The organism is Lachnoclostridium phytofermentans ISDg, assembly GCF_000018685.1.
Lineage (GTDB): Bacteria > Bacillota > Clostridia > Lachnospirales > Lachnospiraceae > Lachnoclostridium > Lachnoclostridium phytofermentans.
Map to the genome: position 1 here is coordinate 2,007,131 of NC_010001.1, position 57,671 is coordinate 2,064,801.

55 protein-coding genes (2 of these 55 running past the window's edge) are annotated in these 57,671 nt (G+C 36.4%); 42 read left to right on the plus strand and 13 right to left on the minus strand.

The window, feature by feature from the left end; all coding sequences use genetic code 11:
* On the plus strand, window positions 1-609 hold the 3' portion of the coding sequence (locus CPHY_RS08455; RefSeq protein WP_012199654.1) for a hypothetical protein. It extends 321 nt beyond the left edge of the window; the window shows 609 of its 930 coding nt (coding positions 322-930); the start codon falls outside the window, past its left edge; it ends in the stop codon at window positions 607-609.
* Window positions 610-699: 90 nt separating this feature from the next.
* Here CPHY_RS08455 and CPHY_RS08460 read toward each other — a convergent pair whose 3' ends face one another.
* Together CPHY_RS08460 and CPHY_RS08465 are read right to left on the minus strand one after the other, a co-directional pair.
* Window positions 700-1,290, minus strand: coding sequence for a hypothetical protein (locus CPHY_RS08460; protein ID WP_012199655.1), 591 nt, complete (start codon window positions 1,288-1,290; stop codon window positions 700-702).
* A 54-nt stretch (window positions 1,291-1,344) separates the two neighbouring features.
* Complete coding sequence (locus CPHY_RS08465; protein ID WP_012199656.1) at window positions 1,345-2,538, minus strand: aldo/keto reductase; 1,194 nt, start codon at window positions 2,536-2,538, stop codon at window positions 1,345-1,347.
* A gap of 220 nt (window positions 2,539-2,758) precedes the next feature.
* On the opposite strand from CPHY_RS08465, the gene CPHY_RS08470 reads away from it, so the two are divergent.
* The 6 genes from CPHY_RS08470 (at window position 2,759) to CPHY_RS08495 (ending at window position 10,261) form a co-directional block, all read left to right on the plus strand.
* Window positions 2,759-3,460, plus strand: coding sequence for a ThuA domain-containing protein (locus tag CPHY_RS08470; RefSeq protein WP_012199657.1), 702 nt, complete (start codon window positions 2,759-2,761; stop codon window positions 3,458-3,460).
* 400 nt (window positions 3,461-3,860) lie between these two features.
* Window positions 3,861-5,972 (plus strand): HelD family protein, encoded by a 2,112-nt coding sequence (locus CPHY_RS08475; RefSeq protein WP_012199658.1) that lies wholly within the window; start codon window positions 3,861-3,863, stop codon window positions 5,970-5,972.
* 252 nt (window positions 5,973-6,224) lie between these two features.
* Entirely contained in the window at window positions 6,225-6,857 is a 633-nt protein-coding gene (locus CPHY_RS08480; protein ID WP_012199659.1) for a TetR/AcrR family transcriptional regulator, read from the plus strand.
* Window positions 6,844-7,737, plus strand: a complete 894-nt coding sequence (locus CPHY_RS08485; protein WP_012199660.1) for an ABC transporter ATP-binding protein — start codon at window positions 6,844-6,846, stop codon at window positions 7,735-7,737. The genes CPHY_RS08480 and CPHY_RS08485 overlap by 14 nt, the downstream gene beginning before the upstream one ends.
* Window positions 7,730-8,530: an ABC transporter permease subunit gene (locus CPHY_RS08490; protein ID WP_012199661.1), complete on the plus strand. Its 801-nt coding sequence runs from the start codon at window positions 7,730-7,732 to the stop codon at window positions 8,528-8,530. Before CPHY_RS08485 ends, CPHY_RS08490 begins: the two co-directional genes overlap by 8 nt.
* Before the next feature lie 360 nt (window positions 8,531-8,890).
* The gene (locus CPHY_RS08495; protein WP_012199662.1) at window positions 8,891-10,261 is read left to right on the plus strand and encodes a methyl-accepting chemotaxis protein; all 1,371 of its coding nucleotides are present in this window, start codon (window positions 8,891-8,893) and stop codon (window positions 10,259-10,261) included.
* Window positions 10,262-10,393: 132 nt separating this feature from the next.
* Here the strand turns inward: CPHY_RS08495 and CPHY_RS08500 are convergent, their stop codons facing one another.
* Window positions 10,394-10,966: a manganese efflux pump MntP gene (locus tag CPHY_RS08500; protein WP_012199663.1), complete on the minus strand. Its 573-nt coding sequence runs from the start codon at window positions 10,964-10,966 to the stop codon at window positions 10,394-10,396.
* Between the two features lie 593 nt (window positions 10,967-11,559).
* Between CPHY_RS08500 and CPHY_RS08505 the strand changes: the two genes are divergently transcribed.
* Complete coding sequence (locus tag CPHY_RS08505; protein WP_012199664.1) at window positions 11,560-11,781, plus strand: hypothetical protein; 222 nt, start codon at window positions 11,560-11,562, stop codon at window positions 11,779-11,781.
* A 132-nt stretch (window positions 11,782-11,913) separates the two neighbouring features.
* On the opposite strand, the gene CPHY_RS08510 is transcribed toward CPHY_RS08505, so the two are convergent.
* Window positions 11,914-13,614 (minus strand): methyl-accepting chemotaxis protein, encoded by a 1,701-nt coding sequence (locus tag CPHY_RS08510; RefSeq protein WP_012199665.1) that lies wholly within the window; start codon window positions 13,612-13,614, stop codon window positions 11,914-11,916.
* A 644-nt stretch (window positions 13,615-14,258) separates the two neighbouring features.
* On the opposite strand from CPHY_RS08510, the gene CPHY_RS08515 reads away from it, so the two are divergent.
* The 3 genes from CPHY_RS08515 to CPHY_RS08525 all read left to right on the plus strand — a co-directional run bounded on the left by CPHY_RS08515 (window position 14,259) and on the right by CPHY_RS08525 (window position 17,375).
* Window positions 14,259-14,984, plus strand: a complete 726-nt coding sequence (locus CPHY_RS08515) for a glycoside hydrolase family 12 protein (RefSeq protein WP_012199666.1) — start codon at window positions 14,259-14,261, stop codon at window positions 14,982-14,984.
* 960 nt (window positions 14,985-15,944) lie between these two features.
* A complete protein-coding gene (locus CPHY_RS08520) occupies window positions 15,945-16,250 on the plus strand; it encodes a metallophosphoesterase (protein ID WP_012199667.1) in 306 nt (101 codons plus the stop codon).
* Between the two features lie 147 nt (window positions 16,251-16,397).
* A complete protein-coding gene (locus CPHY_RS08525; RefSeq protein ID WP_012199668.1) occupies window positions 16,398-17,375 on the plus strand; it encodes a phosphotransferase family protein in 978 nt (325 codons plus the stop codon).
* Window positions 17,376-17,551: 176 nt separating this feature from the next.
* On the opposite strand, the gene kamA is transcribed toward CPHY_RS08525, so the two are convergent.
* Together kamA and CPHY_RS08535 are read right to left on the minus strand one after the other, a co-directional pair.
* Window positions 17,552-18,733 (minus strand): lysine 2,3-aminomutase, encoded by a 1,182-nt coding sequence (kamA, locus tag CPHY_RS08530; protein ID WP_012199669.1) that lies wholly within the window; start codon window positions 18,731-18,733, stop codon window positions 17,552-17,554.
* A 16-nt stretch (window positions 18,734-18,749) separates the two neighbouring features.
* Window positions 18,750-19,793, minus strand: coding sequence for a D-alanine--D-alanine ligase family protein (locus CPHY_RS08535; protein WP_012199670.1), 1,044 nt, complete (start codon window positions 19,791-19,793; stop codon window positions 18,750-18,752).
* 681 nt (window positions 19,794-20,474) lie between these two features.
* Here CPHY_RS08535 and CPHY_RS08540 point away from each other — a divergent pair.
* Window positions 20,475-21,617 (plus strand): tetratricopeptide repeat-containing glycosyltransferase, encoded by a 1,143-nt coding sequence (locus CPHY_RS08540; protein WP_157668685.1) that lies wholly within the window; start codon window positions 20,475-20,477, stop codon window positions 21,615-21,617.
* Window positions 21,618-21,970: 353 nt separating this feature from the next.
* Here CPHY_RS08540 and CPHY_RS08545 read toward each other — a convergent pair whose 3' ends face one another.
* The gene (locus CPHY_RS08545; protein ID WP_012199672.1) at window positions 21,971-22,267 is read right to left on the minus strand and encodes a hypothetical protein; all 297 of its coding nucleotides are present in this window, start codon (window positions 22,265-22,267) and stop codon (window positions 21,971-21,973) included.
* 253 nt (window positions 22,268-22,520) lie between these two features.
* On the opposite strand from CPHY_RS08545, the gene CPHY_RS08550 reads away from it, so the two are divergent.
* From CPHY_RS08550 to CPHY_RS08610, 14 genes are all read left to right on the plus strand, one after another.
* Window positions 22,521-23,420, plus strand: coding sequence for a helix-turn-helix transcriptional regulator (locus tag CPHY_RS08550; RefSeq protein ID WP_012199673.1), 900 nt, complete (start codon window positions 22,521-22,523; stop codon window positions 23,418-23,420).
* Window positions 23,421-23,633: 213 nt separating this feature from the next.
* Window positions 23,634-23,915 carry a DUF1905 domain-containing protein gene (locus CPHY_RS08555; protein WP_012199674.1) on the plus strand — a complete coding sequence of 94 codons (282 nt, stop codon included), beginning with the start codon at window positions 23,634-23,636 and terminating at the stop codon, window positions 23,913-23,915.
* A 106-nt stretch (window positions 23,916-24,021) separates the two neighbouring features.
* Window positions 24,022-24,189, plus strand: a complete 168-nt coding sequence (locus tag CPHY_RS21935) for a hypothetical protein (protein ID WP_012199675.1) — start codon at window positions 24,022-24,024, stop codon at window positions 24,187-24,189.
* Complete coding sequence (locus CPHY_RS08560; protein ID WP_012199676.1) at window positions 24,186-24,917, plus strand: HDIG domain-containing metalloprotein; 732 nt, start codon at window positions 24,186-24,188, stop codon at window positions 24,915-24,917. The genes CPHY_RS21935 and CPHY_RS08560 overlap by 4 nt, the downstream gene beginning before the upstream one ends.
* A gap of 268 nt (window positions 24,918-25,185) precedes the next feature.
* The gene (locus tag CPHY_RS08565; protein ID WP_012199677.1) at window positions 25,186-26,454 is read left to right on the plus strand and encodes an MFS transporter; all 1,269 of its coding nucleotides are present in this window, start codon (window positions 25,186-25,188) and stop codon (window positions 26,452-26,454) included.
* Window positions 26,455-26,719: 265 nt separating this feature from the next.
* Window positions 26,720-27,991 carry a glycosyl hydrolase family 18 protein gene (locus CPHY_RS08570; protein WP_012199678.1) on the plus strand — a complete coding sequence of 424 codons (1,272 nt, stop codon included), beginning with the start codon at window positions 26,720-26,722 and terminating at the stop codon, window positions 27,989-27,991.
* 394 nt (window positions 27,992-28,385) lie between these two features.
* Window positions 28,386-28,817: a bacteriohemerythrin gene (locus CPHY_RS20750; RefSeq protein ID WP_012199679.1), complete on the plus strand. Its 432-nt coding sequence runs from the start codon at window positions 28,386-28,388 to the stop codon at window positions 28,815-28,817.
* Window positions 28,818-29,177: 360 nt separating this feature from the next.
* Window positions 29,178-30,842 carry a 23S rRNA (uracil(1939)-C(5))-methyltransferase RlmD gene (gene rlmD, locus CPHY_RS08580; RefSeq protein WP_012199680.1) on the plus strand — a complete coding sequence of 555 codons (1,665 nt, stop codon included), beginning with the start codon at window positions 29,178-29,180 and terminating at the stop codon, window positions 30,840-30,842.
* 68 nt (window positions 30,843-30,910) lie between these two features.
* The gene (locus CPHY_RS08585) at window positions 30,911-31,129 is read left to right on the plus strand and encodes a YdbC family protein (protein ID WP_012199681.1); all 219 of its coding nucleotides are present in this window, start codon (window positions 30,911-30,913) and stop codon (window positions 31,127-31,129) included.
* Window positions 31,130-31,299: 170 nt separating this feature from the next.
* Window positions 31,300-31,995, plus strand: a complete 696-nt coding sequence (locus CPHY_RS08590) for a DsbA family oxidoreductase (protein ID WP_012199682.1) — start codon at window positions 31,300-31,302, stop codon at window positions 31,993-31,995.
* Between the two features lie 301 nt (window positions 31,996-32,296).
* On the plus strand, window positions 32,297-33,061 hold the full coding sequence (locus CPHY_RS08595; protein WP_012199683.1) for a DUF3788 domain-containing protein: 765 nt from the start codon (window positions 32,297-32,299) through the stop codon (window positions 33,059-33,061).
* A gap of 254 nt (window positions 33,062-33,315) precedes the next feature.
* Entirely contained in the window at window positions 33,316-34,455 is a 1,140-nt protein-coding gene (locus CPHY_RS08600; RefSeq protein ID WP_242657975.1) for an aldo/keto reductase, read from the plus strand.
* A 153-nt stretch (window positions 34,456-34,608) separates the two neighbouring features.
* Window positions 34,609-35,421: an alpha/beta fold hydrolase gene (locus CPHY_RS08605; RefSeq protein ID WP_012199685.1), complete on the plus strand. Its 813-nt coding sequence runs from the start codon at window positions 34,609-34,611 to the stop codon at window positions 35,419-35,421.
* Between the two features lie 16 nt (window positions 35,422-35,437).
* Entirely contained in the window at window positions 35,438-36,502 is a 1,065-nt protein-coding gene (locus CPHY_RS08610; RefSeq protein ID WP_012199686.1) for an NADH:flavin oxidoreductase, read from the plus strand.
* Window positions 36,503-36,700: 198 nt separating this feature from the next.
* Here CPHY_RS08610 and CPHY_RS08615 read toward each other — a convergent pair whose 3' ends face one another.
* Entirely contained in the window at window positions 36,701-37,045 is a 345-nt protein-coding gene (locus CPHY_RS08615; protein WP_012199687.1) for a winged helix-turn-helix transcriptional regulator, read from the minus strand.
* Window positions 37,046-37,234: 189 nt separating this feature from the next.
* Between CPHY_RS08615 and CPHY_RS08620 the strand changes: the two genes are divergently transcribed.
* From CPHY_RS08620 to phoU, 9 genes are all read left to right on the plus strand, one after another.
* A complete protein-coding gene (locus tag CPHY_RS08620; protein ID WP_012199688.1) occupies window positions 37,235-37,561 on the plus strand; it encodes a cupin domain-containing protein in 327 nt (108 codons plus the stop codon).
* A gap of 39 nt (window positions 37,562-37,600) precedes the next feature.
* Entirely contained in the window at window positions 37,601-37,981 is a 381-nt protein-coding gene (locus tag CPHY_RS08625) for a VOC family protein (RefSeq protein WP_012199689.1), read from the plus strand.
* Window positions 37,982-38,508: 527 nt separating this feature from the next.
* On the plus strand, window positions 38,509-38,841 hold the full coding sequence (locus CPHY_RS08630; RefSeq protein ID WP_012199690.1) for a hypothetical protein: 333 nt from the start codon (window positions 38,509-38,511) through the stop codon (window positions 38,839-38,841).
* 981 nt (window positions 38,842-39,822) lie between these two features.
* Complete coding sequence (pstB, locus tag CPHY_RS08640) at window positions 39,823-40,620, plus strand: phosphate ABC transporter ATP-binding protein PstB (RefSeq protein ID WP_012199692.1); 798 nt, start codon at window positions 39,823-39,825, stop codon at window positions 40,618-40,620.
* Between the two features lie 143 nt (window positions 40,621-40,763).
* Entirely contained in the window at window positions 40,764-41,603 is an 840-nt protein-coding gene (locus CPHY_RS08645) for a phosphate ABC transporter substrate-binding protein (RefSeq protein WP_012199693.1), read from the plus strand.
* On the plus strand, window positions 41,600-42,445 hold the full coding sequence (pstC, locus tag CPHY_RS08650; RefSeq protein ID WP_012199694.1) for a phosphate ABC transporter permease subunit PstC: 846 nt from the start codon (window positions 41,600-41,602) through the stop codon (window positions 42,443-42,445). Before CPHY_RS08645 ends, pstC begins: the two co-directional genes overlap by 4 nt.
* A 7-nt stretch (window positions 42,446-42,452) precedes the next feature.
* Entirely contained in the window at window positions 42,453-43,289 is an 837-nt protein-coding gene (pstA, locus tag CPHY_RS08655) for a phosphate ABC transporter permease PstA (protein ID WP_012199695.1), read from the plus strand.
* Between the two features lie 10 nt (window positions 43,290-43,299).
* Complete coding sequence (locus tag CPHY_RS08660) at window positions 43,300-44,061, plus strand: phosphate ABC transporter ATP-binding protein (RefSeq protein WP_012199696.1); 762 nt, start codon at window positions 43,300-43,302, stop codon at window positions 44,059-44,061.
* Window positions 44,062-44,097: 36 nt separating this feature from the next.
* The gene (phoU, locus tag CPHY_RS08665) at window positions 44,098-44,760 is read left to right on the plus strand and encodes a phosphate signaling complex protein PhoU (RefSeq protein ID WP_041703386.1); all 663 of its coding nucleotides are present in this window, start codon (window positions 44,098-44,100) and stop codon (window positions 44,758-44,760) included.
* Window positions 44,761-44,956: 196 nt separating this feature from the next.
* On the opposite strand, the gene CPHY_RS08670 is transcribed toward phoU, so the two are convergent.
* From CPHY_RS08670 to CPHY_RS22635, 5 genes are all read right to left on the minus strand, one after another.
* Window positions 44,957-45,460 carry a cupin domain-containing protein gene (locus CPHY_RS08670; protein ID WP_012199698.1) on the minus strand — a complete coding sequence of 168 codons (504 nt, stop codon included), beginning with the start codon at window positions 45,458-45,460 and terminating at the stop codon, window positions 44,957-44,959.
* Window positions 45,461-45,656: 196 nt separating this feature from the next.
* Entirely contained in the window at window positions 45,657-46,628 is a 972-nt protein-coding gene (locus tag CPHY_RS08675; RefSeq protein WP_012199699.1) for a GIY-YIG nuclease family protein, read from the minus strand.
* Between the two features lie 284 nt (window positions 46,629-46,912).
* Window positions 46,913-47,947, minus strand: coding sequence for a TlpA family protein disulfide reductase (locus tag CPHY_RS20755; protein WP_012199700.1), 1,035 nt, complete (start codon window positions 47,945-47,947; stop codon window positions 46,913-46,915).
* Between the two features lie 17 nt (window positions 47,948-47,964).
* Window positions 47,965-48,807: a 4Fe-4S binding protein gene (locus tag CPHY_RS08685; protein WP_242657976.1), complete on the minus strand. Its 843-nt coding sequence runs from the start codon at window positions 48,805-48,807 to the stop codon at window positions 47,965-47,967.
* Window positions 48,800-48,949 (minus strand): CD1871A family CXXC motif-containing protein, encoded by a 150-nt coding sequence (locus tag CPHY_RS22635; RefSeq protein WP_085953442.1) that lies wholly within the window; start codon window positions 48,947-48,949, stop codon window positions 48,800-48,802. Before CPHY_RS22635 ends, CPHY_RS08685 begins: the two co-directional genes overlap by 8 nt.
* A gap of 602 nt (window positions 48,950-49,551) precedes the next feature.
* Here CPHY_RS22635 and CPHY_RS08690 point away from each other — a divergent pair.
* From CPHY_RS08690 to CPHY_RS08720, 7 genes are all read left to right on the plus strand, one after another.
* Window positions 49,552-50,211, plus strand: a complete 660-nt coding sequence (locus CPHY_RS08690; protein ID WP_012199702.1) for a response regulator transcription factor — start codon at window positions 49,552-49,554, stop codon at window positions 50,209-50,211.
* Window positions 50,208-51,641, plus strand: a complete 1,434-nt coding sequence (locus tag CPHY_RS08695) for a sensor histidine kinase (RefSeq protein WP_012199703.1) — start codon at window positions 50,208-50,210, stop codon at window positions 51,639-51,641. The genes CPHY_RS08690 and CPHY_RS08695 overlap by 4 nt, the downstream gene beginning before the upstream one ends.
* Window positions 51,634-52,401 carry a hypothetical protein gene (locus CPHY_RS08700; RefSeq protein ID WP_041703388.1) on the plus strand — a complete coding sequence of 256 codons (768 nt, stop codon included), beginning with the start codon at window positions 51,634-51,636 and terminating at the stop codon, window positions 52,399-52,401. The genes CPHY_RS08695 and CPHY_RS08700 overlap by 8 nt, the downstream gene beginning before the upstream one ends.
* 324 nt (window positions 52,402-52,725) lie before the next feature.
* Window positions 52,726-53,400: a response regulator transcription factor gene (locus CPHY_RS08705; protein ID WP_012199705.1), complete on the plus strand. Its 675-nt coding sequence runs from the start codon at window positions 52,726-52,728 to the stop codon at window positions 53,398-53,400.
* Entirely contained in the window at window positions 53,397-54,467 is a 1,071-nt protein-coding gene (locus CPHY_RS08710; protein ID WP_012199706.1) for a sensor histidine kinase, read from the plus strand. The genes CPHY_RS08705 and CPHY_RS08710 overlap by 4 nt, the downstream gene beginning before the upstream one ends.
* Window positions 54,468-54,597: 130 nt before the next feature.
* Complete coding sequence (locus CPHY_RS08715; RefSeq protein WP_012199707.1) at window positions 54,598-56,355, plus strand: ABC transporter ATP-binding protein; 1,758 nt, start codon at window positions 54,598-54,600, stop codon at window positions 56,353-56,355.
* Window positions 56,352-57,671, plus strand: partial view of an ABC transporter ATP-binding protein gene (locus tag CPHY_RS08720; RefSeq protein WP_012199708.1) — the 5' portion only. It continues 522 nt past the right edge of the window; 1,320 of the gene's 1,842 nt are visible here — the first part of the coding sequence; the start codon lies at window positions 56,352-56,354; its stop codon lies beyond the right edge, outside the window. The genes CPHY_RS08715 and CPHY_RS08720 overlap by 4 nt, the downstream gene beginning before the upstream one ends.

The following is a 57,671-nucleotide window of genomic DNA, read 5'->3' on the forward strand; positions in this document are numbered from 1 at the left end:
AACTGCAAATTTACCCTTGAAGAAGGGCTTGCAGCGAAAGATGGAACCAAGCGTCCTCTGATTATATCAAAAGCGTATCAGGTATTTGAATGTACTTGGATATCTGACTTAGATGGGGCGAAAGAAGATAGTAAAAAGGTCGGGCAACTAGAGGGCGTAGAACCTCCTTATCGCAACTTTAATGGGATAACTAGTAAGTTCGGCGCTCATTTTATCCTACGAATTGATAATATACTGATGAAGAAAAAACAATACGATGCAATTATTGATGGGGTGAGAGCATCTGCATTTCCTAGAGTCCCAGTCGATTATGGATATCGTGATTCTACGAATTTTTGGTATACAAAATTTCGCCGTCCAAAACCAGTGAAAATTCCTGAAGGAAAAGAAGTGGATATAACTTCTGTTGTGTATGCAGCAAATCGTATGGATGCGGAGATAAAATTTACAAAAGAGGCGTGCCAGAAGTTAGTAAAAGTTCCACGCATTTTCTTAAAAACAGCACTGCAAGGGTGTATCGACTGGGCTAAAGCAAATGGTGTTACGTTGATTACAGAAGAACATATGAAGATGATTAGTGATAAGAGAGCGAAAGAGAAGAAACATTAGATAAAACCAATAGAAAGAAAAATGCACCCTCCATTATCCGTACAAATTTTGTCTATATAGATAATGAAGGGTGCTTTTATGTTAGCTTAGTTAACTTTCGATAGAACCTTTTATGATTGAGATAACAGTCTCATAAGGGTAAGTAATCGGTGTATTTGATATATTAGTTGTAGTTGATTCTTGATTATCTTGATTACTGTTGCTTAATATCCGATATAAATCATCCTCCATAGTTACAGTAAGAATGTTATCTATAAAAACCATCTTACCTTGGGCTGGATTGATTAAGGATGCAGGAGTAGAGGCATAAGTCTGTAACAATAAGATAACAATTTGATCTTTTTCTAGGTATCCAGCTTCTTTAGTAGTTTTTTCATTCTCCATTTGTTTTATCTGAATCGTATCTCCAATATTAGCTTCCCCATATATAACATCTAATATTTCAACATCCGAAACTGCATATTTCTGTGACATTCCAGAACTTTGCCCTATTACAATAGATTTGTTGCGTTCTACATTCTTTATCTGTCCCTTAATAATTAAGTTTGAGGAACGAACAGCATCTTTCATATTATAGTAAGTGGTATAGTCAGCTGTAAAATCCTTTTGTTTACATCCGGTGAATGCAAATAGGATTATCAAAACAATTAGGACTGAGATATAATCACGTAGCTTATGCATAGAAACCTCCTACCTATCAGTGTTTAGTTATTCTTATATTTAGTCTATCTTAGTTTAATCCCTCTTAGGTTTCCCTTGAAATCTTTTCTTAATAACCACGCTAACAACCTTATAAATAGGATGCTCGAATCTTCTAACAACATTTTTTAAGTGTTTCCGTATTTCAATTGTCTGTGGACAGTGAGTCTCACATTTTCCACATTGAACACAAAGAGATGCATTGCTCTTTTTGTCTCTCAAAGTGGTACACATAATATATTCCTTGAAGGCTTTATTATAACCTTCGGCGTAACTAACATTATAGCACCGGAATACACCAGGAATATCAACACCTTTCGGACATGGCATACAGTAACCACAGCCTGTGCATGGAACTTTAATCTTATCATTCAGTGCTTTTTTCACTTGTTCAAAAAGATGCATTTCTTTTTCTCCGAGTTCACCGACAGAGACGGTAGATGCTATTCGGATATTTTCTTCTAACATCTCCATAGAATTCATTCCGGATAATACGACACTAACGTCTTCTTGATTCCATAACCACCTGAGTGCCCACTCAGCAGGACTACGTTTTGGTTCTGCTCTATCAAATAAATCAAGTGCTTTTTTAGGAAGGTTGTTAACTAATCTTCCTCCTCGTAAAGGTTCCATAATAATCACAGGAATATGTTTGCTTGCTGCCTTTTTTAGACCGGCTACACCAGCTTGACTTTGCTCGTCCATGTAATTATACTGTATCTGACAGAAGTCCCATGAGTATGCATCAAGTAATTCTTGAAATGCTGCTGTATTTCCATGATAAGAAAATCCAATGCGTTTAATGATACCTGCTTGTTTTTTTGATTCTAGCCATTCTAATATCCCAAGATCGATTAGGCGGTTCCATATGTTAACGTCTGGTAGCATATGCATCAAGTAATAATCAATGTAATCCGTTTTTAATCGTTTTAATTGTTCATCAAAAAAACGGTCGATATCGCCAGCCTTTTTAATAAGATAATGAGGTAACTTTGTTGCTATCATTACTTTCTCTCGGCAATTGTGTTTTTGCAATATCGTACCGAGGGCTTCTTCACTGCCAGAATAGATATAAGCGGTATCAAAATAATTAATGCCATGTTCAATTGCATATAAGATTTCTCGTTCTGTTTCCTCCATATCGATGGCTTTTCCCTTTTTCGGAAAACGTAAACATCCAAAGCCAAGGATTGAAAGAGAATCGGTCTGATTTGGATTTCTGTAATTCATGGGGCCTCCTAATTCATGACAAGGAAAAGTTTATAAAGTTACTTTTTCTTGCTGATAAATAACGTTATTTATGACAAGGAAAAGTTCACAGAGCGTACTTTTTCTTGTTGCATTGATAACGCATTCTTGTCCATAATTTTAACATAGTAGTTTATGTGTTACAAGCGGATGAACGAAATAGTGAAAGGAGAAGTCGTAGTTTCTACGACTAAAATATATTATGAACATAACCATTTTTAATGAAGGAAGAGACGAAAAAAGAAAACCTGAAGTACTAACGGTATATCCGGATGGAATAGGAGGGGTATTACGTGATATTGTATCAGAAATGGAGAATGCTAACCTGCTAACCATTGGTTCTTTATATGACGAGGAATGCGGTTTAACAGAGGATATATTAGAGCAAACCGATGTACTTATTTACTGGTCCCATGGCGGTAATCATGAATTTCCGGATGAAATAGCAAATAGAGTGAAAGCGCATGTTCTACGAGGAATGGGGTTTATTGTATTACATTCTGCTATCGGTTGTAAGGCATTTACTTCCTTGATGGGAACAACTTGTACTTTTCGATATCATCATGATGATAAGGAGTTTGTGGTTTGCTGTAACCCTAACCATCCAATTGCGGAGGGAATTGAGGATAGGTTTGAATTATCCATAGAAGAGACCTATGGTGAATACATGGATATTCCAAAACCAGATGATGTTATTTTCCTTGGTTGGTTTAGCAGTGGAGAGGTATGCCGAAGCGGATGTACTTTTACAAGGGGAAATGGTAAAATCTTTTTCTTCCAACCTGGTCATGAGACAAATCCGTCTTTTTATCATCCGCAGGTTAGAAAGATTATAAAGAATGCTTGCCGCTGGGCAGTACCTACAAGAAAGTTGCCTAAGGTTTCAGAGTGTGTCGCGTTGTAGAAAAATTATGTACTGCCGTCAATAACTAACACCAATTTCTTAACGATACGGTATTTTGTTCTAAATTTTCATCGTTATAGTGAAGAGAGATATAAAAAGAAACAAGAAATCATTAACATTAAAAGAGGCATGCAATAAATTTGCATGCCTTAAATCGTCTTATTTAAGTAGTAGCTTTTTATGTTAAAAATAAATTATACTCATTTCTGAATTTTAGCAATACTACAGTATCTATCTTACCACACCTTAAATTATAAGTCTAGTATTATTTTTTTTTTCTGATAAAATTCTTTACAGAAAGGAAATTAGTATACAAAAATTCGAAAACGTTGCGTTTGAGTTGCAGTTGAGTTGCATTTGGAAGAAGGAATAGAGCTGTTAAAGCAGAAATGGAGAAATTATGGAATTAGATCGTTATAGCAGGGAGTATGAAGAGCAACATTTAAAAGAATGTGTGAACGTAATCGAACAAAATATTGAGAAATATGCGAAACAAGAAGCAATACTTGCAGGTGACATTAAAGAAATGTATGACCATTACCATGATGATAGCCCAGAGATTTATACCGAGTTATCGAATACAATGACGATGCACGGAAGTATTAAGATGGCATTAAATAAAAATCGAAAAGCGTTACAGAAGCCTTATTTCGGGCGAATCGATTATTTAGATCATGAGGATGATAAAAAGAGTACCTTATACTTAGGGAAAAACGGTGTCATGAAAAGTGCTACCGAGATAGAAGTAATTGACTGGAGAGCACCGATTTCCAGTGTTTATTACGAAAGTGAGGTAGGAGAATGTAACTATAGAGTTCCAGAAGGAGAGTTAAGAGAAATAAAACTTAACCTTAAACGAACTTATGAAGTTGAGAAAGACAAATTGCTTGATTTTTATGATTCCGAAGTAGTTGCCAATGATGAGCTCTTAACGAAGTATCTAGCAAAGAATAAAGAAGCAGTATTAGGTGAGATTATTGCAACGATACAGAAGGAACAAAATGATATTATAAGACAATCTCCATTTCATAATGTTGTTGTGCAAGGGGTTGCTGGAAGTGGTAAGACTACGGTTGCGATGCATCGTATCTCCTATATACTTTATAACTATCAGGAGAAGTTTCGTCCAAAGGAGTTTTTCATTATAGGTAGTAATAGAATCTTACTTGATTATATCACAAGTATATTACCTGACCTTGACGTTTACGGAATAAATCAAATGACGTTAGAGCAGTTCTGTCTATTCTTATTAGACGAAGATATTATTACAGATAAGTACAAAATAATATCGCATATTCAAAAGGATAAGAAGGAATATAAAAAGTTTGCAGAACGAAAAGGGTCATTATCCTACCTTAAGGAGTTAGATGCGTATTTAAATCAGAGAGAAATTGAAATGATTCCCAGAAAAACAGTAGTCTATGAGGATGAGGTACTTTTTTCAGAAGAAGCATTTGATGATTTTTTGAAAAACAATCAGATGTGGTCAACCCAAGCGAAAATCACAATGTTAAATGAAAGAGCTCTGAATAAAATTAGGAACTACTTTACCGGTAGAGATTATGAATATGAAAAAGAAGAAAAAAAGGTTGCGATTAAACAATTTAACAATTATTACGGTCCTAAGAAGTGGAAATATGCGCTTATCACGCTTTATCAGGAATTCTTACAGTGGATGCTTACAAAAACTGAGGGAGAGGAACAACTTGGTATCAATGACTGTATCTTAAGTCTTAGTAAAAAAGAGGTAGATGTCTACGATTTAGCAGCATTATTGTATATCAAACGACGAATGGTACTCACCGAGGAGATGGAAGATGCAAGACATGTTGTAGTTGATGAGGCTCAGGATTATGGTGCTATGGTGTTCGGTGTCTTGCGTTATGTACTACCTCGTTGCACATTTACAGTGATGGGAGACGTTTCTCAGAATATTAATTACGATTCTGGTATGAATGACTGGGAAGCATTAAAACAAGAGGTGTTTAACAAGGATCGAGATACCTTTGGCGTGTTAGCAAAGAGTTATCGTAATACAATAGAAATCTCAAATTATGCGACCAGTATCTTATCACATTGCTCGTTCCCTACGTATCAGGTAGAACCTATTATCCGCCATGGAGCTATGGTTGCGAAGCATCAAGTGGCAAAGGAATCAGAGATGGTATCAAATGCAGTAAGAATTATAAAGTCTTGGCAGGAGACTGGATATGATACGATAGCGGTTATCTGTAAAGATAGTGAGAGTACAGAAAAGGTAAGTAAACTTCTTAGTAAACAGATGGAAGTTATGGAAGGAAGCCTAGAAAATGCAGTATTTTCAAAAGGAGTTATGGTACTTCCGATTCAGTTAACTAAAGGTCTTGAGTTTGATACCGTTCTGTTATGGAATCCGAATCAGGAGAGTTATGAAAAGAGTGATGCGAATGCAAAACTTCTTTATGTAGCTGCAACAAGAGCTTTACACGAGCTGACGATGGTTTATCAAAACAAGCTTTCGGAATTATTATAAGATAAAAAACTTTTTAACCTCATCAGGGAAGTTTTCCGCTTATTTAAGCGGGGGTAAGGACTTGCCTGTTTTAAAATGCCACGTAGTGGAGAAAATCATATAAAAAATAGGACTTAATCAGGTATAATCCCCGAAATTCGAGGCTTTCTGATTAAGTCTTTTTTTCTTAAAAATTTAAAAAGAGGGGGCTTGAAAAAAATAGTCAATTCATTATACTGATATTGACTAAATCGGTTAATAAGGGGGGATTGGATGAATGAGAAGTTTTTGGAGCTACCTGAGGAAAAACAGTTACGAGTGATAAATGCAACTATGGAAGTTTTTGCAAAGAATGATTATAAGCATGCTGTTACGGATGACATTGCATCTAAAGCAGGAATCTCGAAAGGATTATTATTTTATTATTTTAATAATAAGAAAAATCTATATTCGTATGTATTTCACTATACTATGGATATTATGCGAAAACAAATTTTAGATGAAAAATTTCAAGAGATTGATGATTTCTTTGAATTACTCGAATATGCATCGTATAAAAAGTGTGTACTTATAGAAAGAAATCCATATCTTATGGATTTTTCAATGAAATGCATATTTGGTGATAAAGAGAATGTGTCGCTAGATTTGCAGAAAGACATTTCGCAAGAAACTGCAACGATTTTTTCGGTGTATTTTAAAAATATTAACCTTAATAAATTCCGTGATGATATATCACCAGAATATTTAATTAGGATGCTTACCTGGATATCTGAAGGTTATGTCCTTGAGAAAAAGATGCAGGGGAAGGAACTTGTGATTGATGAAATTATGGCTGATTTTAAACAATGGACTCAGTATTTTCGAAAGATTGCATACAAGGAGGAGTATTTAAATGAAAGTAATTGAAGTTGACCATATCACGAAGGATTATGGTAACCAGAAAGGGGTATTTGACGTATCATTTTTTGTTGAGAAAGGAGAAGTTGTTGGCTTTCTTGGACCAAATGGTGCAGGAAAAACAACGACGATACGCCAGTTAATGGGATTTTTGCATCCGGATCAAGGAAAAGTATCCATCCTTGGAATGGATTGTTTCGAGCAAGCAAGTATTATTCAGAATAGTTTAGGATATCTACCTGGTGAAATTACCTTTATGGATGACATGACAGGATTAGAGTTTCTGCACTTTATTGCTAAGATGAAGAAAATGAAAGATTTTTCTTATGCAGAGAATCTTATGAATTATTTCGAACTTGATCCAAAAGGAAAAATTAAAAAGATGTCAAAGGGAATGAAGCAAAAGATAGGTATTGTTTGTGCTTTTATGAATCAGCCGGACATTCTAATTCTTGACGAACCAACAAGTGGCCTAGATCCTTTAATGCAAAGCAAATTTGTTGATTTAATTTTAGAGGAGAAGAAACGTGGAGCCACTATTTTTATGTCCTCTCATATATTTGAAGAGGTTGAAAAAACCTGTGACAGAGCAGTTATTATAAAAGAAGGAAAGATAATAGAGGATGCACAGATTGAAAAATTAAAACATAGTAGAAAGAAGGTTTATGAGATAACCTTCGCTAAGAAAGAGATGGCAACAATGTTTCTTGAACATACAACTTATAAAGAATTGGAAGTTTCGGATAATGTGATAACCATTCGTATTAGTGGCTCTACGGATCAATTAATAAAATCTCTTGCTACATTTGAGATTTTGGACTTAAATGTAAAGACCCAGTCGCTGGAAGATCTGTTTATGACTTTTTATGGAGGGAAAAACAATGATTAGTAAGACATTACTTTTACGGGAAACCAAATCAAATTATAAAATTATGCTAATCTTTCTTGCGGTGCTGACAATGTATGGTTCAATGGTTATAGCTATGTTTGATCCAAAGCTTGGTGAGAGTTTGCAATCTATGGCTGAGAGTATGCCGCAGATTTTTGCTGCTTTTGGTATGGCAGGTATTTCAAATACGCTAATTGACTTCATGGCAAATTACCTATATGGTATGATATTTATATTATTTCCATTGATTTTCATTATCCTAGTTTCTAATCGAATTATAGCAAGATACATCGAACGAGGTTCCATGGCTTATCTTCTAGCAACACCTACGAAGCGTAGTACAGTTGCGTTTACCGAAGCTTTATTTTTAATCAAAGGATGTTTTGCTCTTGTGCTTTATGTAACTGTACTATGTATCACTGTCAGTGCAATTTTATTTCCTGGGGAGCTTGATGTTGGTAGATTTATCATCTTAAATATTGGTTTATTTGGTGTTTATTTATGTTTTAGCAGTATCTGTTATTGCTCCACATGCCTATTTAGTGATTCTAAGTATCCATATGGAATCGGAGCATCCTTGTGCGTCGTCTTTGTTCTTGTAAAGATGATATCACAGGTTTCGGAAAAGGCTGAAAAATTTAAATACTTAACACCGCTAACGTTATTTGATGCAACTGGAATTATCAAAGCGGAAAGTAGTGGTTATCTTGGAATTGTAATTTTATATGTAATAGGAATCGTTTTATATGGAATTGGAATAAGATATTTTTCAAGAAGAGATTTATCTATATAAAATATAATTTAATTTTGTGATACTTTATTAAGGGGTGCTATTCAAGTAGTTTGAATGGCCCCCTATTTTAACGCTCTGCATCAAGTGTTATATACTAGTTGCAAAGCTATTTTCAGCGAAAGAAATTATTTGAAAAAGTATTCTTGTATGCTGAAATCGATAAGAATTTTATAAGAGAGAGTGAAAAGGGAGTAAGAATTGTAATAAAATAACAATATAAGTAACTATTAGATGAGGATTTAACAAGATATCTGTAAAACAAGGAAATAATACCTAGTAATAAAAAATATATAGTAATAAATTGTTTTATTTGGTACAATATGTTTATATTTACATCGTTGCAAGAGAGGAGCGGGTATTATGAGTAGTAACTTATTTCACTCAAAAAAAAGTACAAACACAGTAGTTTCAGATCGTGCTAAACTGTTAGAAGAAATATCCAAAGTAAGCAATGGGGAAATCAATACGATTGAGGAAGATGGATTTCTCGATGTAGAATTGATTCAACAAATCAATGCCATGATTTATAACCTAAAAAGTAGTGGAAACAATGATGTGATGCGGATGAATGACTTAGTAGAGGAAGCAACTAACAATTCTGTCATGAAAGAGATGCTTGAAACAGTATTGGGGCAAAGTAACTCAATCGATGGTTTAAAAATCTCAAGTAAGGAATTAGGAGATTCCATATCAAATATTTCTAATGCAGTAGAAAATATTAAACAGTTTGTTGATGAAGCAGTAGTTACTTCAGTTGATAGTGCACAGAACATGACAAAGAGTATTGAGGTAGTAAGCCAATCAACAGAAGAGATACGTAATATTAATGACATGGTACATAGCTTTCAATCAAAAACTTTAAAGATCCATGAAATTATTGATTTGGTAAAAAAGGTTGCACAGCAGAGTAATCTTCTTGCCTTAAATGCATCCATTGAAGCTGCCAGAGCCGGAGAGGCTGGAAAAGGTTTCGCAGTGGTTGCAGGAGAAGTTAAGGTTTTATCTGAAAGTACGACAGAATCCGCAGCGGATATCATGCGTTACGTTAAGGAGCTTCAAGCTAATACAGAAGAATTAGTAGAAACAATTCATAAAACAACACAAAAACTCGAGGATGGAAATCAAATTGTAGAACGTTCTGTTAATAGTATTCAGTCATTAAATACTCAAATGAATACCATTAATGATGAGATTGGAAGTATCTATAATTTTATTCAAAATCAAGAAGTGACAGCGAATGAATTTGTAACTTCCATAGACACTCTGTCGGATTCCTATGATGAGATGCAAAATCAATGTAACAATGGTGGTAAATACTTATTTGATATCGTTAGGGGCACAGACAAGATAAGAGGAAACCTTGTACGAAATGCAATGGGCTTTACAACAAAAGAGTTTTTACATGTATTTGAAGTCGATCATATGGTATTTACTTGGAGGCTATATAATGCAATCAATAAGTATGAAACGCTACAGATGGATGTAGTTAATAATCATAAAGACTGTAAATTAGGAAAATGGTGTAACAGCATAAAGGATGAAAAGGTTTTAAATCATCCATCATTTTTACAGATGAAAAAATACCATGAAGAACTTCATGCAGTCGCAGTGAGATGTTTAAAAGAAATTGAAAATCAGAATAGAGTTCAAGCAATTAAATATTATGAGGAAGCATCGGCTACACTTCAAAAATTATTACAAGAAATAGAAAAGATAAAAGAAATTGTATAGAGAATTGATAAACAAGAAAAAGTATCATTTTGCGAAATTTTCCTTGATCTGAAAAAGATGCTATACGAAAGTATTTGATTAGAATAAAAAGGTATGAACTTCTCCAAGTACTCGGAGAGGTTCATACCTTTTTTAAAATAGCTGAGCTAATATACCAAGGTGTTCAAGAAGTATTTTGAAACCTAATACGATAAGTACGATACCACCAACACATTCTGCAACCCGTTTATAACGAGCCCCAAAAACATGACCAAGTCTAACACCAAGCATAGATAGAAGGAATGTAATAATACCGATTAAGCTCACTGCAAGTAACAGATTCACTTTAAGAAAAGCAAAGGTTATACCAACCGCAAGAGCATCAATGCTTGTAGCAACGGCTAAAACTATCATCACACGAAATGCGACAGAATCATTCGTACTGCAAGCCTCATTATCAAAGGCTTCTTTTAACATCTTAATACCTAGAAATACTAAAAGTACAAAGGAAATCCAGTGATCAATTTTGGTTATATAATTACGAAAGGAAATACCTAAAAAGTATCCAATGATAGGCATTCCAGCCTGAAATAACCCAAAATAAGCTCCATTAATGAATGCTTTTTTTAGGGACATTTTTTTCATTGCTAATCCTTTACAGACAGAGACTGCAAAGGTATCCATTGCTAGCCCGATTGCAAGTGTAAACAAAGTGAAAAGTGACATAAAAATTTACTCCTTCTTATTCATCGTCGGTATGGTCAGTAATGTTAGAGTAGAAGACACATCTATTTTCAATACAAAAAAGACCTATCTGTGTTATTGCCACAAATAAGTCTCGTTATTCAAAGTATAACCAGATAGAATCTATCATTGTGTTGACTATACTACACATCTTGCTAACTACTCCCTTACCAGTAGATATATCATATCGAAGGGAATCTTAAATGTCAAGCAACTATATATATCTTTGTGTATGGAATGGTCAAGACAGAAGATAACCAGAGAATTAGTGTAATGTTTAATTGTATCATAAGGTAATATATGGTAAAATTAATAGTGGTCGAGACTGGGTTATTCTATGTAGTAAAAATTTGAAATTAGCAGAATGGACAGATATCCATTAGAGGAGGGGGAGATTTAATAAAATTTGAAATTAAATATATTGGAGATAAATTAATTGATAAAGATGAACCATGGAATTGCAAAGTTCTGGTTTGTAAATTAACGGGATGTTAAAGTCGAGCGGTGATGGACTTCGTCTTTACAATCGCATTTACTTTACCTTGACAATAAATTATATAAAAGGAGGAAATGAAATGGAGCTGGAGAACCTCCAATGTTCTGCGTTGAATTTCGAGCATGAGGTGGAACTCCTTGCTCAGGCACGTCCATATCTTTCATGGGAGTCACCATGGGGTGTTAATGAGGAACGTAGATTCAAGCTAGCTCCTATCCTAAAAGAAGCTGCAGAAAGCTATGAAAAAGGAATCGATTATATCGAAAAGGCCCTTGTGGCAAACAGCATATCTGGTAGTTAAAATGACTAGAGGGAGAGCTAAAGTATTAGGAACCTCTCAGTTCAAAAGAAAATAACCTGTCAAGCCATTGTGACAGGTTATTCGCTAAAAAGGTGAATATTGGTCGTAAAGCACATGAAATTAAGTTGAAACTCAAACTTGAAATTTTGAAACCATATCTTGTAGTTCGTTTGCTAGATAAGCAAGATTTTGAGCAGATTTCGTTACTTCCTCCATAGAAGCAGATTGTTCTTCGGCTGCAGCATTAATCTCTTGACTTGAAGCTGCACTTTGTTCTGATATTGCCGCAATATTGTCAATAGCTGCAACAGTTTCATTGTTTCCTATTGAAATTGCTTTAGTCGCATCGCTAACTTGTTGTACTTGATTTGCTACGATATCAATTTCCGCTGCAATAGATTCAAAAGAATCACCAACCTTATTTACTGCCTCAACTCCATCATAGATATTGACATTTCCTTTTTGAATAACATCAACAGCTTGCTTTGTACTATCTTGGATGTTATAAATTAAATCTGCGATTTTTTTGGTCGAATTTGATGATTGTTCAGCAAGATTTCTAATTTCTTCTGCAACAACAGCAAATCCCTTACCTTGCTCTCCAGCTCTTGCTGCCTCAATAGCAGCATTAAGTGCCAACAAATTAGTTTGATTAGCGATACTTTGAATTACATTAACTATTTGTTCTATTTCTTGAGATTTTAGATTCAGATCTGTTACCACCTCAGAAGTTCTGGTAGCAACCTGTCGTACTAATTCAATCTTTTCTATAGCATTTCTTGACTCATTGAGTCCTTGATTTGCAGTTTCAGAAACCTTGATACCTGCTTGAGTTACGGATTCAATTTTTATTGCAGTACCTTGGATACTTGTTGATATTTTGTTTAGATTTGAACTACTAATTTCTAATTCTTGAGATTGATTATTTAATCCCTCTGCAAGTTCACTTATAGTACGAGTAACTTGCTCAGTAGCAGCAGCGGTTTCTTCTGAAGAGGATGATAGTTCTTGACTGTAAGAAGCTACAGTTACAGAAGCTGTAGCAACCCCTTTTATAAGTGTTCTTAAGTTGTGTATCATCGTATTAAAGGATATAGCTAAATCACCAATCTCATCCTTGTTTTTAGTCTTAATGTCTTCGACTGCCAGATTACCTTGAGCAACCAAAGAAGCAATACTAGCCATAAAAACAATCGGTTTTGAAATGTTTTTTGATATAACAACACCAGTAATGCTACTCAAAACAATTGAAAATGATAACACAATTATTACAATATTTTTAGATCTATCGTACAAAATATCACTGTTATTATATGCATCCGATGCGTGTGAATCCATTTCGGTTGTTAAGTCAAGAATGATATTATCAATATTTTCGATAATTGTTCTGATATCTTGAGATTTCTTAAAAGCTGCATCATAATTTTGTTGCGAATTTAATTTTATTAGTTCTTGCTGCAAGGGTTTAATTTCTTCCCAATACATATAAATTTGTTTAATCTTATTATCTGTACTTTCATTAGATATAGTTATACTAAAATTATTCATTGCTTCTTCAAATTTTCCATTGTACATATTAATTCTTTCTGTATACATTGCTTCCTCTGCTGGATCCTTTGATAAAATAAGGTTTTTTTCAGTACGATTTGATGAAAGTATATTAATTTGTGCATCTTTAATATAAGATATACCTTTTAATTCCTTTTCGTACATACTGTTTAACATACGATTGATGCTATCAATGTTACTAATACCTAATAAACCTAAAAAAATGATAATAGCTAATAAAATTCCAAATCCACCTAAAATTTTCTTTTGTACTGTTAACTTCATAAGTCTCCTCCTCTGTATATGTAATATTTATCAATTGTAGCATACCTATGTATATTATAAATTTTATAAGTTAAGCGTCCTAAAATATAATAGCCATATTATAATCAAGATTTAAGCATAAAAATAGACTATAGATACAAATATTTCTATAGCTATAGCACCTAAAAAAATGAACTTAGTAAAATTTCAGTGATTTTACATTAATATACCATACATAATGTTTCATATTTAAATATGCTAATAAGATTTGAGCAATATTTGGATTAATTAACTCATAATTGGAATAATAAAGAATATATGCTATAATTATCTAAATTATAATATAAATGTTAAATATATTCAATAAATAAATTAATATTTTTTATTATAATTTAATGTAAAAATATCTTTTAAATCTGACTGATAATGTAATGTTTCCGGTGGGATATGGGTTAAAGTATTAGATGCTGTACATTAATAATTTCAATAAGACTGTTCCAGCTCATAGATATTTCATAATATTTGGTTGTAGAAGCAGTTACTTTTATTTAGCGGTAAAATAATAAAAGCATACTTCTAAAAATGAAATCATAGATTGTAATTGTATAATAATGTAAATCAACTTGATTGTAATCGTAATAATATTATAATGAGGAGACCATATTATGAAAACCAAATTTAAGATATTAGTATCCTTAGTGTTCAGCTTCATTCTTATTTCAAATTTTACACTTACAGCATATGCTGCAACTTGGTCATCAGCTGACCAATGGGCTACATGGAGTAATGGAGGTTATACGATTTATAATAATGTATGGGGCAGCGGTGCAGGATACCAATCAATCTGGGCTAATAGCTACAGCAATTGGGGTGTATGGGCGCAGCATCCTAATACAGGAGGTATAAAATCTTATCCAAATGTAACTAAGTCGATTGGCAAAACATTATCTTCGATAAAAACCTTACAAAGTAGTTTTAATGTTACCAGGCCAAGTAGCGGGGCTTATGAAAGTGCTTATGATATTTGGTCGAATGGCTCGTCTTATGAAATTATGTTATGGATGAATTCATATGGAAGTGTTGCTCCGATATCTTATAATTGGGATGCTTCCGGTAAGCCTGTACCAGTCTATACGAATCTTAGTCTAGGCGGTCATTCATGGAATGTGTATCAGGGTAGCAATGGATCGAATCCGGTATATTCATTCGTAAGAACAAGTAGTACGAATTCCGGTACGGTCGATATATTAGCTATACTTAATTGGATTAATGGTAAAGGCTGGTTTAGTGGAACTCAAACAGTTAATTTAGTTCAATTTGGGTTTGAGATTACTTCATCAAGTGCCGGATCAGACTTTATCTGCAATAGTTATTCTGTAACCAGTAATTAAAATAAACAAATCCTATTCAATGATTGAGCGGTTATCATTATTATATATTCATTCATAAGTAATAACGACTACAACAGTATGTCTATCTTCGTAGTAAATATATTTTGGGTGCGTGCCAAAACAAATCATACTGATTGTGAAATGACATTTAAAATCACATATATACAGAATATAAACAACATTTAAAACAGGAAGAAGGATTTTCATCGCTCTTCCTGTTTTTATCATGTAACGCATAACACTCTAGGATCATAAATATAAAGACGTAAAGGTAATCGGAACTACGGAAGGAGTATAGAAAATACAATAGTAAACTTATGCCCCGCCATCGTGACAGGTCATTCATTAAAAAGGGGAGGATAAGTATCCGAGGTTTTGCAGTTTTTTATCATGTGTTATATGGTTTTACGGGAGAAATACGGATTTCAAACTCATCATATTTTATCTTGTGATATCTAAATTGCGTATAAAGTTGCGTATAGAATGATAATATCATGTAGAGGATAGGTGAAATTAATATCATGTTCGATTGTATCAGTAGGGATTATATGGTAATATTAATATAGGAGTAATCGAGACAGGGTGTGCTAGCCTCAGATAAATATTAAAACTATTGTGCAATTAAATTATTGAAAAAATTATGGAATATAAATTATAGTATTACGGTTTTTAAATTCTATTGTTATGGTTTGTCTTGGTGCATTTAATTCTAATAATAATTAACAATGAAGAAGGAATGAAGAGTATGATATTTATAAAGCAGCCTTATTTACAAAATCCGAAAGTAGATAGCATGACAATTATGTGGGAAACGGATAATGTATCTACTTCAAAAGTATATGTTTGGGAGGCATATGCCCCTAACATACCGGCAAATGTATATTTTTCTCTAAAGCAATATGGAAAGTTGTTTATTTTCACTATCCCCCATATGCCTCTGCCATATTCGAGACTGTTGCTATGCGAAGACTATGTCCCTTACTTGAAAAATATAAAGTTGATGTGGTATTTTCTTCACACACAATTCATTATGAAAGAAGCCATCCGCTTATCAATGGTGAAATTAATTCAGCAGGAGTAAGATATATTGTAGTTGGCGGAAGTGGTGCATATGCAGATTGGATCCGTCATAAAACTAATTCAGTTACTGCTAAAATTATGGCGAAGCCTCATTTTGTACAGGTAAATGTATCCCCTTATTCGTTGGAAATTCAAGCCATAGATTCAAATGGAATGTTATTTGATTCATGTGTAATTGATAGGTGATGGACATATTAAACACAATAAAAATTTAACAATCTAATACATAGCAATATCGGATGGGATCGTTCGTGGCCCTAAGGAATGAGGATTTTATTAAGAATTCTCATGGCAGGAAAGGGCAGATTTCCCTAGAAAGGATGACAAAAACTCATGAATGCGATTACAAAAAACAGACAGACAAATGATATAATTTATCAGATGGCAGAGAAAGCTTTTGGAGAGGATAAGATAGATTATGAGAAAGAGATCGTAGAATTAGATGGTGGTTATTGTAATGTTGTTTATCTTGTTCCTTTATTAGAAGAGGATGCTATACTTAAGATTGCTCCATCAGACGAAATACAGATGATGTCTTATGAAGAAAGAATACTAGAAACTGAAGTTGCAGTGATGGACCTAATTGAAAGGTATACAAAAGTTCCTAGTCCCAAAGTACTCTTTTTTGATGATAGTAAGACAATCTGTAATTCCTCCTACTTCTTTATGACAAAATCAGAAGGCATATCCTACGATCATTTAAAGCAAGAGCTTTCTAAAGAGCAAAATGAAGCAATTATAAAAGAACTTGGAAGTTATAACAAACAGATAAATCAAATCAAAGGAAACTATTTTGGACTTATTGGAAAATCTTCATCTCGCTTTGAAACATGCAGAGAGTTTATATTATCGTTATTTCAGATGCTCATTAAGGATGGTAAAAGAAAAGGCAGCAATTTAGTACATATCACTTATGAAGAATTATGGGAACTAATAACATCTTATGCAGAAGTTTTTGATGAAGTAATGACACCTAGGTTAGTTCATTGGGATTTATGGGATGGTAATATATTTGTTCAGAACGGGTCTATCTCAGGAATAATTGACTATGAGAGAGGATTTTATGGTGATTTCTTAATGGAAAATGAATTCTCAAGTTTTAGTGAACCATCCAAGGGCTTTCTAGAAGCATATGGAAAAGAAGAATTCACACCGAAGGAAATGATACGCTGTACGATTTATCGTCTATATCGTTGTATAGTAATGATTGTAGAGTGTGATTATCGTAAGTATGACAATGATAAGCAGTATAATTGGATGATAGATACTTTAAAAGTTGAGCTTGAAAAATTAAAAAAATTATCACAATAAAATAAAGCGATAACAACTTAATTCTTACTATGAAATAAGTTGTTATCGCACTTTTTATTTATGATAAGAAAAAGATTGTGATGCGTACTTTTCCTTGTTTAATGCACATATATCAGTAGGAACTATACACTCTAGTTTTTAAGCTGAGATAGATAAAGCCTACTTATAGCAAGAGTTTAAGGATTATGCAAGTTATCGTTTTCATCACAGACTTCTCGTGCATTTAAATGAAACTCTTTTTCATAACGAATATCAGGTGGCTGAGGGTAAGTATAAAGGTCACCCTTATAGTTTCGCATTACAACCTCATTATCATCAATTGATATGATATACTCTGGATTGACAGGTATTTTGCCACCGCCGCCCGGAGCATCAATCACAAACTTTGGAATTGCATAACCGGAGATATATCCTTGCAAATGATGAATCATCTCAATACCAGTTTCTACTCTGGTTCTAAAGTGGCCTAAGCCTTGACTTAAATCACATTGATATAAGTAATAAGGTCGAATACGGTTTTTTACTAGCTTTAATAACAAATCTTTCATAATGTCTGTTGAATCGTTAATACCACGAAGCAGAACACTCTGATTTCCAAGAGGTATGCCTGCATCCACTAACCTAGCACAAGCGTCCATGGAATCCTTGGTAATCTCTTTTGGATGATTAAAATGTGTATTAATCCAAATCGGTTCATAATTACGAAGCATGTTTGTTAATTCCAGGGTAATTCTCATTGGTAGAACAACAGGAACTCTGGTTCCAATTCGTATAATCTCTACATGTTCAATGGAACGAAGCTTTTTAAGAATATGTTCCAGTTTCTCATCGCTCATCGTAAGTGGATCACCACCAGAAATGAGTACATCTCGAATCTCTTCTTTGCTTCTAATATATTCTACTGCTGTATCAATTTCTTTATCAGAGATTACCATGTCTTCTTCACCAACCAAACGTCGTCTGGTACAGTGCCTACAATACATAGAACATTGGTGAGTTACCAGAAAAAGTACACGATCAGGATAACGATGTACAATACCTGGAACTGGGCTTTCTCCTTCTTCATTCAATGGGTCTGCCATCTCACAAGGAAGGATACGGTTTTCTAGGTTACTAGGAACCGCTTGCATACGAATCGGACAATTTCTATCCGTAGGATCCATTAAGGAAGCATAATATGGGGTAATCGCCATACGAAATTTACCCAAGCATTGAGTTATTTCTTGTTTCTCTTGTTCTGTTAAATCAATTGATTCTGTGAGTTCAGCAACCGTTGTAATACGGTTACGAAACTGCCACCGCCAGTCATACCAATCAGAATCCGGAATTAATTTACCATGAAAGATATGTTCGCTCATTTCTCACGCCTCCTAATTAGATTTGAAATGGAAGACCATTCCGATGGAGTGCGTTTCTTAGAATACTGCGAACTAATGTAACATAGTCCATTCCACAAAACTCAGCCAGCATTGGAAAGTCGCTATAACCAGGAGCCAAACCAGGGAGAGGATTTATTTCGATAAAATAAGGTTTTCCCTCTGAATTTAGCCTAAAATCGATTCTGGAAAAATCGTGGCAACTTAGGACTTTAAATATCTTTTTAGCCATGAAAACCATTTCCTCTTCGATATCAGGATCAAGTTTCGATGGGCATTCATAGCGAATTAATTTTTTATAATCTTGCTTAACATTAAAGCTGTAAATATTAAATTTATTTTTCTTGAGATAGATAATTTCCATAGGGGAGAATACATGAACATCATCGCCATTTCCAAGTACGCCAACAGTAAATTCTCTACCATCGATGTATTCTTCCACTAACATATCCTGGCCATAAGCCTTGATATTATCTGTTACGAGTGTTTTCAACTCTTCCTTATTCGTAGCAATACAAATATCGGAGATACCTTTACTGGAACCTTCTGCATTTGGCTTTACGATGCATGGAAAAGAAAAGTTAGTATTAAGGCGATTATCGTCTTTGGTAAACACTCGGTATTTCGGTGTTCTGATGCGATAGGTGGATAAAACTCGTTTACAAAGTGCCTTATCTAGTGCAAGGCATAGGGTTGTTTCGTCCGAACCGGTAAATGGAATGTTAAACATATTAAGGACTGCAGGAACCTCAGCTTCTCGGCCTCTTCCTTTTAACCCTTCTGCTATGTTAAACACAATATCGACCGGCGTTTCTTTCAGCCGTTTGGGCAAATCAGTATCTGCCTCCATTAATTCTATGTGGCAATTGTCACATTCTAAAGCGTTTTTGATGGCTAGAACCGTATCGATGCTGTCATATTCAGCTTCTGCATCAATGACTTCGGTACGAATCCCTTTCTTTAAATTATAAGTTATTCCAACCCGTAGTTTGGAATAAGGGTCAGCTTCATCTCCCAAGCTGCCATTTGCATCATTTTCCATAAACTTTCACCGTTCCTTTGATGATTTTTTATCGTTGCTTGAATGTCTGACATTTATATTTATGGAGTCTCAATAACAGGTAGTTATAGGATATCAATCATAATTAATCATAGGCTAACAATCGTAATTAATCATAGGCTAACAATTGTAATTAATCATAGGCTAACAATTGTAATTAATCATGGCTAACAATCGTAATTAATCATAGGATATTAATCATAATTAATCTAGGATATCCCATAGTTATTTTAGTTTTAACCATAGATATTCATTAGATATTCAAGGAAATTCTATACTTTTTTATTATGATGTCAATAGAGAAATTGATGACCCGCATAAAGATTTTGTTAAGCTTTTTAATTCTTAAGAAATTGCTCAAAAATCACCAAAATAAGGGGATCTACGAGGGGTGTTACTTACCCCATTGGAAGTCGCTACAAAGTGTCCACACCTTAGAAATAGTAAGGAGCTTAAAGTGAAAAAATACTTTGTTTTTATTGATATTTAAAGCTTCATAGCCGCATAAGCGAAAAGTTAATCAGTGAAAACCTCAGTAGTATCGGACTTATTTTTATGTCATATGATAGTTATGAAAACAAGAATTCCAATATAGAATATGCTTCATTTTATCAAATGGAACATATTCAAAAAAGTATATTCGAATATGAAAAAGGAGCGAAGATGAGCAAGTATAAGGTATGTGTATATGCAGTATGTAAGGACGAAGAGCAATTTGTACATCGTTTCATGGCGAATTTAAAAGAAGCTGACATGGTAATCATAGGGGATACTGGTTCTACAGATAAAACGGTTCAAAAATTTAAAGAAAATGGCGCTATCGTGTATGAGATTCCAATAAAACCGTGGAGATTTGATAAAGCACGAAATGAGTTATTAAAGTTTATACCAGAAGATGTTGATATCTGTGTAGCTCTTGATGTGGATGAAGTTATTAATGTTGGATGGAGAGAGGCATTAGAAGAAGTATGGCAACCAAACAGCTGCCTGGGTAGATACCAATACATCTGGAGTTTTAATCCGGATGGAAGTCCTGCGGTTCAGTTTGTACAGCATCGAATACATGCAAGAAAAAATTATCATTGGATTTACCCAACTCATGAGGTTTTAGAATATACAGGAAAGGGGAAGGCAGAAGATGTGTTCATACCTGGACTAGTGGTGGAACATTATCCGGATAAATCAAAAGATCGCAGTTTTAATGTTGAGTTATTAGAGCTCGCAATGAAAGAATTCCCGAATGATATTAGAAACTTACATTATCTTGGAAGAGAGTATATGTTTGTGAATCGATATGATGATGCAATTCTAACTCTTAAAAAATATTTAAATCATCCGCTTTCAGAATGGAGCGAGGAACGAAGTGCTTCGATGCGATTTATTGGACGTTCTTATGATGCGAAGGGAGATTATCTGCAAGCAAAAGCGTGGATGTTAAAAGCGATAGCAGAGATTCCGTATATTCGTGACGCTTATATAGAACTAGCTTTTCTTGCCTATGGTAAACAGGATTGGAATACAGTCTACTATGCAGTTACGGATGCACTTAAAATAAAAGAATTAAATACATTAGGTTATCCGAGTGATCCACGTGGGTGGAACTCCGATATTTATGATCTTGGCTCGCTTGCATGTATAAATCTTGGATTAGTTGACAGCGCTATTGAGTATGCAAAGCAAGCAGCTAGATTATCACCTGAGGACGAACGAATTAAAAATAATATTATATTTATGGAGCAGGAAAAAGAGATGCAGGAGGATCGAATTTGGGAAGCGGTTAACCAAAGAAAAAAAGAAAAGGATTAGTTAGATAAGTAATTTATATAAATTAGGTACAGATTACAAGGAACTACGAGCAGACCGTGAAACGGGTTGCTGACATTGCATAAAAAAGAGGAGCATCGCTCGATAGCTACGAATTAGCTATTTTGCAATGCTCCCATTTTTATGCGCACTCACATTATGGGTTTGAAGGCAAAGTATCTTCGTCTTCAAAGTGGCTTCGCCATCAAAAAAAGATCTGTGGAGTCTAAAATTGTGTAGCCACTTTTTTATGACAAGGAAAAGCTCGCAAAGCGTGCTTTTCCTTGTATATAGATTATCTCATATGATTTTCACTAAAGTACTTTTTACACTCTATTCGTAAAAAACACTAGATGTTAGAGATACATCCGTTTAAGATTAGAAGCATCTGAAGCATCCGCAGAATCTACGGCAGCAGCAATCTCTGCGGAAATCACAGTCTCTACGACAATCGCAGTCTCTACGACAATCGCAGTCTCTACGGCAATCACAGTCTCTACGGAAATCACAGTCTCTACGGCAATCGCAATCTCTACGGAAATCGCAGTCTCTTCTACATCCACAGCCACCGAAGCAGCCGCCACCAAAGCAACCGCCACCGAAGCAACCGCCACCGCAACCAAAATTACAACCAAAATTACACATATAATCATTCCTTTCTTTTTATATTTATAATATAAGATATGAATTTAGAATCTGCTATGTGACAAAAATTGAGCTTATTTTCATAAATAAGTTCTATTTAAAATTTTTTCTTCTTATTTAGATATTAATTTTTATCAAATCATTGTTGTTTTTGTAACTTGCATTTTCAAGTAAATGTAAAGAAGATTTAAAATACGTGACATAAACTTGCCACACAGGGTAAGTTATAATATTACAAATTTAAAGTATGAGGTGATAGGAATGCAAGGTAATCGTTTGTTTGAAATTACTTACCTGCTCTTGAATAAAAAAAGTATGACAGCTAAAGAGTTAGCAGAGCATTTTGAGGTATCCGTTAGAACAATATACCGTGATATTGACGCGCTTTCCTTAGCCGGAATACCAGTCTATACAACGAAAGGTAAAGGTGGAGGGATTTCTTTAATGGAATCTTATGTCCTTAATAAAGCGGTACTATCTGAAAAAGAACAAGAAAATATTTTGGCTTCTTTACAAGGGTTACATGCAGTTAACCGTTCAGAGGATGCTACGCTTAGAAAACTAAGTTCTATTTTTGGTAAAAAAGAAGCATCTTGGATTGAAGTTGATTTTTCTAGATGGGGAAGTAATTCGGAAGAAAAAGAAAAATTTGAATTAATAAAACAGGCAATTCTTGAAAAACAGGAATTAGAAATGATTTATCATAATTCATCTGGACATGAGTCAAAAAGAATTGTTTTTCCGCTAAAGCTTATATTTAAAGCACAATCGTGGTATTTATATGCTTATTGCAAAGAAAAAAAAGATTATCGTATCTTTAAGCTACGAAGAGTTAAAAATCTTAAGATGAATTCAAAGAAATTTTCGATTGAAGTACCACCAATCGATTTGGATGAAATCATATATCAAAATGAAGTAAATATGGAACAAATCATATTAAAATTAGATCATTCTTTATCCTATCGAGTATTTGATGAATTTCAAGAAGACGAGATTAAAAAACTTGATGATGGAAATTATCTTGTAACGTTTCAAGCTCCAACATCGTGGATCTATAATTTAATTTTGTCTTTTGAGGATAAAGTTGAGGTCATTTCACCAGATTATATAAAAGAACAGATGAAAACTATCTATCGCAATGCATTGCATAAATACGAATAAAATTCTTCTCTTTTGAGATATTAAGTGTGTACAAGAAATATTTTATTTTGGGTAAATTTTAATTTTTTTTTAAGTGCTATGTCTTAATTAATAATTTATTGTGTACAAAAAGTTTGAGTATAGGGACGAAGATGATTTAAATTAAATAGGGAAACATGACTACTAAGTAGGCATGTTTTCAAGTACGAAAAAAGAAAAATTGGAGCAGCATACATGAATGAAAAAATATATGAATTTGATGCAATCATAAAGAAAGTACCTGATATTGATGGAGCTTATGTAGAGATTCCCTTTGATGTGAAACAAGAGTTTCAAAAAGGTAGAGTTCCAGTTACAGCCACCTTCGATGGTGTTGTTTATGAAGGAAGTTTAGTTAGAATGGGGACTCCATGCCACATTATAGGAATACAAAAAAAGATAAGGGCTGAAATACAAAAACAACCAGGAGACATGGTTAAAGTTACTATTAAAGAGCGGCAGCCAAATAAGAAATAACGTAAAATTAAAAATGCCGAACAAGAGATTATTGAGTGCTTATTAAAATGCGATGAAGATAATTTTAATTTTCAAAGTGCTAATGTATATTTATAGGAGGTTTGCTATGGCTAAAGCAGGTATGAAACGCCCAGATCCACAAGAACCACATGGAACAGAAAGCAATCATAAATTACATTTAAAGAAAAATGACCAGCCACCAGTACCAGAAATCCAAGGTAAAGCGAAAGCAGGTCATAAAAAAGCGTCACAGATGCAGGAGAATTCAAAATGAAACATAAAGAATGGAAAAAGACACAGAAGGATAATTATAAAGAGTCTAGAGTATCCGTCAAAAATCTTTCAACTTCCACCTCCCTTAGAGAACCCTCTTATGGAGGAGACAAAGAGCAAGCTCAAAAACTTTTTCACGAATTGGAACATGAGCTTATGACGAGTGAAAAGCCATCTAATTATCTAAACACATTATTATCCCGACCTGAGTTTAATCAGTACCCTTTTTCCATGCTAGCTTCACTAGAAAAGACGGAACAATCTCCGAAGTATCATCCTGAAGGTAATGTCTGGATTCATACCATGATGGTAGTTGATGTAGCTGCTGCAGAAAAGGAGAAGAGTGAAAGACCGAAAGAGATTATGTGGGCAGCCTTACTGCACGATATCGGGAAACCAGAGACAACAAGGTTTCGTAAAGGAAGAATAACCTCTTACGATCATGACCGAGTAGGAGCTGAACTTGCAGATAAATTCTTGTCTGAGTTTACAACTGATCGAGATTTTATAAGATATGTATGTTCTTTAATACGCTGGCACATGATGATTTTATATGTGAATAAAGATTTACCGTTTGGAGATCTTCAAACAATGTTAAATGAGGTTAGAAGTGAAGATTTAGCTATACTTGGATGGAGTGATCGAACTGGTAGGACTGGTATCGATAAAAATGCTGAAAAAGAATCGATTGAGTTATTTTTAAAAAAAGCAAAATCGATAGAAGTATAGCTTATGTACTTGTAATGATAAGGAAAAAGATGGTATAATAATAGAAAGTACCAAAATATTGATAATATGATAAGATTGGCGATTTAAAAAGCTCGCTTATTATGCAGTTATACAAGAAAAGCACGCTTCGCAAACTTTTTCTTGTCATGAATAAAGAGCTGTTGCAAAATAATGGATAATTATAATGCAACAGCTTTTCATATTTAGTGTGTAAAATAAAGCTTGTTTCAAGAAAAAAATTAGAATACGAAACTAAAGGAGAAATGACATGAGTTTATTGAAGAGTACACGTCAAGAAGCACGATTAGGATACCATCATACACTTTATGCTAGCTATCTCGGGTACATAACTCAAGCAATCATTAATAATTTTCCAGCATTGTTATTTTTGACATTTCAAAAAGAATTTGATATTTCACTAGAACGAATTGCAACGATGGTATCCATTAATTTTATTATTCAAATCATTGTAGATTTTATTGGTGCAAAAACAATAGATAAAATAGGTTATCGTATCTCAGCAATCGTTTCACATGGATTCTGTGTAATCGGGTTAATTAGCTTAGGTACATTACCCAAGCTATTACCCAACCCTTACCTAGGTTTATTGATTGCAGTGGCGCTCAATGCGATTGGAGGTGGAATTATTGAGGTGATCATTAGTCCAATCGTGGAATCCTTGCCAGGAAAAGAAAAAGATAAAGCAATGAGTCTTCTCCATTCCTTTTATTGCTTTGGCCATGTAGGAGTTGTAATTTTGTCTACCTTGTTCTTTCTTTTAATTGGTATTGAACACTGGCCTTTCTTAGCTTATTTTTGGATGTTGATACCTCTTGGTAATCTTATATTATTTTTAAAGGTACCTCTTTGTACGTTATCGGAGCATCAGGAAGAGGCTACGACTTATAGTGAGGCTGTTACGCAAGGAGAGGATAAGAATGGAAAGAAGTCGCTAAAGAGTATTTTGACTTCCTCTCTGTTTGCTTGGTTATTTTTATTAATGATATGTTCAGGGGCTGCAGAACAGGCGATGTCTCAATGGGCATCTTATTTTGCGGAGGCGGGACTTAAGGTAAGTAAAACTTTTGGAGACTTATTAGGGCCATGCGCATTTGCCATGTTAATGGGAATCTCAAGAGCATTGTATGGGAAGAAAGGAGAAAGAATTAAGTTAGAACGAGCTATGGCGCTTTCAAGTGCTCTATGTATCTTAAGTTATCTAACTGTTATATTCTCACCATTGCCTATTCTATCCTTAATTGCTTGTGCAATCTGTGGCTTCTCGGTAGGAATTATGTGGCCAGGTACGTTTAGCCTCGCTGCAAAGAATTATCGCCAAGGTGGAACTGCGATGTTTGCTATTCTAGCTTTAGCCGGAGATGTGGGCTGTGCCTTAGGTCCAGCGATTGTAGGCTTTATAGCAAATAGAACAACCTATGGTTTAAGAGCAGGCATGCTTCCTGTTTTAATATTCCCAGTTATTATGATAGTTGGAGTATACATAATTCAAACAAAGAAGAAAGCGAAATATTCATAAGAAAAACTGAACGGTAAAGACTATGTTATTATAGGCACAATGAACAACTTTAACGGTGTTCTACGAGGCGTAGGAAATATGAAATTCTTTATGATTGCGACTTTTTTCGCAATACTTCCGAACGCTGGAAAACAGTTCGTACGGTGTAGATTTTTAAGAAGATAAGGAATTAATATCGCTTCTGCTTAAAATAAAGGTTAAGAGAATAGGTTTTATTCATATTCTTCTTTGTGTTGTAATATGATTAACAAAAACGGAAAATTATATGGAAATTCATGTAGTAAAGCCAGGTGATAGCGTATTATCTATCGCAAATCAATATGGAGTATCCGTACAGCGTCTCATTTTTGATAACGAGATTTATACACCCGAGAATTTGGTGGTTGGTCAAGCACTATTAATTCTGCATCCAACCAAGATATATCAGGTTAAACCTGGAGACACGCTCTATTCCATAGCTCAGGATTTTCAAGTTAGTGTCATTAGCTTGATTCGTAACAATCCGTATATCATACAGGAACGACAATTAAGTGAAGGTCAGGTTCTAGTCATTACTTATGAAGGGGTTAGAGATAAGATTATATCCACCAATGGTTATGTTTATCCTTATGTAAATCGTCAAGTATTAGAACAAACACTTCCGTATCTTACAAATCTAAGTATCTTTTCATATGGATTTACAACAGAAGGTGAATTAATACCAATAGATGACGATGAGGTACTGGAAATTACAACAAAGCATGGGGTAGGACCTGTATTAACGCTCACACCTTTAGATGAAAATGGAATGTTTAACAATGCGTTAGTAAGCGCTGTTGCACAAAATGTGGAGGTTCGGGACCATTTAATTGATGAACTGTTAGCTGTGGTAAAAGAAAAACAGTATGTTGGTGTTAATGTCGATTTTGAGTACATCAAAGCAGAAGACCGGATTGGCTTTGCAGAATTTGTTGCAGAATTAACAAGAAGAATGAATGAAGAGGACTTCTTTGTTTCAGTAGCATTGGCTCCTAAGACAAGTGAAAATCAGCCTGGTTTATTATATGAAGGTATGGATTATCGCTTGCTTGGTGAGGCAGCGAATAGTGTTCTTTTAATGACGTACGAATGGGGCTATACTTACAGTGAACCAATGGCTGTGGCACCAATCAATAAGGTAAGAGAGGTACTTGATTTTGCAGTAACTCAAATACCAGTTGATAGGATTGATATGGGTATTCCAAACTATGGTTATGACTGGGCTCTTCCTTATGTCAAAGGAGAGACAAGAGCACGAGCTATTGGTAATATTGAAGCAGTTCAAATCGCTGCTGCAAATAATGCGGTTATCCAATTTGATGAAGTAGCGCAAACCCCATTTTTCACCTATACTCGTGAGGGAGTAGATCATGAGGTTTGGTTTGAAGATGTAAGAAGTATCAAGGCAAAATTGGATCTCGTGAAAGAATATGATTTCCGAGGTGTTGGTTACTGGCAATTAATGAGATTATTCCGCCCAAATTGGTTATTGTTAAATTCAATGTTTGAAATATTATAAATTGAGTTAGGTTAGAGTTGTAGGCATCATGAGGTTTGTCATGATGCTTACTTTTCTGCTATGATTCAAATTAATAAATTCGATATCTGTATTTCAAACTACAGATAAGAATAGGTTCTTTTTATGTAAATCGAGAGACAAAAGTGAATGTTATTGGGAATATCAAAGCAGTTCAAATTACCACTGTAAATTATTTTATTATCCGATTTGATGTATTGGTACTTTAGTACTATATAAAAAAATATATAAACCGGAAAATGGCTTGATTAGTATATTGACAGAGAAACCTTGAACAATTAAATTAATAATGACCCAAATTCATACTTGACGTTCGAGTTGTAACGTTGTAGATTTAATAATAGGAATTAAGTACTAAATACATAAGAGGTGGGAAATGTTTGATTTTGCATTTGATTGGATTAAAGAGTTAGAAACAGGAGATGAATTAATAGATCAACAACATAAAGAGTTCTTTCGTATCGGAAGAGATATTGAGCAATTGCTTGTTAGAAAGTGCATTGGTGTTCAAGAACAGGAATTACTAGATATTGTATGTGAACTCAGAGAGTATGTTTCCTACCATTTCTATACAGAAGAAACTATAATGCGTCAAAAAGGATATTCAAATTACGAGTTACACGTTAAAGAACATCTAGGATTTCGTAAATATGTTATGGAGATTGACTGTCCAGCATTAGCTAAGAATCCGTATAAGGAGCTAAAGGCTATAAAAACAATGATTCAATCTTGGGTATTCAATCATATGATGAGTGAAGATGTGAGAATGATTAATGAAATCCAACCTGAAAATATCAAGAAGAAATAAGGGGTTTAAGCAAAATTAAGGATAGAGAATTTTGCTTAAACCCCTTATTTCTTTGATTTAAATAATAGTAAAATGAAATATTGTGTTAGTTATCAATAGTATTTTATGGACATGTTTGGTTATGTTTGTTATAATCGGATAGAATTTAAAAGATAGGCGTAGAAGTTTATTAGCTTAACAACATAAAGAATAAAAACCCCCAAAGGTATATTGGACTTAAATGGTTGAAATAAATGAAAATGATAGATAACATAATAAGAAACAATAGTTACAAATAAGAAAAGATAGTTAGAAAAGATAGTTAGAAAAGATAAAAGAAGATAAAGATAATTGGTTATGTCAAGAAGAAGGGAAAAGTAAATGATGAAAAATTCTCCAAGAGTTAATGGCGATAAAAAGACTAATAGCACAACTGTGAAAGGAAATACAACTTGGAAAGGAAATACTTCTACGAAAGGAAGTATGAATGGAAAAGTAAAGATGAATGAAAAAGGAAATACTTCTGCGAAAGGAAGTATGACTGGCAAAGCAAATATGAATGAAAAAGGAAATACTTCTACGAAAGGAAGTATAACTGGAAAAGGAATTATGAATGAAAAAGAAAATACTTCTAAGAAAGTAAGTATGACTGGCAAAGTAAGTATGACTGGAAATGAAAATACTTCTACGAGAAGAAATATGGCTGGGAAAGATAAAGCGAAAGGCCAGAATGCTTATAAGGAATCTAATGGAAAGCCAGAAAAGTCTTATTATAGAACGGAACAAAAAGAGAACACAAACCCTAGGTCTCAGAGTAAGGGGACTATAGTAAAGAATAAGGAAGAAAAAAACTCGGTAGAAAAAGGTAGTAAACTAAGAACTAGCAAAAAGAAGAAATATGGGGAATATGAATGTCCTCATTCTAAAAAATGTGGAGGTTGCCATTATCTTGACCTTCCATATGAAGAGCAACTAAAAATTAAACAAAAACAGGTGTCGAAACTATTATCTGATTTTTGCAAAGTTCATCCTATCCTAGGAATGGAACATCCTTATCATTATAGAAATAAAGTCCAGGCTGTATTTGGACGTGATGCAAAAGGAAATATAATATCTGGTGTTTATAAAGAAGGAACCCATCAAATAATTCCGACTACCTCTTGTTTAATAGAAGATAAAAAAGCAGATGAAATAATTGGAACAATTCGTGGTATGTTAAAATCCTTCAAGATAAAAACATACGATGAAGATTCTGGATATGGCTTACTTCGCTATGTGTTAGTAAAAAGAGGATTCACTAGTGGCGAAATCATGGTTGTTTTAGTTATTGCTTCTCCAATACTACCATCCAAGAAAAATTTTGTAGCTGCTCTTAGAAAAGCTCACCCAGAAATTACAACAATAGTGTTAAATATCAACAATCGTACAGATAGCTTAATTCTCGGAGACCGTGAAACTGTTCTTTATGGAAAAGGATATATTGAAGATACTCTATGTGGAAATGTATTCCGTATATCATCAAAATCCTTTTATCAAGTGAATCCTGTACAAACAGAGCGCCTATACCAGCTAGCGATCAAAGCAGCTGGATTAACAGGAAAAGAAAGAGTAATAGATGCGTATTGCGGTATCGGTACGATTGGCTTAGTAGCAAGTAAAAATGCGAAAGAAGTACTTGGTGTTGAGGTAAATAAAGAAGCAATTAAAGATGCAATTGCTAATGCAAAGCGAAATGGTATTACAAATGAACATTTCTACAATTCAGATGCAACAGAATTTATGCTTGCTATGGCTGAAAAAGGAGAAAAAGCAGATGTAGTAATCATGGATCCGCCGAGAGCAGGAAGTACAGAACAATTTATAGATGCAGTTGAGAGCGTACAACCAAGCAGAGTTGTTTATATTAGCTGTAATCCTGTTACGCTGCAGAGGGATTTAAAGTATTTTACAAAAAAAGGATATCAGGTGAAGGAAGCTTGGCCAGTGGACATGTTTCCTTGGACGGGGCATGTGGAGACGGTCTGTCTGCTATATAAAATGAAGTAAGAAGTGAATAGGTAATAGATGCTTCTGTCGTAATGTGACAGAATAAACTAATAATGAGGTGAATTAGTATGCCAGACATTAAATATGATATAATTGAAGAAATCGGAGTATTATCTGAAAATGCTAAAGGTTGGAGAAAAGAAATTAATCTCATCAGTTGGAATGGTGGTGAGCCTAAATATGATATTCGTGACTGGGCTCCAGAACATGAAAAGATGGGCAAGGGAACAACTCTGACCAAAGATGAGACAATGAAATTAATAGAAATCTTAAATACGATAGGGTAATAATCGAGCCAGCACATATTTCCGGTGTTGGCTTTGACTTATGGGGAGAGCACAAAGTGAAGTGACTTATGAATGTACAGTCAGTTGGAGATATGAGGTTATAAGAGATGCACAAAGAAATGAGTGGATATTGCTCGTACTATAAAATAGAAGAGATAAGGAGTGTTATTATGAATAATGTAACCGTAGAGTTTTTTCATGATGTAATATGCAGCTTTTGCTTCCCAATGTCATATAGGATGCGTCAGCTCCAAAAAATGATGCCAGAGGCTCAAATCGTGCATCGATCTTACGCGTTGATCAAATCGGAACGCGACTTTGACGAGATGTTTGGTTCAAGAGCAACGGCTAAGAGCGAAATTCTGAGCCATTGGGAACAGGCAAATCAAAATGATGACTTGCACCGGTTTAACATCTCTGGAATGCATAAAGCAGAATTTCCTTTCCCGGCTTCCATGAAAGCACTTACTGCATGTAAAGCGGCATACTTCACTGCAGGCGACGCTGGATATTGGGATGTTTTTGACGCTCTGCAAAATGCCTTATTCGTACAAAACAGCAACATTGAGGATCCGGATATCATTAGCGAGTGCATCAGGCATAGTGGTATAGACTTTGCGAAATGGGAGCAGCATTACAATAGTGGTGATACAAAAGAAGCGGTGGAGAAAGACTTGATTCTTGCAAAACAATATGGCATCGAAGGGGTTCCATGCCTCATCATAGATGGAAAAGATCGAATCAGTGGTGCACAGCCACTTGCACAAATTATCCAAGCTATCCGAGGTGCTGCTGAAATTCAAGAGAAAACCTCCCCTGAAGGTGCAGCCTGCCGATTGGATGGCGGTAAAATAAATTGCGATTGATTTACTTGCCTTGGTTATGTTACAACGCCAAAAAACTGATAAATAGCAAGTTAGTAAAACTATAGTTGAAACATGTTTTGACGTAAGAGGATACTCTTACGTCACTTCTTTTTGTAGAATATTAATGTACAATCGCATCTTACATAGTAATGTAAAGCAAAACTTACACTAAGTTGATACTTCCAAGTATAAAGATTTACTTTAAAAGTTTTTCAAATTCTGGTATCATAAACGTATTATGTACTTCGTAGCAAACGGTTGGTGAAGAACGCCCTTTATGGGCTGATATGGGGTTGCAACAATGAGCGAAAAAATAGAACTGCAAAAGGTTAGTGAGGAAACCATGCGCTTTCTGCGAGGAAAGTATGTTTTAGATGAGATGGGCAATGGCAAAGATGAATTGAAATTCCGCAAAGGTGGGAAAACGCTACTAACTATCTATATTCGAGAAGACAGTTATGATTTTCTCGTTATTTTCGGAAAAGCAGAACGTGAATTATTTGAGGCGCGGCGCAATGAATTTCCGCAGACAATACAGGAAATTTACAATAACAGCAAGACACATCATGACGGCAAATGGATGTTTATTTCCGTTGTCGATTTACATACGCTCGAAGCTGTCAAGCAGCTTGTTTTGATTAAGAAAAAGCCTAACCGAAAGCCGTTTCCAAAAGAGCAGGCGGTTTATGCTAGTTGCGGACACCGTTGCGATTTATGTGTGCATTATAACGGTGGAACAATCAGCGAGGAGTTCCGGGAGGAGCTGAAAGAGCGGCTGATACGTGTATACGCGGGGGGTGTAGGCGATGGGGGGTATTGGGGCGATGATATGAAGTTTTGTGATGGCTGCCATACAGGGGGATTAGATAAAGGATTTAACTGCGATTCATTGAAATGCGCGGCGGAAAATGACGTTGATAAATGCCAGAATTGTCATAAAAATCCTTGCGATAAGGCACATCATTTATATCAAGGGCTTAAACCTGAAATCCATACAAATACCATTGCTGCCGACGATGTTACATGGGTAATTCTGCCTTATGTGTATGAACAATACGGAAATTAAGCGGGATTACAACTAAATAGGGTTGAAATAAAGGGTTTCAAAGATTGAAGCATTTCAGATGAGTGGAAGGTTTCGTTCTTAGAAGCCCATTTTACGTTTGTGAGAACATATCCACAATTTTAAAGTGGATAGGGTTGAGTGGATAGATTTGATATTGGGCATTTTTGCATAAGGTTGAGGAGGCAGGATGGCATCTTTCTTGTTATCATACTATTATATTGACATGTGATTTTACAATGATATGATGTCTATATATGATACAAGAAAGGTATGGTGTTATTATGCAAAAACGGCCATTTGGTAACACAGGTTTACACACTTCAATTCTTGGATTTGGTGGATTTCATTTGCTTGAAATTCCAGTAAGCGAGGCGAACTATCTATTAAATCGATATCTGGACGAGGGTGGTAATTATATTGAGACTGCTGCCAGCTATGGGGATGGTGAGTCAGAAAGAAAGATAGGACAATGTGTATCAGTAAGAAGAAAGGAATTCATTCTGGCAACAAAGTCGGGAGAACGTTCCAAGGACGGATTGTTAGCCTCCTTAGATCGTAGCTTACATAATCTTAATACGAATTATGTGGATCTTCTCATTATGCATGCTGTAGGAACTATGGAGGAGCTGGATCAGATACTTGCTCCTGGTGGGGCATTGGAAGGTGCATTGCAAGCGAAAAAGGAAGGTCGCATTCATCACATAGGAATCTCAATGCATGGACAACCCGATGTCTTAATCTGTGCATTAAAGGAATATCCTTTTGAGGCTGTGATGACGACCATTAATTATTATGATCATTTCAACTTCCCCGAGATACAAGAGGTATTGCTACCATTAGCACATAGGAATAATACTGCCATTATATTAATGAAACCGGTAGCAGACGGTCTTTTGTGGCGCTCTGCTCCGCAGGCGTTCCGTTATGCCTTCAGTCAGCCGGTATCCATTGTCGTTGCAGGTATCAATAATAGAGAATTACTAGAGGCGGATTTGCGTTATGCGAATGAATTCAAAACAATGTCAGAGGAAGAGATGGAGGACATTTATACTAACTCTCCTGAGCTTGGTACCTATGTGTGCAGACAATGTGGGAAATGCATGGTTTGTCCCGAGAACATTCCGTTTACTGATATCTTCCTGTATGAGGGCTATTTCGACCGACAAATGGCTGACGGTATCGTAACCAATGCTTCCGATTACGCCTTAAAGGAGCGGCTGCGCTTTTGGTTTGGAAATCGAGATATGGCTATGAATCTTTATTCTAAACTGGAGGTTAAAGCTGACAGCTGCACCGATTGCGGCAAATGTACGTTAGAATGCCCTTATAGTATCGATGTAAGACGTAAGCTAGCAATCGCAGATTATAAGTTGGCGAAGAAGGATATTTTTTAACATTCAATGCTCCTTCATGGCTGTAATTCGGTCGGATTGATTGGATAAATAAATCACCGATTTGCTGTAATTTGGTATTTAATAATATTCCTAAACATATTATTTCTCAAGTGAATAATCAAAAATATAGTTACTTGATTATAGGAGGTTATCGTGGGATATTATGTTAATACTGGAGCAAATGTAAAAATCTATGTAGAGGATCTTAATCAAGAAGGAGAAAAGACAATCCTGTTTATTCATGGTTGGCCTGGAGATCATAATCTGTTTGAATATCAGTTCGATCAGCTTCCAAAGATGGGATTCAGATGCATAGGAGTAGATACGAGGGGATTTGGCAACTCGGATAAGCCATGGACGGGGTATGATTATAACACATTATCAGATGATATCAGGGCTGTAATTGATGCTTTAGAATTACATAATATTACACTGGCAGGGCATTCAACTGGAGGGGGAATCGCCGTTCGATATATGGCTCGGCATAAAGGTCATGGAGTATCAAAGCTTGTTCTTATTGATGCAGCAGCACCCAGCGTAATCAAGCGTCCTAATTTCCCTTATGGATTAGATAAAGAAGCCGTTGACCAAATAATTCAAGGAACGTATACAGATCGACCAAAAATGCTTCAGGATTTTGGAAATATTTTTTTCTTTCAGCATATAACTCAAGCATTCTCAGATTGGTTCTTCCAATTAGGGTTAAAGGCTGCTGGATGGGCCACCGCGGCTATTGCTAATACTTGGATTAATGAAGTGTTGTTTTCAGATTTAGAGACAATAAATGTTCCAACTTTAATTATTCACGGTATTCATGATAAGGTAGTCCCATTTCAACTTGGTCAAATACAAAACGAAAGCATTAAAAATTCAAAGCTCATACCGTTCTATTACAGTGGTCATGCAACATTCTACGACCAGAAGGATGAATTTAATGAAGAGTTAGTAAAGTTTGTTGAGGAATAAATTATGGAGGTATTTCATGAATCAACTTTTTACACCAGTAGAGATAAAAAACATCACGGTAAAAAACAGAATTGCTGTTCCACCAATGGTGGTTTACACGTGGTCCGATGACACAGGTCATGTGACGCAGAAACATATCGATCATTATGAAGCCATTGCTAAAGGTGGTGCCGGGCTTATTATCCAGGAAGGAACTTGCGTCAATAAAAATGGACGATTAGCTGATACACAGCTTGGTATTTGGGAAGATGTACAAGTCGAGGGACTCAAAAAGATAACAGATGCGGTGCACCGCCATAAAACACCGATTCTGGTTGAAATACATCATGCAGGTGTTGCAGGCATTGCAGAGAACGTAGTTTGTCCAAGTGATTATGAATGTATGATAAAAGGACAGCTCAAAAAAGGCCGTGAATTAACTATTGAAGAGTTGCATGCAATACAACAGGATTTTATTATGGCAGTAAGGCGTGCGTATCTGGCTGGATACGACGGGGTTGAGATCCATGCATGTCATAGTTATCTCATTTCGCAGTTTTTGAACCGGAGAGTCAATCGTCGTGATGATAGGTACGGACAGAAGCCGGAGCTTTTCGCGCTAGAAATCATCCGTGAAATTCGTAAGCAAACCCCATCGGATTTTATCATTGGAATGCGGCTTGGTGGGTTTGAGCCTACATTGGAGGATGCAATCGCATACGCCCGTATATTTGAAGAAAGTGGAGTTGATTTTCTTGATATTTCTTACGGATTTGTGCAAGAAAGCACACCGGTTGTACCCAAAGACTATCCTTTTAAGGATATCATTTATGCCGCACAAAAAATTAAAGAAGCGGTTTCTATTCCAGTATTCGCGGTTAACGGCATCAATAGTCCGGAACTGGCAGATAAAATTTTAGAACAGACCAAGGTTGATATGGTTGATATAGGGCGTGGTACATTGGTGAATTACAACTGGGCTAATGATGCAAAAGAAGGACGGGATGTTGGAACTTGCCTTTATTGTAAAACCTGTATGTGGCGTGTTGATCCAACGAAATGTCCTGGTAGACTGAAACATCAGTACAATCTACATAGATGAGTTCAAGCTATTTTGGTGTACAATATTTTTAATGAAGCAAAAGAATATAGAAAAAGCTATGGAACATATATAGGACAAAACAAAGGGAATGTCGGTGTTATACTTACACCGACATTCCCTTTGTTTCGATGAAGACAAGGCTATTAAGCAACTGAATATAGTGCCCGCAGCGAGGTAGAACCTGAAGGGAGGCAGCAACTACTTCCCATTATTTTGTTGATTCAGATTACTTTGTTTTAGAGGTTCTATTCCCCATATATTCATTTTATCCAAAATCGGTTTTAAAGATTCTCCAAGCACCGTAAGAGAATATTCGACCTTTGGTGGTACTTCTGGATAAACTTTTCTATAAATTATCCCATCGGTTTCTAACTGCCGAAGCTGTTGAGTCAGCATCTTTTGGCTTATTCCGTTGATTCCTTTAGTGAGTTCACTAAACCTTTGTGTACCGTTATTGAATAGATTTCTTAGAATAAGCACCTTCCATTTGTGCCCAATCAAGTTGACGGTATGCTCAATAGGGCATGATTTATCGCACGGCATTATTATCACTCCTGTCAATTATTGTGTTATACTTACTATTTGGTTAGTATAGCACAAAATAGTGCCTTCTTGCAAAAAGTTTGTATCGATAATATAGTAACTTTACAGCAGTACCTTTTAAATCAGTTGGTTTAGATTTAAATCGTTAATGATAGCTGAATACTATTTCAAATACGAGGAGAATAAATAATGAAAAAAATTAATATTGGAGATATTCTTGATTTTGCAACTGAAAAAAGTGCGCGTAAGCCGATTTTCAAAGAAGGCCAGTTGGATACAGGACTTTTACTTTATGCCCCAGGACAAACAACACCTGATCATAAGCATTCTGATATTGATGAAGTTTTTTATGTAATTTCTGGTGAGGGTTCAATTACACTAAACAATGAAGAAATGCTTGTGAAAGAAAACGATATAATTTTTTCACCTAATGGTGAGACACATGGATTCAATAATACAAGTTCTAACAATTGGGTTGTGTTGCAGATTAAAATTGACATTTCCAAAAAGGATTAAACCATATTAATAAAAATTGAGTACAGGAGGGATTGATATATGTTTAAACGAATAGACCACGTTGCATTTTCTGTAAAAGACAGACAAAAATCGATTGACTTTTATGAAAAATATTTTGGATTTAAAAAATATTTTGAACACGATGTTCCCGGGGTACCGAACCTTGAAAAGGTTGTTTATCTTCAGCTGGGCGATACCGTGTTAGAGTTTGAACATTGGTCAAATGAAAAGGAGAATAGGGGGTATCATTTCTGTCTTATAAGTGGCGATTTTGATTCAGATTATCAAAAGCTTAAAAATGCAGGGATCCCTGTCGTAACTGAGCCACATATTCCTGAGCCCAGATTACTTCATGAAACAGGCTGGAAAAGAGTTGTTTTTCAAGGTCCTGACGGTGAATTAATTGAGTTCCGAGGATAAAAGAATGTAGAGCATTTTGCTAAAAAGTCGATTGTTGCGCCTTTCAAGGAGCCTTAAGGCTCCGGCAGGTATCAGGTCATTATAAGTCCGAGCAAACTACAGAAAGAACCATAAACTACTTGACAGAATGAACAGATTGCGCTAAAACGAAACTACACGAACATTAGGCCTATGGGATATATTGGGATACAGTATTATGAATATGTAAAATGAGGCGAAATATTATGAAGATTTACTTTTTATAAAGGAAGCTTCTGGGGATCATCGAAGAACAAATCGACCGACCTCTTAATGCGGACGAACTTGCGGCTTCACTGTCTATATCTTCAGTACACTTACAGCGAATGTTTAAGTTGGCAAGCGGATTGACACTTGCCAGCTATATTCGTTCACGAAAACTGTCTGTCAGTTTGGATAAACTCTTGAACACGGATTTGATATAGTGGATATCACGATGCGATGATGATACAATTGATATGCAGTGTTACCTATATGCTGCTATTATAATCACAGTGGGGGTACATTTCATGGATACTAACGAAAGGAAAGTAGTAACGCAAAAATCAGTGAACACAGAATTAGATTTTAGCAACCTTTCTGAAACAGGATTTTCGGAAGATACAGAGCAACAAGTGCGAACATATTTTTCTAAAATTGCAAATAATGTTGATGAGTTCGTAAAGCATTTCTGCGCCATTCCGGACGCTTTGCTTTATGACAAAGCGTATATGGAACAATTCGTTCTTGAAAGGATCGGACTAAACAATGAGAGTTTGGGCGAGTTGTCACCAGAGCTTGCACCTTATTTTGGAACTGGTCTATATATCTGCAGAATCCGAAACAATTCGCGGAGTATCTGATTTGGCTACTCAAAAATGTGCGGAACTGCTCGTCCTATCTTGAGATAGGAAGCCGTTGGGGCGGCACATTTATTGTGATCTGTGAAGTGCTGCGACGCATGAATCCGGGGTTTAAGCGCGCCATCGCCGTCGACTTAATAGAGGAAACTCCTTTTATAGAGCGATATTCAAACATAGCAAAGGATGACGGTCTTGAAATCGTATATTTCAAAGGTTCCTCAACGTCCGATGAGTTCAAGCGAATGATTACGGAGTACAAGCCGGACATTTCTTTAGTTGACGGCGATCATAAAATTGCAGGTGCACTCAAAGACCATATGTTGGTTAGGCAATTTTAAAAGATTATTGTACACCACGATGTTTGCTCCGATACTTGCCCTGAATCGACATTATTATGGAACAGCCTAAAACAGTTGGAATCAGGCATGAATCACGTAGAGTTTGTAGAGCAGTATCCGTCATTAAAGGGCAACTATTTTGGTATCGGCGTTCTTTTTAGCTGATTATCTTAGCAGTTATACTTAAAAAACCAACGTAAAAGAGAGAAAAAATAGGGCTGAAAAAGTGCATTTTTTAGCCCTATTTTTTGACTTTTATAGATGACATCGGACTCTAGGAGATATTCGGTTTATTTCAAGGATGCTTCGGAGTTCTTTTACTTCGGTCTGGAGGTAAAAGATTTTACTGTATCAAGGTACAATAAAACCACTGGCTATGCCGGTGTGTCCCTAATTACTTATGTGAATATATAAAATTATGCTATTAAGGAATTGAATATATAAATATACATGGATATATTAGTTATTCAAAAAATATTTTACAAACATTTTACATATAATTAACATAGATAATACTTTAATTATCTTTAATTATTATATAATTATTATTTGTTATGAGAATGAAGATAGCAATTTAAATTATAATAAAAGATAGAGCTTCTTATTAAAGTTTTGATAAGGAGTCGATTAGCGAGGGTGACGAATGGATGATCTAATGTTAAAGTCTGGGCAAAGAGCCAAGATAAAAACAGATGCGGTAAACCTTTTTTATGGCAATTTCCAGGCTCTGAGGAGTGTTACTATGGATATTCAGGAATGTGCTATTACAGCCATAATTGGACCGTCGGGATGCGGTAAATCATCTCTTCTGCGTCTATTTAATCGTATGAATGACCCGATACCTGGAGTTAGGGTAGAGGGGAAAATTATGCTTGATGGTGTTTCTATCTATGATAAGAATATGGATGTTGTTACACTGAAAAAAAGAGTTGGTATGGTTTTTCAAAAACCTAATCCCTTTCCGATGTCTGTGTATGATAATATGGCTTTTGGTCCAAGGCATCATGGAATAAAACAAAGGGCTCGTCTTGATGAGATTGTGGAGAGGAATTTGAACCAGGTGGCTTTATGGGACGAAGTTAAGGACAAGCTTAAAGAATCTGCTTTTGTTCTTTCTCCAGGCCAGCAGCAGCGTCTATGTATTGCCCGTGCATTGGCTGTAGAGCCTGAGGTTTTATTAATGGACGAGTCATGTAGTGCTCTTGATCCAGAATCTACAATGCAAGTTGAGGGGTTAATGGAGGAGCTGGCTAAAAAATATACGATTCTAATTGTAACTCATAGTATGGAACAAGCAGCAAGAGTGTCTGATATGACTGCGTTTATGATGATGGATCATGATAGGGCGGGGACATTGGTTGAATACGCTCCAACAGCAGAAATTTTTGCTAATCCAAAGGATAAACGTACCGAGGATTATATTACAGGTCGGTTCGGTTAAAAAATTTTAAAAGGTGAAATTGAAAAGGATGATAAGTACATCATAAAACTTGTGATTCTTTTATATATTTAGAGAAATGGAGGAAATCAAGCATTAAGTTTTATCATGGTTGATGATTTTGATGTTTGATTTTTGTGAGAGATATGAGGCAAACGATTGTAATAAGCAAATTATTAAGACGAATTATAAGCGTAGTGACATTGACCCTTTCTATGGGGATGTTGTCTGCCTGCAGCCGATCATCTGGTTCAGGAACGATTGGTGCTGGCTCAACTTCTGTACAACCCTATGCTGAGGTTCTAGCTGAAGAGTACATGGCTTTAAATCCTGGTGCTGAGATTGATATCCAGGGTGGAGGATCTTCAGCCGGCATTACGGCAGCCCAGACACACAGTGCTGATATTGGAATGTCCTCCCGTGCATTGAAAGAGGAGGAGAAAAATCTGTGGAATGTAGAAATAGCCAAGGACGGATTGGTATTAATAGTGAACCCTAAGAATCCGATACAAGACCTTACTTCAGAACAGATTCGCGATATTTACGCAGCCACAATTACCGACTGGAGTCAATTGGGAGGCGTGAAGGCAAAGATCAATATTATAGCGCGTGAAGAAGGATCAGGTACAAGAAGTGCTTTTACGGAGCTATTGATGGGTGAAAAAGAGATAACCCCGAAAGCTATAGTCCAGGACTCCAATGGGGCGGTACGACAATTGGTTGCGGATGACCCCAATGCTATAGGCTTTATCTCTTTGGGTCTGGTTAATGATAAAGTGAAAGCTTTACATTTAGATGGCATCGAAGCGACACGAGAAAACATAATAAATGGCAGCTACAGCCTGTCTAGGCCGTTTTTGTTTGTCACTAACGGTGAGCCTACGGGGTTAACTAAAAGTTTTATAGATTTTACCCTTTCTTCGGAGGGGCAAAAATTACTGAGTAATGAGGGACTTATTCCATCGGCAGAGGGGGCGGAGAAATGAAAAGTTTTAAAGAAAAATTATCTGAGCGTGTGTTTCTTCTAATTGCTCTTTCAGCTTTATCAGTGTTGGCGCTCATCACTGTGTTTATATTTATAAAAGGTGTACCTATTATTGCTAAGGTTGGTATAATAAATTTTGTTTTTGGAATGAAATGGGCTCCTAGCCAGGGTTACTATGGCATTTTCCCGATGATAGTGGGATCTGTATCGGTTACTTTAGGAGCAGCAATCATAGGAGTTCCGATTGCCATTTGTTGCAGTATTTTTCTGGCTGAGTTTGCTCCTGCAACACTTAGAAACATATTCAGACCCGCCATCCAGTTACTGGCTGCCATACCTTCCGTGGTTTATGGGTTCTGGGGAGTATTGTTCGTTGTTCCAATGATACGTAAATACCTGGGAGGACCGGGCTTAAGCATATTGGCCGGTTCCATTATTTTGGGTATTATGATCTTGCCAACGATCATCAGCATCACCGAAGTATCTCTGCTTGCACTGCCTCGCCATTATAAAGATGGGGCCCTTGCATTAGGGTTGACACATTGGCAAACGATACGTTCCTTGCTGTTACCTGCGGCAAAGTCGGGAATCGTCGCTGCTATAATCTTAGGTTTAGGCAGGGCAATTGGTGAGACTATGGCGGTTATTATGGTTCTGGGTAATGCTGTCGCACTTCCACAATCAGTTCTTGATCCTGTCAGGACACTGACCACGAATATCGGTATTGAGATGGGATATGCATCTGGCGAACATCAACAGGCGCTTTTTGCCACAGGTATTGTATTGTTTGTTATTATCATGATTTTGAATGCTACTGCCCAATACATTACACGAAAGAGGTGAGGTTACTATGAGAATTAATACGAAAACTTCCCAAAAGATAGCAAAATTTATAATATGGACAGCTGCTCTTTTTGTCATCGTGATTCTTATGTCCATAGTTGTCTATATACTAGTAAAAGGTATACCTATGATTAGCTGGCAGTTTTTAACGGAGATTCCGCGAGATATGGGTCGTAGTGGGGGTATTTCCTCTTCCATCGTTGGAACTTTACTTGTGACTGCAGTAGCTATTATTGTCGCAACACCATTTGGAATTGGGACAGCTATATACCTTACGGAGTACACACGTGAGGGCAGAGTCACCCGCATTATCCGTTTCAGTGCCGAGTCCCTTGCAGGGATACCATCCATTGTATATGGACTTTTTGGTTTTATCTTCTTTGTAATATACTTAAAAATGGGATGGTCAATTTTGTCAGGCGGATTAACCATGGCTATCATGATTCTGCCTACTATCATACGTACATCAGAAGAGGCGATTCGTACTGTGCCACAGCTATACCGCGAGGTAGGCTTCTCTTTGGGAGCCACTAAGTGGCAGGCAATAACCAGGGCGGTACTCCCATCAGCACTCCCTGGTATAGTGAATGGAGTAATTTTGAGTATAGGAAGATGTGTAGCCGAGACAGCTGCTGTTATTTTAACAGCCGGCTCAGCACTTCGTATGCCTACTTCACTCTTCGCACCAACTCGAACGATGGCAGTACATTTTTATATACTAGCGAGAGAGGGAATATCCATGGATAACGCTTATGGAACAGCAGCGCTCTTGATTATTCTTATTCTTATTCTTAATGTTGGTTTCAATATGCTGGTCAATAGATTCATAGCTAAAGGCCGTTAAGAGGTGAAAAATGATACAGAAATCAAAAATAGATATAAAAGGGTTAAATTTCTATTATGATAAAAAACAGGTTATTAAAGAACTTAACCTAGAGATACCTAAAAATGAAATTTTGGCTGTTTTTGGTCCAGCCAACAGTGGTATAACAACACTGCTTCGCACATTGAACCGTTTGTGTGATTTGACTCCGGGAGCCCGTCAGGAGGGTGAAATACTTTTGGATGGGAAAAACATCTTTGCCCCGGACATTAATTTGACTGAACTGCGCCGCAGGGTAGGGATGGTCTTTGATGTACCAACACCTCTGCCTATGTCCATCTTTGACAATGTCGCATTGGGGCCTCGTATGGGCGGAATGAAAAGCAAGGCGGCTATAGAAGATGAGGTAGAAAAAGTTCTGCGTATGTCTGCCCTCTGGGATGATGTAAAAGATAGGCTGAATACTCCAGCAGCTAGGTTATCTGGTGGTCAGCAACAGAGGTTGTGTATTGCTAGGGTTTTGGCTCTTGAGCCAGAGGTTATTTTGTTAGACCGACCATGTTCGGCTCTTGACCCGATATCAACAGCCAAAATTGAGGAATCCTTAATACAGCTTAAGGAGCAATTCACCATTATCATTGCTCCACATACCGTTCAGCAGGCTGGGCGTATCGCTGACCGAGTTGCATTCATGCTAATGGGGGATCTAATAGAACAAGGCGCTACCGAAGATGTTTTTTCATTCCCTAAGGATAAGCGAACTAACGATTACCTTACCGGAAGATTTGGTTAAAATTCCGTATATTCTTTAAGTTTTTTGTAAAAGGAGATGAATATTTTGGTAAGAGAACATTTTGCACAGAAGATACTTGACGTTAAACATGATGTTTTAAGAATGGGAGCCTTGGTTGAGAACATTATTGACATGGCAGTTACTTCTTTTAAGGAACAAAATCTTGATCTTGCAAAGAAAGTTATTGAGAAAGATGACGAGATAGATCAATTAGAACTTGAAATTGAAAAGGAATGTATAATGCTTATCGCCCTTCAGCAGCCTCTCGCCAAGGATTTAAGGACAATTGCATCGGTTCTGAAAATTCTAACAGATCTTGAAAGAATGGGAGATAACGCAGTAAACATTGCAGAGGTTATACTTGAAATAGGCGATGAACCCATTACTAGGCCTCTTGTAGACATCATAAGGATGGCAGATATTTCTCAGGAAATGATAAAAATGAGTCTTGATGCCTTTGTAAATGAGGATATTGCCCTTGCAGAAAAGGCAGCTAAGAGGGACGAAGAGGTTGATAGTCTCTATGAAACAGTTATAAATGATATCCTTAACAACATCACAGAAATTAAAGGGCTTTTAAAACAAGGTACTAAACTTCTGTTCTTAGGACGGTATCTTGAGAGAATCGCCGATCATTCTACAAATATATGTGAAAGAACAATATACATGATTACAGGTGAGTTAAAGGAAATAAATTAGAGGCATGCCTCTAATTTATTTCCTTTATATATGTTATAAGAGTCTGGTCATTAGTTAAAAATATGCCGCCAAGGAACCACTGGGTCTTGGCGGCATGTTTGTTGTATACTAAAGGTATGTGGAGACAAAAGTCCTGTAGCTACAGTGAAACAACGAATAGATGGAAATTTTGCGGGTTTATTACCAAAACTAACATTTATTGATTGGAAGTCAGTTTATGAATTATTTGCTGATGTTGGGGATATTTTTCTATCAACTCATTTCTTTTAAATAACTCAAAGTCTCTAAATTCAAATCCAGGCGATACCATGCAGCCAACTAATGCATACCCTTCATTATTCATAGCGGAACCAAATATATAATCTTTGGGCACCAATACTTGGGGCTTTTCACCGTTTTCGATATCTAGCCCAAGCTGTTCAGTGAAAAGTTCTCCATTTGGACTAATCATATAAATAGTTAGCGGAGAACCTGAATGATAGTACCACATTTCATCAGATTTTAGTCTGTGAAAATTAGATACTTCTCCGTCTCTAAGTAAAAAATAGATACTTGTCCAAAGCATTCTTGAACCTTCAAAGTCAATTTTTAATTCTTTTGATGTTATATTTTCATCCGATGCATAAACTTCTTTATAAAAACCACCTTCCGGATGAGGGATCATGTTCAAGTTTTTGATAAAATAATCTGATGTATACATAGTGATGCTCCTTTTAATTTTTCCTTGTTTTATTAATATAAATGTAAATACCCAAGAAATAATAAATTCCTTGGGTATTATTGTGCCCTTTTATAGGTGAATGAAAGACACGGAACGCCAGCCACAAAAGTGACTGGCATTTCAATGAAACAATAGTCTTTAGCATCATTTCTTTAAGAAAGAGACAGTAAGGATATTATAACTTTAGTAATTCTACTGATTCCTCAGGTAGATCGGAGATTTCTGAATATATAATATCCCGGTAATCAATCCATTCTTTCTCATTCTCTTGAATACTTTGTACGGATGGTATTAGTAATTTACTGGTCTTGATGAATTCTTTCCTAATATCTTTTGTAACATTGTCCGTAGTCATACTATGAATAATACTGCCATTTAGAATATAAAACAGCTTATAACAGCCATTATCCATAGGAAGCTTTAGCAGAATGCTCCGTGAGGATAAGCTTTTATAGCCGTTTAATCCGTTTTTAATTATTTTAAAGCAAGATATCATATCCCTGTAGATAGAGGCCATTTCGAACCGATATGAATCAACGGCTTCCACTAATTTAGACTGCAGGGTATTAACTAATAAGAGAAGATTGTTTTCTGATGCAAGAAGTTCTAAAAGTACTGCCTTATTTTGATTAAATAGATCCTTTTCCATGGCAATGGGAAATATATGATATTCAAACTCATACTGGTCGCCGTTTCTTGTAATCGGATAAATATTCTTTAACTTAACTAGAAATTCGCTTATGGTGAATTTGCTTCTGAAGGGGCCATAGCAATGATCTGTTCTTTCTTCCATTACGGATAGGGAATTATATTTATTATAGTCCTCTACTTTAATAAAAAAGTAGTTCAGGTCATTTTTCATCTGGGCATTGAATCGAGGCTTATATTCCTTTATTAAGGAACACTCTAATAATCGGGCTTCCAGATGAGTATCGGTAACAACATACTCAATATCCTTGACCATCGGTACCATCCGAGTTACCTTGTCCCATTTTGGTGTTTTGACAAAATAGGATTGAACTCTTTTTTGCAGGCATTTACTTTTTCCGATATAAATAATAACACCTCGGGAATCCAGCATTTTATAAATTCCTGGGAGTTTGGGAATCTGCTTTAGTTTATCACTTGTAATGTATTTATGATCCATTTCTTCACCTTAACATAATCAAAATCAGTAATCTTTGTTAATAAATATGTATTTTATCATAGCATAAAAGAAGTAGCAAGTCTATGATCTAGAGGTATCCCTGGTTAGATTTCACTTCCTTTTTAATAGAAAACATATAGGATTACTCAATGAAATTGTTGCCTTCCGACGATTATTTTTCAGGAAAAGGCGATACAGTACAGCAAATTCTCCTGTTACTTCACTTCTGTTACTATAAAATAAGGTATACTATACGTCCGGCGTGTAGCGCGTTATCTGTTGGATCAGGAACCGACTTGGGTCAATCTGTCATTCAGCACCTCCTTGTATACAGACATATCCCGTTCGCCAATAATGGGCTCTCCTATAATTTTTCCCGCCGAGTCAACAAACAGTGTGGTCGGATAGGCAATCATATTATTGTCAAGGTACTCCTTAAGTGAATTGTCAGGCACGATGCTTGTAAAAGAGACACCTGCGTCCTTGGCAATTTTTTTAGCCAGTTTTAAAAGCTCTTCATCTTTTACATCACCTACAATGGAAATCAGCTGGGTACCCGCCGGCATGTCTTCGCTCATCTTCTGCAGATCAGGCATTTCCTTAATGCATGGCTGGCAGAAGGTAGCCCATATATTGATCATTGTTAGTTTATGCCCCGCAAAAATGGAATTATCAACAGCTTTGCAGTCGAGATCATTTGCAGAAAATGCACCTAGGTCGCCTACCGTAAATGTCGCAGGTTTTATACTTGCCTTTATGGCTGGGAGCATTTGGACGATCTCGTCATAATCTGCCTTCATATTGGAATCAAAGGCGGAGGTGTCAACTATGGGCTGTGCGTATATATATACGGTGCCGTCTTTCCGGCAGATTTCCTCCGAGGTCTCACACTTCGTGATGTCCGCGGCCCTTTTATTGGAACTCATCCATCCATCCCACTTTTCCGCAGGATATTCCAGAACTTTGAACGGGCAGTATTCACCCTTTTGAGGCATGAAGAATATATCCAAATGGTCGGAAGGGTCGGTTTCAGCCTTGGGAATATCCTTCTCCAATAGAGAAAGATCGCCAAACATCACTTCATATTTGCCTGGTATGATGGTTTGGTTGTCGAGATATTTGATCGGCAGCTTTAGCGTGATTCCCATACCATCTTCCGTATAGTCCTTATAATCGGTATAATCATAGTTTTCTTCCTGACGCACCGTACTTTGGTCATTTTTTGAAGTTTCACCTTGTGTGCAGCCAGCTAAGAGTACGGTGAGCGTGAATGTGCACAAGAGAACTGTAAGAATCTTACTTATAATATTTTTTTTCATGTTTTTCCTCCGAAAATTTATTTGAGTGTTTTTTCTACTTGGATTGCATTTTGAGGGCATTTATTCTTACATAAACCGCAGCGGATACATTCCGTATGGTTTGGCGTTTTCACGGGCTCCACATTCATAGGGCAGATTTTGCCGCATATCCCGCAGTCAGTGCATTTGTTCCGGTCTATGTAATAGCGATAAAAGCTAAAACGATTGAACAGTGAGTAAAAAGCGCCCAACGGACATAAATATTTGCAAAACGGTCTGAATATCATCATAGAAGAAAGAATTACAACCGCTAAAATAAGTATTTTCCATGAGAATAACCAGCCGATGGTGGCTTGCAGAGGCTTATTCATGCTAACTAGTGGGATACCGCCCTCCAAGGTACCTGCGGGACATAAATACTTACAGAAAAACGGAACCGTGGATCCGTAGGAATCTGCTGCCAATAACGGCAACAGTACTACAAGGATGGCTAACACTAGATATTTGCCAAACCGCATGATCCGTTCAAGTTTTTGTGGGATTTTGAGTTTAAGAAGGGGGACTTTGTGTAAAAGATCCTGTATAAACCCAAAAGGGCAGAGAAATCCACACAAAAGCCTTCCAAACAATATTCCCATAAGAGCTAAAAATCCAAGTACATAAAAGGATATGCCGTAAATCGAACTTCCTGCCGATACCTGGAGGGAGCCGATAGGGCAGGCCCCAAGAGCTCCGGGACAGGAATAACAATTAAGAATCGGCAGGCAGAGGTTTTTGCTTTTTCCAGTGTAAATCTTACCCTTCCAAAATCCGGCGACATTTGCGTTCATCAAAACGGCAGACAAGCACTGGATTATTGTACGTTTAAATTTTTTAACCAATACCAATACACTCCAGACATATGTTTATTGCTTTATTAAACACTGCTTCATACTCCCAATTCAAAGTACCAATCACCAGAAGCGAAATAGCTAAAAAAAGTATTGAATATCGCGTAAATCGTATGTTCATTTTAATTATCATAGAACCCTCCTTCTTTTTGAACAGAATATTATCGCCGACATTTTGATGTTAGCAGGCGGTTGTTACTTAGCTGCGTAAAAGTTGTGTCAAAGATGTAATAACGGCAGAACTTTTTTAACAACGATAATCTTCCTAAGTATTGGAAGAGGAGCTATCAACGAACGTAAGGTAAACTACCTTATCTTCTACGAAGGTTTTTTTACCGCATACTCAGAAGGCTCTATTTCTGGCTGGTGGATACTGTCGTTCTCCTGTCATCTACTTGTGAATGTCCTCCTTAAAACCTTACAAAATCTGTTGTAAGGTTAAGGATGTCTCCTCGATTTATGCGACAAAAAACACCAGCCCGCACATTCAGCATAACAGTCAAATGTTATTTTACTGTTCGATTAGTTGTATCAAAGCTGTCGGTTCTTCTGGGGGATAATGCCAATATAAAATTTACAGCTCAGTAGAAAAGAGTTATACTTATTAATAGAACTGTCGTATTGGTGTAAAAGGAAAAGATATCAGTTTTATATAAGCGTGTTAACATCTTTGAGACAACTTAGTGTTATTCTTTAATTAATTATCTTTATAGCATAGAAAGGCTGGTGGATCACTTGCTGAATATTTTGATTGTAGAAGACGAGCAGGCAATCAATGAATTAATTTATTTAAATTTGAGCGATGAAGGATACCGCTGCACGCGTGCCTATGACGGGGAAGAAGCGGCCAACCTCATAGAAAATTATAACTATGACCTGATTTTACTGGACATCATGCTACCGAAAATCAATGGATATGAATTATTTGATTATATACACCCATTGGGTACACCTGTAATTTTTATCACCGCCAAAAGCGATATCAATGATCGAATCCGGGGGTTGAGACTTGGGGCTGATGATTATATTTCCAAACCGTTTCAGGTGGGAGAACTGCTAGCACGTGTGGAGGCAGTCATTAGGCGTTTTGGAAAAAGCGAAAGAAAAATTGAGCTGTATGGCGTAACGATTGATTTAAATTCCCGTGAGGTACGAAAAGACGGCCAACTAATTGAGCTGACCGTGAAAGAGTTTGAATTGCTGATTCAGTTAATTCAAAATAAAAATGTAGCGCTTCGACGCAGTTGGCTATATGAGCGGGTGTGGGAAGGTGAATTCACAGGCGAGACACGGACGCTTGATACACATATCCAGCGTCTGCGGAAAAAGTTGGAATGGGAAGATCGTATCAAGACAGTATTCCGAATTGGCTATCGGCTTGAGGTATTGAAATGAAGCTGTTTGCGAAAATCTTTCTCTGTGCAATGATCGTCCTCAGCATCGCGTTGTCCCTGTCCGGTTATCTGCTCATAACGTTGTCATACAAAAATGCGGTTGATCAGGAAACGCAGCGCACAATGGATCAGTATCAGTATATCAAGTTTCTGCTTCAGGCCGACCTTCTAAATCGACGGGATCAAACCGATAAAAACAATTTATCTGATCCGATTTCTGCAAGCTTTTCAAAGCTCGCAGGTCAGAATTTGCCCGGCTTATCAAGCGGCGGGAATTACATTTCTGTTTTTGGTGAAGATAAGATGTCCATATATTCGACCTTTCCCTCTAATCCGGATTTCAATATATCCGACTACGACTTAAATCAAAAAATCGTCAATAAAATAGAGCAAATTGGGGACAGGACCTATGTTTTAGTGCTCGGTAAGATCACGCAGAGCGGCCAGACGGTTTATCTCTTGACCGCAACCGATATTCAGGCCGTTATCGACCAAAAGGAAGAAATGGTCCGGAATTACGGTACGATTTATTTCGTAACGATAGGCTTTGGCATTATTCTGGTTATGATCTTTTCCGCTTTGCTGACCGGTCCAATCCAAAAGATGTCGGCGGCTGCAGCCAGGGTCGCCCACGGTAATTACAGTGAACGGCTTAAGGTTTTTTCTAATGATGAAATGGGAGAACTTTCAAGGAGGTTCAATACGATGGCGGAAACAATTGAGGATAGAATCGCAGAGCTTTCAAATGCTGCAAAGCAGAAAGAGGATTTTGTCTCCAATTTTGCCCATGAACTGAAAACGCCTTTGACATCGGTCATAGGTTATGCAGATATGATCTATCAGAATCCATTGTCTCGAGAGGATACCAGAAAAGCGGCGGCACACATTATGGACGAAGGCCTCCGCCTCGAGGCACTCTCGCTCAAGCTGATGGATCTGATCGTTTTAAACCGGCAGGATTTTATCCTTGAGGAACTTCCGGCGGATGAGCTCCTGCAGAATATTGCGGATACGCTGAGGCCGTTGTTATTAAACGAAAATATAAAATTCAAGTTGGAAACGGTGAAAGCCTATATCAGAGTCGACTATGACCTTTTCAAAACGCTTCTGCTCAATCTCGTAGACAACGCGGTCAAAGCGGGAAGCGCGGAAATTAGCTTGACTGGGGAAATTACGGCGAACAGCTATCGCATCGGCATTTCGGATAACGGGCGCGGTATTCCGGCAGACGAGCTGGACCGCATCACAGAGGCATTTTATATGGTGGACAAGTCCCGATCCAGAAAACAGCACGGTGCAGGCCTCGGCCTTTCGCTTGCTTCAAAAATAGCTCAAATACACGGCAGCCGGTTGGAGTTTGAAAGTGTGCAGGGAAAGGGAACGACGGTTTCTCTTCCTTTACCGTTGGAAGGTGGTGGATTGGGTGCTTAAGCGACATATACTTACAGCGGTTGCTGCCGTTTTCTCGATGCTTATTGTGTTCGGGTGCTGGATTTTAACAAATGAGCTGTTGAATCGGCAACATTTGGGCCTGATGAATACTGTGCATACCGTCAGCGTGATGGAACCTCCGGAAGCTGAATTAGGTGCCGAACCAGCAAAGGTTACTCTGAGCACTCAGGAAATTGCGAATATTCTCAAAGTTTGGCAATCAAGCCAGACACAGCATTATCATGATCCGTATGATGGCCAGCTAACGATGGAAGAGGCGATCAAGGCGGCAAATTCCGGGTTGTCGCATTTTTGTGAAAGCGGCGTTTTACCGAAAGAGCTCCTCGAGAGTGATTTCACGCAGACAAATGCGTTTTTATTCGATGTACAGGCTCCCATAGTAGTCCCCCCGGAGGGTTTACCCGCCTCGAACCCGGCGTACAGCTTCTGGTCGGTTAGTGTGAGCAATCGTGGAGTATCGATACTGCTGACACTGAACGCGTACACGGGCCAAATTTGGTGGGCAGAAATCCGCTTGATTACTCAGACGCTTGATTTTAACAGTACTAACATATTGGATTTGCTTGAAGAATATGAAGCCTATCTCGGACTTTCCGACAGCGGATCATTAAATAGCAATAGCGACTATGCGACCAAAAGTTATGAAAATAATCATATTGGAATAATTGTGTATAAAAAGACGGGTGAATCCGGTCACTATGAATTGCTGAATTTTTCTCTGAATCAAAACGTTAGTTGACAACCTGGACACAGCTCTCGGACAACTGCGAGACATCTCCCTGTTATGATTTGAAGCGTAAATTTTAACAGGGAGGTTTTTATATAAAAATATATTTGTTCCTTTGAGGTATAAGGGCCAGTGATGTTTGACTTGTTAATTTATAACTGGAGCTAATGGGAAAACTGGTCGTGCTATAATTAAGGCGGATACTTGGTCGAAAGCTAAATGATTTTTTATCCTTCATTCTTAGAACATCGAGAAGCAAAATATAGCAATACAAGTATCAATTTGTTTAGAATGAGTTTATGAAAATGAGTTATAATTAAATTGAGGTGATGAAGCATGATTCATATTCTTGTTGTAGACGATGACAAAAATACGAGAAGATTTATGAAAGCAGTGTTAGAAGAAGAACAGTATATTGTATTTACAGCTTCCAATGGAGTGGAAGCTTTGGATATTTTAGATACTACTCACATTGATTTGGTTGTGTTAGATATTATGATGCCAAAGATGGATGGCTATGAATTTACGGAGATTTTGCGCAGCGTACAAAATGAACTTCCTATATTAATGGTTTCGGCGAAGCAACTTCCTGCTGATCGAAAAAAAGGATTTCAAGTAGGAATCGATGATTTTATGACAAAACCTGTGGATGCAGAGGAAATGGTACTACGCATTAAAGCACTGTTACGTCGTGCTAAGATTACAAGTGAACGAAAAATAATGATTGGAAATGTAGTACTTGATGAAGACTCTTTATCGGTAACACGAGAGGGAGAAACACAAGTACTCCCACAAAAGGAGTTTCAGCTTCTATTTAAATTATTATCTTATCCTGGTAAGATATTTACAAGGATTCAGCTTATGGATGAAATCTGGGGGACAGAGAGTGACTCGGGTTGGGAAACTGTAACTGTACATGTTGGCCGGTTACGTAGGCGATTTGAGGGTTGGCCAGAATTTCAAATTGATTCAGTGCGGGGGCTAGGATATAAGGCGGTGAAGTTAGTATGAGAAAGTTTATAAGGAAACATGAGGGGCCGAAAAATCCTCCACCAGTGATATTAACGTTAGTATTTGCTATTTTGGTTTTTGTGATATTGGGGATTACTATGGTGATTGTAGGCTCTCTTGTGGTATTATTAAATAAACTGCAAATTATAGAAAGCCTTAATGCACCCAATATTTGGATCCCAACTATCTGGTTTGCATCGGCTAGTATATTAATCGGGACTGTAGTTGCTATTATTATTAGCCGTATACCCTTAAAGCCAATTAATACAATCATTCATGGCATGAATCAATTAGCCAATGGAAAGTATCAAACACGAATAGATTTAGGACATGTATCGATTGCCATGGACGTATCCAATAGTTTCAATACACTTGCAGAAGAACTAGAAAATACAGAGATGCTTCGCTCTGATTTTGTCAATAATTTTTCTCATGAATTTAAAACACCAATTGTGTCAATCTGTGGGTTTGCTAAGTTATTACAAAGGGATACGATTGCGAAAGATAAGCAAAAAGAATATTTAAGTATTATTGTGGAGGAATCTACAAGACTTTCTGAGATGGCAACCAATGTACTTAATTTGACCAAAGTTGAGTATCAAAGTATTCTGACGGACATTTCTGGGTTTAATCTCTCGGAGCAATTGCGAAACAGTGTATTAATGTTAGAGAATAAGTGGATGCAAAAAGGAATCTCTATTACTGTAGAATTAAATGAGTATTATATTGAAGCATGTGAAGAACTATTAAAGCAAGTTTGGATTAACATTTTGGATAATTCCATTAAGTATTCACCAACTCATAGTGAAGTTGAGATTGAATTGATAGAAGAACATGATTTGATTACGGTATCCATCATTAATCATGGGCCAGAGATGAGTAAGGAAGAAATTAAGCGTATTTATGATAAATTCTGGCAAGGGGATACCTCTCATGCCTCGGAAGGAACGGGAATTGGTTTATCCATTGCAAAACGAATTGTAGAACTTCATAAAGGGAAAATTAATGTAGATAGCTCGAAGGAGCAAACGAAATTTTCTGTTATGATACCAAAAAGAGTTATATAATAGATAGATTAGAGTAATTGTTCTGGGACAGTTGCTCTTTTTTTTATGTGTTAATTAAAATGTATGAGGAGTTTAGTTTCAGTTTCGCTTTGTGTGATATGATATCCATGCTTACAGAAAGGGGAATCATATGATTAAATTATTTAAAAATTTAACTAAAAAAGAATGGCTATTTGTGGGTATCAGCTTTGTGTTTATTATAGCACAGGTATGGTTGGACCTAAAATTACCAGATTATATGAGTGAAATTACAATGTTGGTGCAGACCGAAGGTAGCACAATGACTGAAATCTTAACTGCGGGAGGAAAGATGTTAACATGTGCACTAGGAAGTCTTGTTGGTGCTGTCATTGTTGCTGTACTAGCCGCAAAAGTTGCTTCCAACTTCGGTGCCAGACTAAGAGGTCATCTATTTGATAAGGTGCAGTCCTTTACGATGGAAGAAATCAATAGATTTTCCACATCAAGTTTGATTACAAGGTCCACCAACGATATTACACAAGTGCAAATGCTTGTTGTAATGGGCTTACAAGCTATGATTAAAGCACCTATTCTAGCAGTATGGGCAATTATGAAAATTAACGGTAAGAGTTGGCAATGGACATTGACAACAACACTTGCGGTATTGGTCCTATTAGTAGTTGTTGGTTGTTGTGTAATTTTAGCAATGCCTAAGTTTAAGAAGCTTCAAAAATTAACGGATGATCTAAACCGAGTAACGAGAGAGAACCTTACTGGTCTTCGGGTTGTTCGCGCATATAATGCAGAAGAATATCAAGGTCGTAAATTTGAAAAAGCAAATACAGAATTAACTGGATCCAATTTATTTGCTAACCGTGTAATGGCTATGATGCTACCAAGTATTCAATTAGTAATGAGTGGTTTATCCTTAGCAATTTATTGGGTGGGAGCGATTCTAATTCAAGAAGCTAGTATGATGGATAAAATGACGTTATTTTCAGATATGATAGTTTTCTCCTCTTATGCAATGCAAGTGGTTATGGCATTTATGATGCTAATTATGATTTTTATAATGTTACCTCGTGCTTCCGTTTCTGCAAAACGTATTCTAGAAGTATTAGATACAAAACCAACTATTGTAGATGGACAGATTATGTCTTCAAAAACAAGATGCAAAGGTGAAGTGGAATTCAAAAATGTAAGTTTTAAGTATCCAGATGCCGAGGATTATGTAATACGTAATGTAAGTTTCACTGCAAAAAAGGGAGAAACGGTAGCATTTATCGGTTCCACTGGATGTGGTAAAAGTACGGTAGTGAATTTAATACCACGTTTTTATGATGTAACAGAAGGGGAAGTTTTAGTAGACGGAATTAATGTGAAAGAATATAGCCAATACGCACTTCGTAATAAAATCGGGTATGTATCCCAAAAAGCAACGTTATTTGGAGGAACTATCAAATCCAATGTTGCCTTTGGAGATAATGGGAAGGATGGATATCTTGCTACTGATATTATAGAGGCAGTTAGTACTGCCCAAGCAGCTGAATTTGTAGAAGCAAAAGAAGAAAGCTATGATAGCTTTGTAGCGCAAGGTGGTGCCAACTTATCTGGTGGACAAAAACAAAGAGTATCTATTGCCCGAGCGATTTGTAGACATCCAGAAATATTTATTTTTGATGATTCCTTCTCAGCGCTAGATTATAAGACAGACCGTAAATTACGTGATGCATTAAAACTTGAGTGCGCAGATGCTACCAAACTGGTCGTAGCACAACGTATTGGAACCGTTCGTGATGCAGACAAAATTGTAGTACTAGATGAAGGGGGAATAGTGGGAATTGGTACACATGAACAATTAATGAAAACATGTGAAGTTTATCAACAAATTGCGTACTCACAATTATCGAAGGAGGAGTTAGCATGAGCCATAAAGAAGAATATAAATTAGGGCAATCTAATCGTAGAAAACAAATGGGACCACCAGGACCAGGTATGGGCGGCGCTGGTGAGAAAGCCAAAGACTTTAAAACAACATGGGTAAAGTTACTTAAGTATTGTAAAAAATATTGGGCAGTTATGGTAATTGCGTTAAGTTGCGTAGTGATGGGTACTGTATTAACGTTAATTGGTCCTGACAAATTATCAGAACTTACTGATTTGATTACAAAGGGAATTGTTACTGGAATCGATTTAGATGGTGTTGCTAGAATTGGTTGGACATTGGTAATATTTTATGGACTTAGTTTTCTGCTGTCATTAATACAAGGTGTGGTGATGGCTACGATTACACAAAATGTATCGAAACAGTTACGTGGAGATATTTCTGCTAAGATTAATCGTTTGCCGATGTGGTTTTATAATAAGACAACAACAGGAGATGTACTTTCTCGTGTGACGAATGACGTAGATACCATTGGGCAATCTCTAAATCAAAGTGTGGGGACATTAGTTTCTGCTATTACTTTATTAGTTGGATCTTTGATTATGATGTTAAAGACAAATGTATTTATGACAATTACAGCGATTGTTGCAACTTGTATTGGATTTGTATTGATGATGCTTATCATGGGAAAATCACAAAAATACTTTGTACGTCAGCAACAGCATCTAGGTGAAATCAATGGACATATTGAAGAAATTTATGATGGGCATACCATTGTAAAAGCTTATAATGGTGAAGCCAAAGCACGAGAGAAATTTGTTTATTTAAATAATGAACTTCGAGAAAGTAATTTTATGTCTCAATGTTTATCAGGGTTAATGATGCCTCTGATGTCGTTTATTGGTAACTTCGGTTATGTCGCAGTTTGTGTAGTTGGTGCCGTTCTTGTAATGAATAACACGATTTCCTTTGGAGTAATCGTGGCTTTTATATTATATGTAAGATATTTTACACAACCATTAAGTCAGCTTGCACAAGCTGCCCAGTCTTTGCAATCGGCTGCAGCAGCAGGAGAACGTGTGTTTGAATTCCTTGAAGCGGAAGAAATGGAAGATGAGTTGGCAAAGACAAGAAAGCTTGAAAATGTGCAAGGTAAGGTTGATTTTGAACATGTAAATTTTGGCTATGAAGGTTCTGATAAAGCAATCATTAATGATTTCTCGGTTTCCACCAAGCCAGGTCAAAAAGTTGCAATTGTTGGCCCAACTGGAGCAGGGAAAACTACCATTGTAAATCTTTTAATGCGTTTCCATGAAATACAAAGTGGAACTATTAAGATTGATAATATTCCTGTTCAT

Excerpts from the sequence above, each read along its gene's own strand:
- CPHY_RS08600 (WP_242657975.1), top strand. The coding sequence starts at position 33,316 with ATGATACAAGAAAGGTATGGTGTTATTATGCAAAAACGGCCATTTGGT.
- CPHY_RS08520 (WP_012199667.1), top strand. The coding sequence starts at position 15,945 with ATGCGAAGACTATGTCCCTTACTTGAAAAATATAAAGTTGATGTGGTA.
- CPHY_RS08620 (WP_012199688.1), top strand. The coding sequence starts at position 37,235 with ATGAAAAAAATTAATATTGGAGATATTCTTGATTTTGCAACTGAAAAA.
- CPHY_RS08645 (WP_012199693.1), top strand. The coding sequence starts at position 40,764 with ATGAGGCAAACGATTGTAATAAGCAAATTATTAAGACGAATTATAAGC.
- CPHY_RS08625 (WP_012199689.1), top strand. The coding sequence starts at position 37,601 with ATGTTTAAACGAATAGACCACGTTGCATTTTCTGTAAAAGACAGACAA.
- phoU (WP_041703386.1), top strand. The coding sequence starts at position 44,098 with ATGAATATTTTGGTAAGAGAACATTTTGCACAGAAGATACTTGACGTT.
- CPHY_RS08490 (WP_012199661.1), top strand. The coding sequence starts at position 7,730 with ATGATTAGTAAGACATTACTTTTACGGGAAACCAAATCAAATTATAAA.
- CPHY_RS08510 (WP_012199665.1), bottom strand. The coding sequence starts at position 13,614 with ATGAAGTTAACAGTACAAAAGAAAATTTTAGGTGGATTTGGAATTTTA.
- pstC (WP_012199694.1), top strand. The coding sequence starts at position 41,600 with ATGAAAAGTTTTAAAGAAAAATTATCTGAGCGTGTGTTTCTTCTAATT.
- pstA (WP_012199695.1), top strand. The coding sequence starts at position 42,453 with ATGAGAATTAATACGAAAACTTCCCAAAAGATAGCAAAATTTATAATA.
- CPHY_RS08465 (WP_012199656.1), bottom strand. The coding sequence starts at position 2,538 with ATGAATTACAGAAATCCAAATCAGACCGATTCTCTTTCAATCCTTGGC.
- pstB (WP_012199692.1), top strand. The coding sequence starts at position 39,823 with ATGGATGATCTAATGTTAAAGTCTGGGCAAAGAGCCAAGATAAAAACA.
- CPHY_RS21935 (WP_012199675.1), top strand. The coding sequence starts at position 24,022 with ATGGCTAAAGCAGGTATGAAACGCCCAGATCCACAAGAACCACATGGA.
- CPHY_RS08675 (WP_012199699.1), bottom strand. The coding sequence starts at position 46,628 with ATGGATCATAAATACATTACAAGTGATAAACTAAAGCAGATTCCCAAA.
- CPHY_RS20750 (WP_012199679.1), top strand. The coding sequence starts at position 28,386 with ATGTTTGATTTTGCATTTGATTGGATTAAAGAGTTAGAAACAGGAGAT.
- CPHY_RS08470 (WP_012199657.1), top strand. The coding sequence starts at position 2,759 with ATGAACATAACCATTTTTAATGAAGGAAGAGACGAAAAAAGAAAACCT.
- CPHY_RS08660 (WP_012199696.1), top strand. The coding sequence starts at position 43,300 with ATGATACAGAAATCAAAAATAGATATAAAAGGGTTAAATTTCTATTAT.
- CPHY_RS08505 (WP_012199664.1), top strand. The coding sequence starts at position 11,560 with ATGGAGCTGGAGAACCTCCAATGTTCTGCGTTGAATTTCGAGCATGAG.
- CPHY_RS08695 (WP_012199703.1), top strand. The coding sequence starts at position 50,208 with ATGAAGCTGTTTGCGAAAATCTTTCTCTGTGCAATGATCGTCCTCAGC.
- CPHY_RS08570 (WP_012199678.1), top strand. The coding sequence starts at position 26,720 with ATGGAAATTCATGTAGTAAAGCCAGGTGATAGCGTATTATCTATCGCA.
- CPHY_RS20755 (WP_012199700.1), bottom strand. The coding sequence starts at position 47,947 with ATGAAAAAAAATATTATAAGTAAGATTCTTACAGTTCTCTTGTGCACA.
- rlmD (WP_012199680.1), top strand. The coding sequence starts at position 29,178 with ATGATGAAAAATTCTCCAAGAGTTAATGGCGATAAAAAGACTAATAGC.
- CPHY_RS08480 (WP_012199659.1), top strand. The coding sequence starts at position 6,225 with ATGAATGAGAAGTTTTTGGAGCTACCTGAGGAAAAACAGTTACGAGTG.
- CPHY_RS08715 (WP_012199707.1), top strand. The coding sequence starts at position 54,598 with ATGATTAAATTATTTAAAAATTTAACTAAAAAAGAATGGCTATTTGTG.
- CPHY_RS08615 (WP_012199687.1), bottom strand. The coding sequence starts at position 37,045 with ATGCCGTGCGATAAATCATGCCCTATTGAGCATACCGTCAACTTGATT.
- CPHY_RS22635 (WP_085953442.1), bottom strand. The coding sequence starts at position 48,949 with ATGATAATTAAAATGAACATACGATTTACGCGATATTCAATACTTTTT.
- CPHY_RS08475 (WP_012199658.1), top strand. The coding sequence starts at position 3,861 with ATGGAATTAGATCGTTATAGCAGGGAGTATGAAGAGCAACATTTAAAA.
- CPHY_RS08585 (WP_012199681.1), top strand. The coding sequence starts at position 30,911 with ATGCCAGACATTAAATATGATATAATTGAAGAAATCGGAGTATTATCT.
- CPHY_RS08565 (WP_012199677.1), top strand. The coding sequence starts at position 25,186 with ATGAGTTTATTGAAGAGTACACGTCAAGAAGCACGATTAGGATACCAT.
- kamA (WP_012199669.1), bottom strand. The coding sequence starts at position 18,733 with ATGAGCGAACATATCTTTCATGGTAAATTAATTCCGGATTCTGATTGG.
- CPHY_RS08500 (WP_012199663.1), bottom strand. The coding sequence starts at position 10,966 with ATGTCACTTTTCACTTTGTTTACACTTGCAATCGGGCTAGCAATGGAT.
- CPHY_RS08610 (WP_012199686.1), top strand. The coding sequence starts at position 35,438 with ATGAATCAACTTTTTACACCAGTAGAGATAAAAAACATCACGGTAAAA.
- CPHY_RS08560 (WP_012199676.1), top strand. The coding sequence starts at position 24,186 with ATGAAACATAAAGAATGGAAAAAGACACAGAAGGATAATTATAAAGAG.
- CPHY_RS08515 (WP_012199666.1), top strand. The coding sequence starts at position 14,259 with ATGAAAACCAAATTTAAGATATTAGTATCCTTAGTGTTCAGCTTCATT.
- CPHY_RS08630 (WP_012199690.1), top strand. The coding sequence starts at position 38,509 with ATGGATACTAACGAAAGGAAAGTAGTAACGCAAAAATCAGTGAACACA.
- CPHY_RS08460 (WP_012199655.1), bottom strand. The coding sequence starts at position 1,290 with ATGCATAAGCTACGTGATTATATCTCAGTCCTAATTGTTTTGATAATC.
- CPHY_RS08595 (WP_012199683.1), top strand. The coding sequence starts at position 32,297 with ATGAGCGAAAAAATAGAACTGCAAAAGGTTAGTGAGGAAACCATGCGC.
- CPHY_RS08590 (WP_012199682.1), top strand. The coding sequence starts at position 31,300 with ATGAATAATGTAACCGTAGAGTTTTTTCATGATGTAATATGCAGCTTT.
- CPHY_RS08555 (WP_012199674.1), top strand. The coding sequence starts at position 23,634 with ATGAATGAAAAAATATATGAATTTGATGCAATCATAAAGAAAGTACCT.
- CPHY_RS08705 (WP_012199705.1), top strand. The coding sequence starts at position 52,726 with ATGATTCATATTCTTGTTGTAGACGATGACAAAAATACGAGAAGATTT.
- CPHY_RS08485 (WP_012199660.1), top strand. The coding sequence starts at position 6,844 with ATGAAAGTAATTGAAGTTGACCATATCACGAAGGATTATGGTAACCAG.
- CPHY_RS08710 (WP_012199706.1), top strand. The coding sequence starts at position 53,397 with ATGAGAAAGTTTATAAGGAAACATGAGGGGCCGAAAAATCCTCCACCA.
- CPHY_RS08550 (WP_012199673.1), top strand. The coding sequence starts at position 22,521 with ATGCAAGGTAATCGTTTGTTTGAAATTACTTACCTGCTCTTGAATAAA.
- CPHY_RS08495 (WP_012199662.1), top strand. The coding sequence starts at position 8,891 with ATGAGTAGTAACTTATTTCACTCAAAAAAAAGTACAAACACAGTAGTT.
- CPHY_RS08525 (WP_012199668.1), top strand. The coding sequence starts at position 16,398 with ATGAATGCGATTACAAAAAACAGACAGACAAATGATATAATTTATCAG.
- CPHY_RS08545 (WP_012199672.1), bottom strand. The coding sequence starts at position 22,267 with ATGATTATATGTGTAATTTTGGTTGTAATTTTGGTTGCGGTGGCGGTT.
- CPHY_RS08535 (WP_012199670.1), bottom strand. The coding sequence starts at position 19,793 with ATGGAAAATGATGCAAATGGCAGCTTGGGAGATGAAGCTGACCCTTAT.
- CPHY_RS08670 (WP_012199698.1), bottom strand. The coding sequence starts at position 45,460 with ATGTATACATCAGATTATTTTATCAAAAACTTGAACATGATCCCTCAT.
- CPHY_RS08540 (WP_157668685.1), top strand. The coding sequence starts at position 20,475 with ATGAGCAAGTATAAGGTATGTGTATATGCAGTATGTAAGGACGAAGAG.